Source organism: Kitasatospora sp. NPDC058162, assembly GCF_042884005.1.
In the GTDB taxonomy this organism is placed as follows: Bacteria; Actinomycetota; Actinomycetes; order Streptomycetales; family Streptomycetaceae; genus Kitasatospora.
In genome coordinates this window covers 184711-242065 of sequence record NZ_JBHVUS010000002.1, presented here as the reverse complement: position 1 = coordinate 242065, position 57355 = coordinate 184711, and the positions used below count along the sequence as shown (strand labels likewise).

General features: G+C 74.7%; 43 protein-coding genes and 1 riboswitch (2 of these 44 running past the window's edge). Of the genes, 20 read left to right on the top strand and 23 right to left on the bottom strand.

All coding sequences use genetic code 11. The features are described 5' to 3' along the window. Both ACFVXG_RS04575 and ACFVXG_RS04570 read right to left on the bottom strand, forming a co-directional pair. On the bottom strand, positions 1-156 hold the beginning of the coding sequence (locus ACFVXG_RS04575) for a DUF6461 domain-containing protein (RefSeq protein WP_387924268.1). The gene continues 522 nt to the left of window position 1, outside the view; 156 of the gene's 678 nt are visible here — the first part of the coding sequence; it begins with the start codon at positions 154-156; the stop codon falls past the left edge of the window. 110 nt (positions 157-266) lie between these two features. Continuing rightward, on the bottom strand, positions 267-1757 hold the full coding sequence (locus ACFVXG_RS04570; protein ID WP_387924266.1) for a CoA transferase: 1491 nt from the start codon (positions 1755-1757) through the stop codon (positions 267-269). A gap of 240 nt (positions 1758-1997) precedes the next feature. Between ACFVXG_RS04570 and ACFVXG_RS04565 the strand changes: the two genes are divergently transcribed. Further along, positions 1998-2693, top strand: a complete 696-nt coding sequence (locus tag ACFVXG_RS04565; protein ID WP_387924264.1) for an N-acyl homoserine lactonase family protein — start codon at positions 1998-2000, stop codon at positions 2691-2693. 68 nt (positions 2694-2761) lie between these two features. Here ACFVXG_RS04565 and ACFVXG_RS04560 read toward each other — a convergent pair whose 3' ends face one another. Next, entirely contained in the window at positions 2762-4021 is a 1260-nt protein-coding gene (locus ACFVXG_RS04560; RefSeq protein WP_387924262.1) for a cytochrome P450, read from the bottom strand. 335 nt (positions 4022-4356) lie between these two features. Here ACFVXG_RS04560 and ACFVXG_RS04555 point away from each other — a divergent pair, with 335 nt between their 5' ends. After that, the gene (locus ACFVXG_RS04555; RefSeq protein WP_387924260.1) at positions 4357-5265 is read left to right on the top strand and encodes a hypothetical protein; all 909 of its coding nucleotides are present in this window, start codon (positions 4357-4359) and stop codon (positions 5263-5265) included. A 363-nt stretch (positions 5266-5628) separates the two neighbouring features. Here the strand turns inward: ACFVXG_RS04555 and ACFVXG_RS04550 are convergent, their stop codons facing one another. Beyond that, a complete protein-coding gene (locus ACFVXG_RS04550; protein WP_387924258.1) occupies positions 5629-5895 on the bottom strand; it encodes a zf-HC2 domain-containing protein in 267 nt (88 codons plus the stop codon). A gap of 115 nt (positions 5896-6010) precedes the next feature. Here ACFVXG_RS04550 and ACFVXG_RS04545 point away from each other — a divergent pair, with 115 nt between their 5' ends. The 4 genes from ACFVXG_RS04545 (at position 6011) to ACFVXG_RS04530 (ending at position 10713) form a co-directional block, all read left to right on the top strand. Beyond that, positions 6011-6574 carry a sigma-70 family RNA polymerase sigma factor gene (locus tag ACFVXG_RS04545; RefSeq protein WP_387924256.1) on the top strand — a complete coding sequence of 188 codons (564 nt, stop codon included), beginning with the start codon at positions 6011-6013 and terminating at the stop codon, positions 6572-6574. Positions 6575-6891: 317 nt separating this feature from the next. Continuing rightward, entirely contained in the window at positions 6892-8268 is a 1377-nt protein-coding gene (locus ACFVXG_RS04540; protein WP_387924254.1) for an MFS transporter, read from the top strand. Positions 8269-8309: 41 nt separating this feature from the next. Next, positions 8310-9680 carry a cytochrome P450 gene (locus tag ACFVXG_RS04535; protein ID WP_387924252.1) on the top strand — a complete coding sequence of 457 codons (1371 nt, stop codon included), beginning with the start codon at positions 8310-8312 and terminating at the stop codon, positions 9678-9680. 73 nt (positions 9681-9753) lie between these two features. Next, positions 9754-10713, top strand: a complete 960-nt coding sequence (locus ACFVXG_RS04530) for an L-tyrosine/L-tryptophan isonitrile synthase family protein (RefSeq protein WP_387924250.1) — start codon at positions 9754-9756, stop codon at positions 10711-10713. Here the strand turns inward: ACFVXG_RS04530 and ACFVXG_RS04525 are convergent. From ACFVXG_RS04525 to ACFVXG_RS04515, 3 genes are read right to left on the bottom strand one after another with little or no spacing between them, the layout of a single operon-like run. Then, complete coding sequence (locus ACFVXG_RS04525) at positions 10710-11525, bottom strand: ABC transporter ATP-binding protein (protein WP_387924248.1); 816 nt, start codon at positions 11523-11525, stop codon at positions 10710-10712. The genes ACFVXG_RS04530 and ACFVXG_RS04525 overlap by 4 nt on opposite strands. Beyond that, positions 11522-12610, bottom strand: a complete 1089-nt coding sequence (locus ACFVXG_RS04520; RefSeq protein WP_387924867.1) for a FecCD family ABC transporter permease — start codon at positions 12608-12610, stop codon at positions 11522-11524. The genes ACFVXG_RS04525 and ACFVXG_RS04520 overlap by 4 nt, the downstream gene beginning before the upstream one ends. 39 nt (positions 12611-12649) lie before the next feature. Beyond that, entirely contained in the window at positions 12650-13741 is a 1092-nt protein-coding gene (locus ACFVXG_RS04515; RefSeq protein WP_387924246.1) for an ABC transporter substrate-binding protein, read from the bottom strand. Between the two features lie 172 nt (positions 13742-13913). Between ACFVXG_RS04515 and ACFVXG_RS04510 the strand changes: the two genes are divergently transcribed. Then, complete coding sequence (locus ACFVXG_RS04510) at positions 13914-14741, top strand: helical backbone metal receptor (RefSeq protein ID WP_387924244.1); 828 nt, start codon at positions 13914-13916, stop codon at positions 14739-14741. Positions 14742-14790: 49 nt separating this feature from the next. Next, positions 14791-15819 (top strand): transglycosylase SLT domain-containing protein, encoded by a 1029-nt coding sequence (locus ACFVXG_RS04505; RefSeq protein WP_387924242.1) that lies wholly within the window; start codon positions 14791-14793, stop codon positions 15817-15819. A gap of 84 nt (positions 15820-15903) precedes the next feature. Here ACFVXG_RS04505 and ACFVXG_RS04500 read toward each other — a convergent pair whose 3' ends face one another. The 3 genes from ACFVXG_RS04500 to ACFVXG_RS04490 form a co-directional block, all read right to left on the bottom strand. Next, positions 15904-18105, bottom strand: coding sequence for a hypothetical protein (locus ACFVXG_RS04500; RefSeq protein ID WP_387924240.1), 2202 nt, complete (start codon positions 18103-18105; stop codon positions 15904-15906). 203 nt (positions 18106-18308) lie between these two features. After that, positions 18309-19922 carry a lipase maturation factor family protein gene (locus ACFVXG_RS04495; protein WP_387924865.1) on the bottom strand — a complete coding sequence of 538 codons (1614 nt, stop codon included), beginning with the start codon at positions 19920-19922 and terminating at the stop codon, positions 18309-18311. Between the two features lie 319 nt (positions 19923-20241). Beyond that, on the bottom strand, positions 20242-21318 hold the full coding sequence (locus ACFVXG_RS04490) for a GAF domain-containing protein (protein WP_387924238.1): 1077 nt from the start codon (positions 21316-21318) through the stop codon (positions 20242-20244). Between the two features lie 425 nt (positions 21319-21743). Between ACFVXG_RS04490 and ACFVXG_RS04485 the strand changes: the two genes are divergently transcribed. From ACFVXG_RS04485 to ACFVXG_RS04465, 5 genes are all read left to right on the top strand, one after another. After that, a complete protein-coding gene (locus ACFVXG_RS04485) occupies positions 21744-23117 on the top strand; it encodes an acyl-CoA dehydrogenase family protein (protein ID WP_387924236.1) in 1374 nt (457 codons plus the stop codon). 459 nt (positions 23118-23576) lie between these two features. After that, positions 23577-25856, top strand: a complete 2280-nt coding sequence (locus ACFVXG_RS04480) for a sensor histidine kinase (RefSeq protein ID WP_387924234.1) — start codon at positions 23577-23579, stop codon at positions 25854-25856. Next, positions 25856-26287 (top strand): roadblock/LC7 domain-containing protein, encoded by a 432-nt coding sequence (locus ACFVXG_RS04475; protein WP_387924233.1) that lies wholly within the window; start codon positions 25856-25858, stop codon positions 26285-26287. Before ACFVXG_RS04480 ends, ACFVXG_RS04475 begins: the two co-directional genes overlap by 1 nt. Further along, complete coding sequence (locus ACFVXG_RS04470) at positions 26284-26667, top strand: DUF742 domain-containing protein (protein WP_350504082.1); 384 nt, start codon at positions 26284-26286, stop codon at positions 26665-26667. Before ACFVXG_RS04475 ends, ACFVXG_RS04470 begins: the two co-directional genes overlap by 4 nt. A gap of 54 nt (positions 26668-26721) precedes the next feature. Continuing rightward, the gene (locus ACFVXG_RS04465) at positions 26722-27297 is read left to right on the top strand and encodes an ATP/GTP-binding protein (protein WP_387924231.1); all 576 of its coding nucleotides are present in this window, start codon (positions 26722-26724) and stop codon (positions 27295-27297) included. A 114-nt stretch (positions 27298-27411) separates the two neighbouring features. Here the strand turns inward: ACFVXG_RS04465 and ACFVXG_RS04460 are convergent, their stop codons facing one another. The 8 genes from ACFVXG_RS04460 to ACFVXG_RS04425 form a co-directional block, all read right to left on the bottom strand. Beyond that, the gene (locus tag ACFVXG_RS04460; protein ID WP_387924229.1) at positions 27412-27864 is read right to left on the bottom strand and encodes a MarR family winged helix-turn-helix transcriptional regulator; all 453 of its coding nucleotides are present in this window, start codon (positions 27862-27864) and stop codon (positions 27412-27414) included. Between the two features lie 108 nt (positions 27865-27972). Then, positions 27973-30045 carry a hypothetical protein gene (locus ACFVXG_RS04455; protein WP_387924227.1) on the bottom strand — a complete coding sequence of 691 codons (2073 nt, stop codon included), beginning with the start codon at positions 30043-30045 and terminating at the stop codon, positions 27973-27975. Further along, positions 30042-34346, bottom strand: a complete 4305-nt coding sequence (locus tag ACFVXG_RS04450; RefSeq protein ID WP_387924225.1) for a DUF5682 family protein — start codon at positions 34344-34346, stop codon at positions 30042-30044. Before ACFVXG_RS04450 ends, ACFVXG_RS04455 begins: the two co-directional genes overlap by 4 nt. 2 nt (positions 34347-34348) lie before the next feature. Beyond that, positions 34349-35509, bottom strand: a complete 1161-nt coding sequence (locus tag ACFVXG_RS04445; protein WP_387924223.1) for an AAA family ATPase — start codon at positions 35507-35509, stop codon at positions 34349-34351. Then, complete coding sequence (locus ACFVXG_RS04440) at positions 35506-40668, bottom strand: hypothetical protein (RefSeq protein ID WP_387924221.1); 5163 nt, start codon at positions 40666-40668, stop codon at positions 35506-35508. Before ACFVXG_RS04440 ends, ACFVXG_RS04445 begins: the two co-directional genes overlap by 4 nt. After that, positions 40665-41522, bottom strand: coding sequence for a DUF4132 domain-containing protein (locus ACFVXG_RS04435; RefSeq protein ID WP_387924219.1), 858 nt, complete (start codon positions 41520-41522; stop codon positions 40665-40667). Before ACFVXG_RS04435 ends, ACFVXG_RS04440 begins: the two co-directional genes overlap by 4 nt. A 270-nt stretch (positions 41523-41792) precedes the next feature. Beyond that, complete coding sequence (locus tag ACFVXG_RS04430; RefSeq protein ID WP_387924217.1) at positions 41793-42575, bottom strand: ABC transporter ATP-binding protein; 783 nt, start codon at positions 42573-42575, stop codon at positions 41793-41795. A gap of 27 nt (positions 42576-42602) precedes the next feature. Next, entirely contained in the window at positions 42603-43631 is a 1029-nt protein-coding gene (locus ACFVXG_RS04425; RefSeq protein WP_387924863.1) for an ABC transporter substrate-binding protein, read from the bottom strand. Between the two features lie 104 nt (positions 43632-43735). Here ACFVXG_RS04425 and fhuB point away from each other — a divergent pair, with 104 nt between their 5' ends. The 5 genes from fhuB to ACFVXG_RS04400 all read left to right on the top strand — a co-directional run bounded on the left by fhuB (position 43736) and on the right by ACFVXG_RS04400 (position 49084). Then, the gene (gene fhuB, locus ACFVXG_RS04420) at positions 43736-45895 is read left to right on the top strand and encodes a Fe(3+)-hydroxamate ABC transporter permease FhuB (protein WP_387924216.1); all 2160 of its coding nucleotides are present in this window, start codon (positions 43736-43738) and stop codon (positions 45893-45895) included. A gap of 16 nt (positions 45896-45911) precedes the next feature. Beyond that, positions 45912-47066 (top strand): enterochelin esterase, encoded by a 1155-nt coding sequence (gene fes, locus ACFVXG_RS04415; protein WP_387924214.1) that lies wholly within the window; start codon positions 45912-45914, stop codon positions 47064-47066. A gap of 37 nt (positions 47067-47103) precedes the next feature. Continuing rightward, complete coding sequence (locus ACFVXG_RS04410; protein ID WP_387924212.1) at positions 47104-47919, top strand: Scr1 family TA system antitoxin-like transcriptional regulator; 816 nt, start codon at positions 47104-47106, stop codon at positions 47917-47919. Then, positions 47916-48113 (top strand): DUF397 domain-containing protein, encoded by a 198-nt coding sequence (locus ACFVXG_RS04405; RefSeq protein WP_387924210.1) that lies wholly within the window; start codon positions 47916-47918, stop codon positions 48111-48113. Before ACFVXG_RS04410 ends, ACFVXG_RS04405 begins: the two co-directional genes overlap by 4 nt. A 40-nt stretch (positions 48114-48153) precedes the next feature. Further along, a riboswitch (guanidine-III (ykkC-III) riboswitch) is annotated at positions 48154-48214 on the top strand. Between the two features lie 12 nt (positions 48215-48226). Beyond that, on the top strand, positions 48227-49084 hold the full coding sequence (locus tag ACFVXG_RS04400; RefSeq protein ID WP_387924208.1) for an MBL fold metallo-hydrolase: 858 nt from the start codon (positions 48227-48229) through the stop codon (positions 49082-49084). 28 nt (positions 49085-49112) lie between these two features. Here the strand turns inward: ACFVXG_RS04400 and ACFVXG_RS04395 are convergent, their stop codons facing one another. Together ACFVXG_RS04395 and ACFVXG_RS04390 are read right to left on the bottom strand one after the other, a co-directional pair. After that, complete coding sequence (locus ACFVXG_RS04395) at positions 49113-49664, bottom strand: YceI family protein (protein ID WP_387924206.1); 552 nt, start codon at positions 49662-49664, stop codon at positions 49113-49115. A 123-nt stretch (positions 49665-49787) separates the two neighbouring features. Beyond that, the gene (locus ACFVXG_RS04390) at positions 49788-50339 is read right to left on the bottom strand and encodes a Uma2 family endonuclease (protein WP_387924204.1); all 552 of its coding nucleotides are present in this window, start codon (positions 50337-50339) and stop codon (positions 49788-49790) included. An 89-nt stretch (positions 50340-50428) separates the two neighbouring features. Here ACFVXG_RS04390 and ACFVXG_RS04385 point away from each other — a divergent pair, with 89 nt between their 5' ends. Beyond that, positions 50429-50989, top strand: a complete 561-nt coding sequence (locus ACFVXG_RS04385; RefSeq protein WP_387924203.1) for a hypothetical protein — start codon at positions 50429-50431, stop codon at positions 50987-50989. Positions 50990-50992: 3 nt separating this feature from the next. On the opposite strand, the gene ACFVXG_RS04380 is transcribed toward ACFVXG_RS04385, so the two are convergent. After that, entirely contained in the window at positions 50993-52384 is a 1392-nt protein-coding gene (locus ACFVXG_RS04380; RefSeq protein WP_387924201.1) for a DHA2 family efflux MFS transporter permease subunit, read from the bottom strand. Between the two features lie 161 nt (positions 52385-52545). Between ACFVXG_RS04380 and ACFVXG_RS04375 the strand changes: the two genes are divergently transcribed. Next, the gene (locus ACFVXG_RS04375; RefSeq protein WP_387924199.1) at positions 52546-53838 is read left to right on the top strand and encodes an RNA-guided endonuclease InsQ/TnpB family protein; all 1293 of its coding nucleotides are present in this window, start codon (positions 52546-52548) and stop codon (positions 53836-53838) included. On the opposite strand, the gene ACFVXG_RS04370 is transcribed toward ACFVXG_RS04375, so the two are convergent. Together ACFVXG_RS04370 and ACFVXG_RS04365 are read right to left on the bottom strand one after the other, a co-directional pair. Continuing rightward, positions 53813-53998 carry an MbtH family protein gene (locus tag ACFVXG_RS04370; protein WP_387924197.1) on the bottom strand — a complete coding sequence of 62 codons (186 nt, stop codon included), beginning with the start codon at positions 53996-53998 and terminating at the stop codon, positions 53813-53815. The two genes, ACFVXG_RS04375 and ACFVXG_RS04370, sit on opposite strands and share 26 nt — an antisense overlap. Continuing rightward, positions 53995-57355, bottom strand: partial view of an amino acid adenylation domain-containing protein gene (locus ACFVXG_RS04365; protein WP_387924195.1) — the 3' portion only. Its footprint extends 4103 nt past the window's final position; only the last 3361 of its 7464 coding nucleotides appear in the window; its start codon lies beyond the right edge, outside the window; the stop codon is at positions 53995-53997. Before ACFVXG_RS04365 ends, ACFVXG_RS04370 begins: the two co-directional genes overlap by 4 nt.

The window sequence follows — 57355 nt, the reverse complement described above, 5'->3', positions numbered from 1 at the left end:
CGCCAACCCAGTCACCTCCTGACCGGTCAGGGCATCGAAGCGGCGCAGCAGTTCGTCGGCGGCGATCCCCTCGACCAGGGTGAGGCAGTAGGCCTCGTCCAGGACGGGGTAGCGCTGTTCGAACCAGGTGTAGTCGGTGGCGTGTGCGGCGGTCATGCGGTGATGCTGTCAGACCCCGCCGACACCACCCACCCCACCCCTGTCCCGTGCCCCACCCCGCACAGCCCCGCCCCGTCCGGGGATGGCACGGGACGGGGCGGCCCCGCTCAGCGCCAGACCGGTGCGTCCGTCCCCCAACGCCCGGGCGGGCCGGCCCAGTCGACGGGCGCACCGGCGTAGGCGATCGGGGGCCGGGCGTACCGCAGCCGCCCGTACGCCGAATCGGTCTCGGTGAGCCACCGCGCCGGGTCGTACGGCTCGGCGCCCGGGAGCGCCTGGTCGGCAGGGCCGGTCAGTCCGGACGGTTCGGACGGCTTGGGCGGTTCGGACGGGATGCCGTGCAGCAGCCAGGAGGCCGAACCGGCGAAGGAGAAGCGCAGGTGGCGGCCGCCGGGGCGGCGGGTGCGCTGGTCGGTGAGGGCGCGCAGGACGGCGGCGGCGAGGAGGTAGCCGGTGCCGTGGTCGAGCGCCTGGGCCGGCAGCGCGCCGGGGCGGCCGTCGGGGCCGGCCTCGTGGGCGGCGATGCCGATGCCGGCCTGGACCAGGCTGTCGAAGCCGCGGCGGCCCGCCCACGGTCCGGTCCAGCCCCAGGCGCAGATCTGGGCGAGGATCAGGTCGGGGCGGCGGGCGAACAGCGCGTCGGGGGCGAGGCCGAGGGCGTCGAGGGAGCCGGGGCGGTAGGCGTTGACGACGACGTCGGCAGTGTCGAGCAGCCCCTCGAAGATGGCGCGGTCGGCCGGGTCGGCGAGGTCGAGGCGGGTGGAGCGCTTGCCGAAACCGGTGTCGGCGTGGGCGTCCTCGGCCTCGGGCAGCCGGGGCGAGTCGATCCGCAGCACGTCGGCGCCGAGCAGGGCGAGGGTGCGGGTGGCGACCGGTCCGGAGATCACCCGACTGAGGTCGAGGACCCGGATCCCGGCGGCGGGCCGGTCCAGCGGGGCCTCGGCGAGCGGGCGGACGGGGGCGGTGCCGATCTCCCGGGTTTCCACCAGGGGGTGTACGGCCGTACTCACCGGCGCGACCGCCACGGCGAGCGCCCCAGCTGCGTACGCGCTCTCCTGCACCTGCTCCCCCGGCAGCTCGGCCAGCGCCGCGGCGAGCTGCTCGGGCCCGGCATCGGGGGCGAGGCCGAGGACGGCGAGCAGCCGGTCGCGGTGGTGCGGGTAGTTGGCATGGGTGCGGATCCAGCCGTCGGCGGTGCGCCAGAAACCGGAGAGCGGGGCGAAGCCGACCGGCTTACGGCCGTCGATCTCCAGGTGCCGCTCGCTCACGAAGGAGGTGGCGACCGCCCCCTCGTCCACCCGCACTGCCGGGACGGGCCCGCCTCCGCGGTGGGCGGCGAGTTCGGCGGCGGCCAGCGAGCAGGCGGCCACGGTGGCCCGGGCGAACCGGCGCACCGGCAGGCCCGACGGCAGACCGTCCTGCGGGCCGTGGAAGGCCACCCGGTCGAGGAGTTCGGCCGGCCCGCCGAGGGCGGCCCAGACGTCGGCGGTGGGACGGTCTACGGTCCCGGGTTCAACTACGGACCCGGTCCCGAACTCGGACTCGGACTCGGACTCAGGCTCGGGCTCGGACCCGGACAGTGTCGGACGATCGCTCATGCCGCGCATTGTGCTCCGCGTCCGGACCGTTCGCCGTGATGCACGCCACCACCCCCGTCCACCCCCGTCCGACCCCGCCCGGCCACGCCCGACCACGCCCGCCGGCCCGTGATCCCGCGGGTCCGAGCAGCCCTGACGGGGAAGCAGGCGGACCCCGGCTGGCGGCTTCCGGACGCCGGATAGGGTGCGAACAGCGGCCGCCTCGGCCGTCACACGGGGGCTGAGTGTCAAGGGGGACGCATGCACACGATCCGCCGACTGGACCTGGGCCACATCGTCCGGCCGGCCGCCGAGGTGGGCGGCCCCGAGCCGCGGGTGGAGCCGGTGCTCGCGTACCTGGTCCGCGGCCCGGAGGGGTTGCTGCTGTTCGACACCGGGATCGGCGCCGGCTCGCCGGAGACCGAGGCGCACTACCGCCCCGCCCGCCGCCCGCTGCCGGAGGCGCTCGCCGCGGCGGGCGTCGCGGTCTCGGACATCGACCTGGTGGTCAACTGCCACCTGCACTTCGACCACTGCGGCGGCAATCCGCTGTTCGCCGGGACGCCGATCCTGGTCCAGGCCGACGAGCTGGCCACCGCCCGACGCGGCGACTACACCATCGACGCGCTGGTCGACTTCCCCGGCGCCGTCCACCGCGAACTCGACGGCGAGACCGAGCTCTGGCCCGGCGTCCGGGTGCTGCCCACCCCCGGGCACACCGGCGGCCACCAGTCCCTGCTGGTCGAACGCATGGACTCCTGCAGCGTGCTGCTGGCCGGACAGGCGTACGACTTCGCCTCCGAGTACGGGCAGGCGGTGCTGGCCCGGCAGGCGGCGCGCGGCGGGGTGGCGGCGCCGCTGCCCGGCTACCGGGCCTGGCTGGACCGGGTCGCGGAGCACGGGCCGCGCCAGGTGATGTTCGCGCACGACCACGCGGTGTGGGAGCTGTCCGTCTGACCCGCCCCGGGGCGCGGTCAGCGCGGAGCAGCGCAGCGCAGGCAGGGCAGTACCGGGGCCGTACGGGCTCAGAAGGTGAAGCGCAGCGAGCGGACCCGGTGGTCGAAGCTGGACGGGACGAGCACCGGCTCGCCGACCGACCGTGCCTCGGGCAGTCGGGTGAACAGCTCGCGGAACAGCGCCGTCATCTCCTGCCGGGCCAGGTGCGCGCCCAGGCAGTAGTGCGGCCCGCCGCCGCCGTAGCCGAGGTGGGGGTTGGGGGTGCGGGTGATGTCGAAGGCCTCCGGGTCGGGGAAGACTGTCTCGTCCCGGTTCGCCGAGCCGTAGTACAGCGCGACCTTCTCCCCCGCCCGCAGCAGCGGGCCGCCGGGGCCGCCGAGCTCGTGGTCGACGGCGACGGTCCGGCGGAACTGGACGATCGGCGTGGCGTGGCGGACCATCTCGTCCACCGCCCCGTCGAGCCGGCCGTCCAGGTCCTCGAGGAGCAGCGCGCGCTGCTCGGGGTGGACGGTCAGCAGGTGCAGTCCGTGGGCGAGCGCGTTGCGGGTGGTCTCGACCCCGGCGACCAGCAGCAGGGAGAAGAAGGCGCCCAGCTCGCGGCCGGTGAGCCGACGGCCGTCCACGTCGGCGGTGACCAGCGCGGAGATCAGGTCCTCGGCGGGCCGGCGGCGGCGCTCGCGGCCGATCGCGGCCACGATGCCCTGCATCCGGGCGAGTGCCGCCAGCCCGCGCCCGGGCACCCGGAGGCGGCGGCGCAGCGGCCGGGCCACGCCGACGTTCTCGGAGTTGCGGTCGACCAGGTCGAGGATGGCGCGGCGGGGCTGCTCGGGGATGCCCATCATGGTGCAGATCACCTGGAACGGGAGCTGGGCGGCGACCGTGCCGACGAAGTCCTCGGGCCGGTCGCGTTCGACCGCGTCCACCAGGGCGGCGGAGATCCGGCGGACGTCCTCCTCGACCCGGCCGAGCAGGCGCGGGGTGAAGGCCCGGGAGACGATCCGGCGCAGCTGGGCGTGCCGGGGGTCGTCGAGGTTGACCATCGAGTCGCCGAACAGCAGCCGGACCCAGCGGGCCGGTTCGGGGGTGGTCACCCCGGGGCCGGAACGGAAGACGTCCGGGGTGCGGCTGGCCTCGACCACGTCGGCGTGCCGGACCAGGGCGTGGAAGCCCCGGCCGGTGGCGCGGTCGCCGAAGTAGACGGGGGCCGGGCGGCGGCGCAGCTCGGCGAAGGCGGCGGCACGGGCGGGCGCGGGCAGCTGCCAGAAGCGGGGATCGGTGAGGTCGGGGGTGTCTGCCGTCGGAACGGAGACCTCCGTCGGGGTGTCCATGGCCGTGCCTCCTGCTTCCGGTCGGGTTCGCGCCCGACTCGTGCCGCTTCGCTCGACGATCACTCCGGCGGACACGATCCGTACCGGAGGGTGCACATTTAGTGATCGAGAGGTGGGCGTGTCAAGCCGGATCGACGGCGGCGCGGAACGGTGCTAGGGCAGAACGGGTGCCGAGAGCGGACGATCGGTCGACCCGGCGGGCCAAGCGCGGGCTCTCGGGCCAAGCACGCGGGCCCTCCGGGCGGGCGCGGCCGCGCGGGCCGGGCATGGTCTCACGGGCTGGAACCGGCCATCACCGGAGGGTGCGGTACGGGCGGGGCGCGGCGGGTGCGACGATGAGTGCCATCGTGATGACCGACCGGATCCGCCTGCTGCGCGCCGTGGTCTTCGCCGCACTGTGCGTGGCGATGGCCGCCACGGCGCACGTCGCCATGGCCGGGGCCGGGGTCTCGCCGTCGGTGCTGCTCGGCGCGTTCGGGGCGGTCCTCGGACTGACCTGGCTGCTGGCCGGGAAGCGGCGCGGGCTCGGGGTCATCAGCGCCTGGATGGTCGCGGCGCAGACCTCGCTGCACCTGTTCTTCGAACACGCCGCGGCGCTCGGTCGCGGGGGCGGCGGCCTCGGCCGGCTCGCCACCACGGACTGGGCGGCCCTGCTGCTCTGCAACCCGGACCGGACGGCCGGCGGGCTCTCGCCCGCCGAGCTGGCCCGGATGGCGGGCATCGACCCGGACGTCCCACCGGCCTCGGGGAGCCTGCGCCCGATGGCGGGCCTGCACCACGGGGCGACGGCCGGGGCCGGGGCCGCCGACGGGGCGGCCATGGACATGGGGATGCCCGGGATGGCGGGGGTGCCCGGCCTGCCGCACAGCATGCCGACGGGTGCGGCGCACCAGATGTCGGACGGCATGTCGCAGGGCATGGCCCACGGGATGTCGCACGGCATGTCGCACGGGATGTCGCCGGGGATGGCCCTCGCCCACGTCCTGGCGGCGCTCGGCTGTGCACTGCTGCTCTGGCGCGGTGACACCGCGCTGGTCCGGGTCTTCGAACTGCTCGCCGCGCTCGGGGCGGTCGTCGCCGGGGCGCTGCTGCTCCCGCTGCTGACGCTGCTCGCGCGCCCCTTCGGGCACCGGCCGCCGGCCGTGCCCCGGCCCGCCGACCGGCCCGCCAGGCTGCCCCGGTCGGTGCTGCTCACCCATGCCGTCGTCCGGCGCGGGCCGCCGGCCTTCGCCCTCGCCTGCTGACGCGCCCGACGCGCCCCTCCCCTACCGGCCGGTGACCGGCCGCTACCGGGACCTCGGCGTCGGGCAGGTCGCCCTGCCGCTGCGCCGCGCCCCGCGCCGTCACGTCCTGTGCCGTCGCGCCCCGCGCCGTCACGTCCTGTGCCGTCGCGCTCCGGGCCGCGCGTGCCGTCGGGGCCCGGGCCCGGATCCGCGGCCGCCCCGGCACCTCCACGAGAGGTGCGGTGCGCCGTGCGGCCGACCCATGGACGCCGGTGGCGCCGCTGTGCGCGGCGCCGCTCCCAGCCTTCCCCTCGGGACCTTCCCATGCCTCACTCCGACGGCGCACCGGTGACCACCGGCGCCCCCGTCCTGCCGTTCCGCGCCCTACCGTTCCGCAGCCCGCGGCGCCTCCGGTGCCGGGCCGACCGGACCGTCCAGCCCCAGCCGGGCGGACAGCCCGGCCGCCCACTCCGGCGCCGGCCCGTCGACGGCCTCCGCCCGCACCTGGGCGCGCAGTCGTTCGGCCCGGTCCAGCCAGTCCCGGCATCCGGCGCAGCGCGCCACGTGCTTGTCCAGCCGGGTGCCGGGCAGGCCGCTCGGTTCGCCGTCGAGCCGGGCGGACAGAGCGGTACGGAACTGCGCGCATCTCATATGCCCATCGTCCCGCACAGCCGCCGAGGCGGGACCAGCCGGGGCAGGACCGGCCAGGCCGGAGCCGGTCCGGTCGGGACCGGTCGGGTCGGAGCCGGTCGAGTCGGAGGCCGCCGTGGATGACGACCAGCTCACCGCGCTCGCGCTGACCGCCCGCTCGGGCCGGGCGGCGGACGTCGAGGCCTTCGTCCGCGCGACCCAGCGGGACGTCTGGCGCTTCGTCGCCCACCTGACCGACGTGCAGTCCGCCGACGACCTCGCCCAGGAGACCTTCCTACGGGCCCTGCGCGGCCTCCCCGCCTTCGCCGGGCGGTCCTCGGCCCGCACCTGGCTGCTGTCGATCGCCCGGCGCACGGTCATCGACCGGTACCGGATGGCCGCCGCCCGGCCGCGCTGCGCGGCCCTGCCGGACTGGCAGGAGGCCGCGGAACGGCAGGGCGGCACCCCGGCGGCCGGGTTCGAGGACGGGATCGCCCTCGGGGACCTGCTCGAACGCGTGCCCGCGCAGCGACGGGAGGCCTTCGTGCTCACCCAGGTGGTCGGCCTGAGCTACGCCGAGGCGGCCGAGGTCGCCGGGTGCCCCATCGGCACCGTCCGCTCCCGGGTCGCCCGGGCGCGGGAGGAGTTGATAGCGCGCCTGCGGGCGGCCGAGGCCGGGGAGCTCGCGGCGGCCTGCTGAGCGGCGGGCGGACGGCCGGCGGATGACAGCGAACGGATGACAGATTTCAGATAACAGATAACAGCTTTCGAAATCTGTTATCTGAAACCTGTTCGCTGTCATCTGTCATCCGTCATCTGTTCGCCGGGGCCTCTCGCCGCCCCGCTCGCCCATCCGGTCGTCCACCCGTCCATCCGCTCGTCCACCCGTCCGTCAGTCCGCCCGTCCGAAAAATTCCCCCAAGTGTTCGGAACTGGAGCCCCCGCGCCTCCGACTGCTGTACCGGACGCCGCCGCCGAGGCGGTGCCCGGTACAGCAACGGGGGACGGAGGACCTTCATGCGAGCGCAACACCCCTCGGCCACAGCTGATCTGACAGACCGTCAGATCGAGCCGGTGGACCGGTGGAGCCTGGTCGTGGCCGCCGGGCTGCTCTCGTTCGTCGCGATGCTCGACATGAACGTGGTCAACCTGGCGCTCACCGACATAGCCTCCGGCCTGCACGTCACCGCCGGGGTCGCGCAGTGGGCCGCCCTCGGCTACCAACTCCCCCTCGTGGCACTGCTGTTGCCCGCAGGGCGATGGCTGGAGCAGGTCGGCACCCGCTCGGCGCTGCTGCTCGCGGTCAGCTGCTTCGCGACCTGCAGCGTGCTGGCCGCCGTGGCCCCGTGGGCGAGTTGGCTGATCGCCGCACGCCTGCTCCAAGGCACCTTCGGGGCCGTGCTGTTCGTCCTGATGCCGGTCCTGGCGGCGACCTCCGTCCGGCCCGAGCTGCGCGGGCGGGCGATGAGCGTGCCCGCGACGCTGGGACCGCTCGGCGCCGTCACCGGTCCGGTGGTCGGCGGCCTGCTGCTGGACCACCTCGGCTGGCGGGCGGTCTTCCTGGTGAAGCTGCCGGTCTGCCTGGCCGCCGTCCTGATCGTGCGCCGGTACGCCCCGCGGCGCGGTGGCCTGAGGCTGCCCGACCGGGGCTCGCTCGGCGACGCCGCGCTGATCGGCGCGGCGGTGGCCGCCGTCCTGCTCGGGCTCACCCTGGCGCCGACGGCACCGCAGTGGCTGCTGCTCACCCTGCCCGCCGTGCCGCTGGTGCTGCTGTGGCTGCGCCGCCCGGGCGGCCGTCCGGTCGCCGAGGTGCTGCGGGCCGCCGGAACGACCGGGGTGAACGCCTCGGTGCTCGCCCTCGCGGCCGGCTTCGCGGCCTGCCAGTACCTGCTCGTCCAGCACCTGCGCGGCCCGCAGGGCGAGAGCGCCACCGCGACCGCGCTGACCATGCTGGCCTTCCCGCTCGGCATGGTGCTGGCCGGACGGGTCGGCGGGCGGCTGGCCGACCGCTGGGGCGCCGGGCCGACGGCACTCACCGGCGCCGTCATCACCACCTGCGGCCTGGCGGCGCTCATCCCGGTGGGCGCCGACTGGTCCGCGCTCGACATCGCCGCCCGGCTGGCCGTGGCCGGCGCCGGGATGGGCCTCAACGGCGGCCCGACCCAGGCCCTGGTGATGACCGCCTCCCCGCCCGGGAAGCTCGCCACCACCGGCTCCGCCGTCCAACTCTCCCGCAGCCTGGGCTTCGCCCTCGGCCCGGCCCTGGCCACCGCCGCCGCCCTGGCGGGCGACCGCGCCACCACCGGCACCCACGCGGGCATCGCCCTGGCCGCCGCGGTGGCGGCCACCGCCGTGCTGCTGCTCGCCCTGCACGGCCGCCGCCCGCGGGCGTAGGGCCCACCGGACACATCCACCCCATCGGAGGAAGCACATCCATGACCGACACCACCCCCATGCCCACCGCGGCCGACACCGAGGCCCAGAGCCACGACCAGGAGCAGGCCCAGGCCGACTCCCCGCGCTGCCCGTACGGCCACGACCGCCTCCCCAGCCCCGTCCCGCTGTACGGCGAGGCCTACAAGACCGACCCGTACCCGCTCTACCGCCGGATGCGCGAGGCCGGCCCGGTGCACCGGGTGGAGTTCCCGAGCGGTATCCACGCCTGGCTGGTCACCGGCCACCAGGCCGCCCACGCGACCCTCAACGACCCCCGGCTCGGCAAGAACCACAGCCTGGGCAACGAGAACTGGCGGCGCCTGGCGTCGATCATGCCGGAGCCGCAGCACTCCCAGCTCCAGGTCCACCTGCTGCACCAGGACCCGCCCAAGCACACCGTGATGCGCCGTCTGGTGCTGGACGCGTTCGCCCCGCGCCGGGTGGAGGCGCTGCGCCCGCGGCTGCGGGAGCTGGCCGATGCCCTGGTGGACGGACTGCCCGAGACCGGCGGCGCCGACCTGGTGGCGGGCTTCGCGGCCCACTACCCCTTCCGGGTGCTGGCCGAAGTCATCGGGCTGCCCGCCGAGTTGGCCGAGCGCTTCGACCGCGACTGGGGCAAGGTGGTCCAGCCGGTGGGCCCGCAGGACCCTGGCCGACCGGCGTACGAGGCGCGGCTGCGCGGGCTGCAGACGTACATCGCCGAGGTGGTCGCCCGCAAGCGCGCCGACTGCCGGGCGCCCGGCTGGACCGAGGGCGAGGACCTGCTCGGCCGGCTCGTCGCCGCCCACGACGCGGGCGAGTTGAGCCGCGAGGAGCTCGACTCGATCGTGTTCCAGCTGCTGGTGGCCGGCCAGGAGCCGGTCACCAACCAGATCACCACCATGCTGATCACCCTGCTGCGCCACCCCGAGCAGCTCGCCGCGCTGCGCGCGGGCCTCGACGAGCCCGGCCGGCTGGCCCGGGCGATCGAGGAACTGCTGCGCCACGACGCCGCGTTCGAGCTCACCACCTGGCGCTTCTTCGCCGAGGACAGCGACCTGTTCGGCACCACCGTCCCGGCCGGCGACTCGGTGATCGTCTCGCTGTGCGCCGCCAACCGCGACGACGCGCAGTTCCCGGAGCCCGACCGGCTCGACCTCGACCGCACGCCGAACGCCCATCTCGCCTTCGGCCACGGCATCCACTACTGCCCGGGCGCCGCCCTGGCCCGGGCCGAACTCCAGGTCGCCGTCGAGGCCCTGCTCACCCGGCTGGACGGGCTGCGCCCGGCGGGTACGCCTGGGGACGGCCTGGACGAACTCGCCTGGATCCCCGCCGTCCTGGCCCGCGGCGTGAACCGGCTGCCGGTCGCCTACGACCTGCGCCGCTGAGCGCTGCTGAGCACCGCCGAGCACCCTCGCCCACCCCGCCACCCACCACCCACCACCCAGGAGGAGACCCATCATGCCGCCCGTCGGCACCGCCCCCTTCGTCACCAGTGCCCCCGGGCAGCCGTCGACGGCGCAGCTCGCCGCCCGCGTCCTCGGGCTGCTGCTCCCGCACCGCCGCGCCTCCGACCCGGAGTTCGACGCCCGGCCCGAGCACTTCCCCTTCCAACTGGCACAGTTGGCGGAGTTCATCGCGGCCGGTGAGCCGATCGTGTTCACCCTGCCGGGCTTCCCGTGCAAGTCGCCGAACCCGGCCAAGGTGCTCGGCCACCTGCCCGACGAGGGCGAACGGCTGTCCCTGACCTTCCTGGACGAGCTCTGCGAGCGGATAGGCCGGATCCACCCGCCCGGCGCCCGGATCCTGATCTGCTCGGACGGGCACATCTTCGGCGACCTGATCGGCGTCCCCGACGAGCACATCGACGAGTACTCGGACGAGTTGACCGCGGTGATCGGGCGCGAGGGCCTGCGCCACCTGGACACCTTCGACCTGCGGGCGGTGCTCGGGGACCTGCCGTACGACGAGAAGCGCGCCCGGGTGCACCAGCGGTACGCGCCGGGCCTCGAGGAGTTGCGCGAGCAGGTGCTGACCGAGCAGGAGACCCTGCGGCTCTACCGCGGCATCACCCGCTTCCTCACCGAGGACGCCGTGGACTTCCCCGGCACGAAGTCGGCCCTGCAGCGGGAGTGCCGCCGCCGCGCCTACGGGGTGATCCAACGCAGCCGCGCCTGGGGCGAGTTGATCGCAGAACAGCATCCGCGGGCGGTGCGGCTGTCGATCCACCCGCAGCCGTCCGGTGCGCCGAAGTTCGGCATCCGACTGCTGGCGGCGTCCGACGCCTGGATGACGCCCTGGCACTCCGCGGTGCTCCACCGGCCGGACGGCGGATGGGAGTTGCGGCGCAACGAGGAGGCCGCGCGGCTCGGCCGGCCGGTGCTGCGCGACGGCCGGCCGAGCCACTACGAGGGCTACTAAGGCGTGCCCTGAGCCCCGTACCGCTGCGGGACGGCGGTGCCGGCCGGGGAGCGGTGGTCGAAGGCGATCAACGGGTCGCCGGTGAGGGGGTGTTCGACCACCGCGGCGCGGACGCCGAAGACCTCGGCCAGCAGGTCCGCGGTCAGCACCTCGCGCGGGGCCCCGGAGGCCACCAGGGCGCCGCGGTGCAGCACGTGCAGCCGGTCGCAGACCGAGGCGGCGGCGTTGAGGTCGTGCAGCGCGACCAGGGTGGTGCGGCGCTGTTCCCGCAGCAGGGCGAGGAGTTCGACCTGGCGCCGGACGTCCAGGTGGTTGGTCGGCTCGTCCAGCACCAGGACGTCCGGCTGCTGGGCGAGCGCGCGGGCGAGCAGCACCCGCTGCCGTTCGCCGCCGGACAGTTGGGCGAAGCGGCGGTCGGCGGCCTGCGCCATGCCGACCCGGCGGAGGGCCTCGGCGGTGATCCGGTGGTCCTCGGGGTCGTCGGCCGCGAAGGCCCGCTTGTACGGGGTGCGGCCCATCGCCACCACCTCCCGCACGCTCAACTCGAAGTCCCCGCCGCGCTCCTGGGGCAGCGCCCCGATGTGCCGGGCGGACTGGGCGGGCCGCAGCTCCGCCAGGTCCCGCCCGGCCAGCAGCACCCGCCCGGCGCTGGGCCGCAGGTGCCGGTAGACGGTGCGCAGCAGGCTGGACTTGCCGCTGCCGTTGGGCCCGACCAGTCCGGCGATCTCCCCCTCCTCGGCGACCAGGTGGACCCCGGCCACCACGGTGCGCCCGGCCAGGGCGACGCTCAGGTCCTCGACGGCGATCCTCAACTGCGCTCCAGTCGTCGGTCCAGCAGGTAGAGCAGGGTGGGGGCGCCGAGCACGGCGGTGACCACGCCGATCGGCAGTTCCTGGCCGTCCAGGGCGGTGCGGGCGACGGTGTCGACGACGGCCAGGAGTACCGCCCCGGTGAGGGCGGACAGCGGCAGCAGGCGCCGGTGGTCGCCGCCGACGAGCAGCCGGCAGACGTGCGGCACCATCAGTCCGACGAAGCCGATCGCCCCCGAGACGGCGACCAGCACCCCGGTGAGCACGCTGGTGACGACGAAGACCTCGCGGCGCAGCCGGGTGACGTCCACGCCGAGCCCGGCGGCCGTCTCGTCGCCCATCAGCATCGCGTTGAGCCCCCGGGCCCGGGCCTGGAGCAGGGCCAGGCCGAGCGCCACGGCGATTACGGGGATGGCGAGTTGGGCCCAGACGGCGCCGCCGAGGCTGCCCATCAGCCAGAACAGCACGCCCCGGGTCTGCTGTTCGTCGCTGGTCTGCAGGACGAGGTAGCTGGTGATGCCGCCGAGGAACTGGGCGATGCCGATGCCGGCCAGTACCAGGCGCAGCGGGGAGAAGCCGCCGCCGCGCCGGGCCATCAGCCAGACCAGCGAGAACGCGGCGAGCGCGCCGGCGAAGGCCGCCAGGGAGACGGTGAGGCCGAGCGCGCTGCCGAGGGAGAGTTCGACGCCGAAGGCGGTGCCGAGGACGAGGGTGGCGACGGCCCCGAGGGAGGCGCCGGAGGAGATGCCGAGCAGGTAGGGGTCGGCGAGCGGGTTGCGGACCAGGGCCTGGACGGCGGTGCCGACCAGGCCGAGTCCGGCGCCCACCACGGCCGCCAACAGGGCGCGCGGGACGCGCAGTTGCCAGACGATGAGGTCGCGGGTGCCGGGCTCGGGAGCCCGGCCGGTGAGGTGGTGGACGACCACTGACCAGACCTCGCCGGGCGGGATGTCCACCGAGCCGAACGAGACGGCGGCGGTCAGCGCGAGCACCAGGGCGGCGGCGAGCGCGGCGGCCAGCGGCCCGGCCCGCAGGGTGCGGGCCGGGCGCCGGGCGTCCGCGATATCGGCAACCTCGGCGACGCCGATGACATCGGCGGCTTCGGCGGCTTCGGCCGAAGTCACGGTCTACTGACCGTTCTTGACGAGGTCGGGGTGGACGGTGGCGGCGATCTGCCGGACGGCGTCGGCGTTGCGCACCCCCGCGATGGTGGTCACCTCGGAGCCGAGCCGCACGAAGTGCCCCTCCTGGACGGCCTTCAGGCCCTGGGTCGCCGGGAAGCTCCGCAGGAACGCCTCGGCGTCGTCGAAGGCCTTGCGGGTGGCCTCCTCGCTGCCCCGGTTGCGCACGGCCAGCTGGATCCAGTCCGGGTTCTTGGCCACGACGTCCTCCCAGGAGCCGGGCTTGAAGTCGGCGTCGCAGTCGGCGAACACGTTGCGGGCGCCGGCCTGGGTGATGACGGCGTTGGCCACCTGCCGGCCGCAGACGGCCGTCGGCTGCTTGGTCCCGGCGTCGAAGTCGAGGACGAAGTAGCTCGGCCGCTTGTCCTCCGGGACGCCGGCGAGCGCGGTGCGGACCTCGCCGATCTGCTTCTCCATCCCGGTGACGAGTTCCTCGGCGCGGGCGCCGGTGCCGGTGACGGCGCCGAGGCGGCGGATGTCGTCCTCGATCCCGGCAAGGTCGGTGCGCGGCGCCTTGGCGGCCTTCGGGGTGCCCGCGCAGGCGGTGGAGAGCAGGTAGACGTGCTGGATGCCGGCCGCCGCGTACTCCGCCTCGCTCGGACCGGTGGCGCCGCCGCCCATCATCGGCATCGCGCCGAAGGTGTCGACGTAGAGGTCAGCGCCGGAGCCGAGCAGCTTCTCCTTGGGGATGGTCTTGTCGCCGAGCACCGGCACCTTGGCGCCCTGCTCGGCCAGCGCCGCCGGCAGGGTGCCCTTGCCGGGCGGGAAGCCGGTGCCGATCACCCGGTCGCCCGCGCCGAGTCGGAGCAGCAGTTCCAGGCTCGCCGCGTTGGAGGTGACGATCTTCGTCGGGGCCTTGGCTATGGTCGTCTCCTTGCCCGCGCAGTCGGCGACCGTGACGGGGTAGGCGGCCCCGGCGGTGGCGGGAACGGTGACGGCGGCACTGCTTCCGCCGCCGTTCCCGCCACCGCCGCTTCCGCAGGCCGTGGCGAACAGGGCGACGGCGGCCGCGATACCGCAGACGACGCGAGGGCGCATGAGGACTCTCCTGGTCGGTGATCGTGCTGGGGGCCCGCGCTGCGGACCCGGACCAGGTAGTCGGGCCGGGTCCGCGCCGGGTTCCCGGGACTTCCGGCGCTTCCGGGACGTCCGGGGCTTCCTGGGCTTCCGTCCAGCCCCGGGCACGGCCCCGCGCGCGTAGGGTGGCCGGATGGCCGACCCCACCGACCCGCGCGACGACCTCGGCCTGCCCGTACCGCTCGGGCCGCTGCCGCCGCGCCGGGTGGTCTCCCTGGTGCCCTCGCTGACCGAGGCCGTCGCCACCACCGCCCCCGGTCTGCTGGTCGGCGCGACCGACTGGTGCAGCCACCCCGCCGACCTGGCCGTGGCCCGGATCGGCGGCACCAAGAACCCGGACCTTCCTGGCGTGCTCGCGCTCCGCCCGGACCTCGTGATCGCCAACGACGAGGAGAACCGCCGCCCCGACCTGGACGCGCTGCGGGCGGCGGGGGTGCCGGTGTGGGTCACCGACATCCGCACCCTGGACGGCGCCCTGCGCTCGCTGGACCGGCTGCTCACCGTCGCCTGCCGACTGCCGCGCCCGGCCTGGCTGGACGAGGCGGAGGAGGCCTGGCGCGGGGTGCGGCCGGTGGCGGACGACCTGCGGCCGGCGACGGACGGCCCGCGGGCGATCGTGCCGATCTGGCGCCGCCCGTGGATGGTGCTCGGCCGCGACACCTTCGCCGGGGACCTGCTGCACCGCCTCGGCCTGCACCTGGTCCACGCCGAGCACCCCGAGCGTTACCCGGCCGTACCGCTGCCCGAACTGCGCGCCGAGCGGCCGGAATTGGTGGTGCTGCCGGACGAGCCGTACCGCTTCACCGCCGAGGACGGCCCGGAGGCGTTCCCCGGCGTCCCGGTCGCGCTGGTCAGCGGCCGCCACCTGACCTGGTACGGGCCCTCGCTCGCGGCCGCCCCGGCCGTCCTCCGGCAGGCGATCGACCACCCGTTCGTACAGGGGGAATCGGCCACATCGTAGGATGACCGCCACTCGCCGGGACCACCGGCGACAAGTGGGGGGACCACAGATGAAGTTGAGCACCACCCGGCGGGCCACCGTCCTGGTGTCCGCCGTCGCCGTGTCGACCGCCGTCCTGGTCGGCTGCGGCACCGAGAGCGGCGACAAGCACCCCGGCGCCGGAGCCGGCACCACCCTCACCGCGGCCACCGCCACGCCGACCGACACCTCCAGCGCGAGCCCGTCCGCGAGCACCACCCCGACGCCGAGCGCCTCGGCCTCCGCGAGCCCCGACGCCTCGCACAGCCCGAGCACCGGCGCGGGCAAGTCCGCGAAGCCCGCGCCAGGCGCCCAGACCGGCAACGCCAAGGCCGCCGGCGGCACCGCGGCCGGCGCGCCCGCCACCCAGCCGCCGGTCGAGAAGCCCGCCATCCCGGCGCCCGTCCCGACCGCCAAGCCCGGCGCCGTCGCCCTCCCGGCACCGCCCGCCCCGCCCGCCGGCCACGTGCCCCCGGCGCAGAGCGGCTGCCAGCCCAGCAAGCCCCAGCCGGACGAGCCCAAGGCGACGGTCGGCGCGGCGCTCACGGCGGCGGCCGGCCAGTCCCGGGTGCTCAACCTCAGCTCGGGCGGCACCGACAAGCTCCCGGCGCTGCCGGTCAACCTGGTCAAGGCGATCGCCTGGCAGGAGAGCGGCTGGCAGTCCGGCATCCTCGCCTGCGACGGCGGGATCGGCACCATGCAGGTCATGCCCAACACCGTCGCCTGGATGAACGGCAAGTACGGCACCAGCTCCGACCCCAAGACGCTCGCCGGGAACGTCCAGCTCGGCACCCAGCTGATCGACTGGCTGGTCGCCTACTACGGCGACTCCTCCTTCGGCGGCAAGTACGACCTCTCCGCCGACCCGGCCACCGGCAAGACGCCGCTGCTCGACCTGGTCATCTCGGCGTACAACGCGGGCGCCGGCAACGTGCACTACACCACCGTCACGGACCCGACCTCGGGGGAGATCGTCGGCAGCCTCGACATCCCGAACCCGAAGTACGTCGCCAACGTGAAGGCGCTGATGGCGAGCCAGCCCTGGAACAAGGCGGGCTGACGGACTCCCCCGCCGCCGTACGGCGCAGGGCCCGGGACGCGCGTGCGTCCCGGGCCCTGCGTGTCCGGCTGTGTCGCCCGGACGTCAGCCGCGCGCGGCGGTGACGGCGGCGCCCAGCGCCTCCTTGATCCGGGGACCGAGACGGGCGAAGCCCAGCTCCTTCATGGCCGCACGGAGCAGTTCCTCGTCGCTCCGGCCGGTGCCGTCACCGTCGATCCAGCGGACGACGGCGAGCAGTTCGTCCGCCGAGTAGGCGGTCACCGGGCGGCCGGGGGTGAAGTCCGGCTTCGCCGGGCGGCCGGGGGCCTCCTCGGCGACGGGCTCGGGGGTCGGCTCGGGCTCGACGGCGGGCTCGGCGGTGACGGCCTCGGGCTCGGGCTCGGAGTCGACGGCAGGCTCTTCGGCTGCGACAACGGCTTCGGCCTCAGCCTCGGCCTCGACCTCGGGCTCAACGACGACGGCCTCGGGCTCGACCTCGGCGGCAGGCTCCTCGACGGCGGGCTCCTCGGCCACCACGGTCGTGGGCTCCTCGACGACCTCGACCTCGGCCTCAACCTCGACCACCGGCTCGATGACCTCGGTGCTGGGGGCCTCCACCACGGCCTCGGGCTCGGCGGCGGGCTCCTCGTCGATGACCTCGGGCTCAACGACGACAGCCTCGGGCTCGACCTCGACCTCGACGGCGGGCACCTCGGCGACAGCCTCGGGCTCCTCGACCACCACGGCCGGAGCCTCCTCGACGACCTCGACCGAGGCCTCGGCCTCGACCTCGACCTCGACCTGCGGCTCCTCGACCGCGATGGTCTCCGGCTCGGCCTCGACCGCAACCTCGACCTCGGCGACGGGCTCCTCGGCCTCGACCGGCTCGGTCTCCGCCACCTCGTCCGCGACTGCGGCTTCGGCCAGCGCGGCGGTGGCGGCGGCCACCAGGTCGTCAGCAGCCGGGGAGGGCGCCGGGAGGGACACCACGGCGACCGGGGCTTCCTCCTTCTCCTCCTCCACCACAACCGACTCGGTCTCGGACGTGACCTCAGCCTCAGCCTCGGCCTCAGCAGAGTCCACGTCCGAGTCGGAGACGGTCCCGACGACCTCGGGCTCGACGTCCGACAGCTCGACGTCCGACTCCTCCACCCCGGTCTCCTCGACGACCGGCTCAACGACCGGCTCAGCGACCGCCGACTCGGCCAGCCCGTCCCGCTGCCCGGCGGCCAGCGCCTGACGCGCGGCGGCCTCGGCCTCGGCGCCGGACTCCGCCGTATCGACCTCGACTTCGGTCTCCGCCTCGGCCTCGGCCTCGACGTCCACCGAAGCCTCGGCCTCCACGGCCACCGACGACGCCAGCCCGTCCCGCTGCCCGCCCGCGAGCGCCTGCCGCGCCGCGTACGCGGCCTCGGCGGCGCGGCGGTCGGCCTTGGCGGCGGTGAGTTCGGCGAGCAGGTCGGCGAGGCCGGCCTCCTCCAGGGTGGCGCGCAGGCCGCGGATGGTGGGCAGCCGGTAGAGGGTGCCCTCGTCGGCGGCGAGGCGCTCGACCAGGTCGGCCAGTTCGGTGAAGGCGAGCCCGTCGAGGTCGTGGTCGGGCAGCAGTCGGGCGAGGCCGCGCAGGCCGGTGTTGATCGGCTCGAAGGCCTGGGCGGTGCGCTCGACCAGGCCGCCGTCGGCGGGCACCCGCGGGAGGGTGCCGGCGGGGGCGACGGCAGCCCACGCGCGGCGCTCGATCTCGGCGGAGGTGAGCGCCTCGTGCAGGTCCTCGCGGCGGACCTTGCGGTCGTGGGCGAGGGTGGCGGCCTGCTTGCGCAGCGAGCGGCCGCGCAGCCAGGACAGCTTGACGCCGTTCTCGCGGCGCCAGGTGCTGTCGGCGGTGGCGGCGGCGAGGGCGGCGAGGTCGGCGTCGTACGCGGCGCTGGTGAGGGTGGCCGAGGTGCGGCGGACCCGCTGGAGCATCTCGACCAGCAGCGCGGTCTTGGCCACGGTGTCGGGCTCGTCCAGCTTGACCTCGGTGGCCATCGCGGTGACGGCCTCCCAGGTCTGCTGGAGGTCGCTGCCGCGCAGTTCGGCGAGCGCGGTGGAGGCGGCGCGGGCGTCCTCCGGGGTGGCGACGGTGTCGACGGCCGCGTACCAGGCGTGGGTGTCGGCGCTGAGGGTGAAGGCCCCGAGTTCGGCGTAGCGGCCGAGGTCCTCGCGGAGGTCGGGCTCCGCAGCGGCGTCCTGGGGGTCCTTGACGTCTGCGGCGTCGGCGACGTCCGCCGGGTCGGCTGCGTCGGCGTTGCGCGAGTGAAGCACTGTCATGTGAGGTCCGGTTCTGGGCGACGACGGCGGGGCTGGCGGCGAGGGGGCGGCGGGCCGGGTGCACGGGGCCCCTGGGGCGGGGCCGGGGGGCGCGCGGTCGGGCCGCCGGTTGTGGAGGCCCAGAATACGGGTGCCCGTTCGAGCCTTGCACGCACCCACCGCCCGACGGGCCGGTGTCGCCTGCCATACCGCCCGCCTGGCCGCTACTCGGGAGGGCCGCCCGGGTGGCCCGGTGCTGGTCCGGACGGGTGGCCGGGGTGCTCCGTCCGGGGTGGGCGTGCCCGGCGCAGCCGGTCGAGCGGGACGGTGCGCACGCGCCGGGGACCGCTCGTGGAACGGCCGGGCGGCGGCGGGCCGGTGGACGGCCGCCCGGGCGGCGGGTAGTGGCCGGCCCGGCCGAGGGTGGGCAGGTCGACCGGCGCGAGGTAGGCGTGGAGCGCGGTGCGGTGCCACCAGGCGCCGGTTTCCCGCAGTTCGCGCCATCCGGTGAACCGGTAGAGGTAGAGGGTCGCCCGGACGTGGGTCGGCGGGGCGTCGGGAAAGGGGTTGTGGCGCAGCAGCCGCAGCGTCGCCCGGTCGCCGGCCAGCAGGCGGGCGACGAAGGGGAGGAACCAGGGGCGGGCGTAGGAGGGCGAGATGCCGGCGAACCACATCAGCCAGTCCAGGCGCAGGTGGTAGGGGGCGTACTGGCGCGGGAGGCGGCGCACGTCGCCGGGTTTGCCCTTGAAGCCGTACTCGCGCCAGACGGTGTGCGGGGTGAGGACGGCCTCGTCGGTGCCCTCGACCACGACCTCCTGGCGCAGCCGGTTGACGCTGCCGAAGGCGCCGTAGGTGTTGACGAGGTGCAGCCGGTTGAAGGAGCGGTTCATCACCTGGCCCCGGGAGAGCAGGTTGCGCACCGGCCAGTAGCTGAGCACCAGGACGGCGGCGGTGACCGTCATGACCACGACCTGGTACCAGACGGGGGCGCCCGGGCGGTGGTGGACGGGCACGGACAGGCCGAGGCGGGCCGGTTCGACGGCGGCGAGGGTGAGGACGACGGTCAGCCAGTTGAGCCAGGCGAAGTTGCCGGAGGCGATCAGCCACAGCTGGGTGGCGATCACGGCGCAGGCCGCGTAGCTGGCGACGGGCTGCGGGAGCAGCAGGCCGATCGGGACGAGGAGTTGGACGACGTGGTTGGCCGCCGCCTCGACCCGGTGCAGCGGGTCGGGCAGGTGGTGGAAGAACCAGCTGAGCGGTCCGGGCATGGGCTGGGTCTCGTGGTGGTAGCGCAGGCAGGTCAGGTCGCGCCAGCAGCTGTCGCCGCGCAGTTTGATCAGTCCGGCGCCGAACTCGACCCGGAAGACCAGCCAGCGCATCAGCCAGAGCACGGGGGTGGGCGGGGCGGTGTCGGCGTTGCCGAGGAAGGCGGCGAGCGAGCCGGCTTCGAGCAGCAGCGACTCCCAGCCGAAGGAGTACCAGGTCTGCCCGACGTTGACGATGGAGAGGTAGAGGGCCCACAGCACCGCCCACACCGGGATCGAGGCCCAGAGCGGGAGGACGTCGGCGAGGCCGGCCGCCACCGCGGCGGCCAGCGCGGCGCCGCTCCAGGTGACGGCGGCGAAGAAGCGGTCGCTGTAGTGGAGGTGGAAGAGGCCGGGCGAGCGGCGGAACGGGACGCGGGCGGTGAAGCGGGGCACCGGCAGCATGCCGTCGGTGCCGATGAGGGCGCGGAACTGGGCGGCGGCGGCCAGGAATCCGATCAGGTAGAGGCCGGCGAGCAGGCGTTGGACGAGCAGTCGGCTCAGCCAGTAGTCGGGGGCGGCGAACCAGTCGATCCAGTCCATGCGGCCCATGCCTACCACCGGCGGGCCGTCCTCGGGCCGTCGCCGGGCCCGGCCGGGGGTGCGGGCGGTGGACGGTTCACCCGCTCGGCCCGGAGCGCCTGTTCGGCCCGGCGCCCGTTCGGCCCGGGACGGCGGCTCGCATGCCGTGCCCGTCCCGGAACGGCACTGTGGCGGGGAGCCTCTCCTCGGGGGTGAGAGGCGCCCCGCCACGGCGGTGGGCGGTACGGGTGGTGCGGTGGGCGGTACGGGTGGTGCGCTGGGCGGGTGCGCCCGCGGGCCGTGCTGCCGCGCACGAGCGACGGTCGGCCGCTCAGCTCGGCAGGACGAGTCCGGTGCCGCCGGCGATGCCCGGTCGGCCGGTCGGGGTGGCGGCGCCGTTCTGCTGGAGCCGGTCGACCAGCAGTGCGGCGAGGGTGCCGAGTTCCTCCTCGGTGCGGGACTGGGCGGTGACGTCCATGCCGACGGTGAGGACGCCGTTGACCTGGCCGGTGCGCGCGACCCGCAGCGGGGTGCAGGTGAAGCTGAAGATCTGCTGGATGCGCTGTGCCTCGGGACGGCCTGACTGGATCCGGACGTCGTTGAGGACGGTGGCCCGTCCGGTGTGGTAGGCCTCCGCGACGGCCTGCTGGAGGCCGGCCGCGCCGAGCTGGGGGTAGGCGGTGCCGATCGAGCCGTACGCCACCGGCGCGCCGAAGGTGTCGGCGTGCTGGGCGTTGGCGTAGCGGATCTCCTGGCCGGGGCCGTCGGTCAGCATGATGGGGAACGGGGAGCCGTCGAAGGCCGCGAACATCTCCTGCTGCTGGGCGAGCAGGTTGTCGCGCAGCCGGATCTCGGAGAGCAGCGCCTCGGCGAGGTGCTGGATGTCGCGCAGCCGCTCGCGTCCCCACTGCCGGGGTTCCCGGTCGAGGACGCAGACGGTGCCGATGACGGTGTTGGTGTCGTCGACGAGCGGGGCGCCGAGGTAGGCCCGGACGCCGAGTTCGTCCACGACCGGGTTACCGGCGAACCGGGGGTAGGCGAGGATGTCGTCGAGTGCGAGGGGTGAACGCTGGGCGACCACGTGCGGGCAGAAGCCGTGACTCATCGGCATCTGACGGGTGGGAAGGTCGAAGGCGATGCCCCGATCCGCCCAGGAGGCGCCTTCTTCGACCGCGACGTCGGAAGAATTTGGCGGAATGTAGAGCCCCCGGAACATCTGGCGCTCGTCGTTGATGAAGTTGACCATCGCGATGGGAGCGCGGGTGATGCTGGCTGCCAGGTGGGCGAAGCGGTCGAAGGCCTCGTCCGCGGAGGGTTCGTTGAGACCCAGGCTGCGCAGCCTGCGGGTGCGTTCGGACTCCCCGGCGGCACCCGGGAACTGGCCTTGAGTGCTCATCACATCAGTCATGGCGCACATGTAATCAGACATCCGGGCAGTGCGGTGCTACCGGGACCGATCACCGGCCTTGCTGATGAACAGTCAAAGCAGCATGTGAGCGACTGCGCGGCGCCGCGCGCGAGCGGGGAAGGTCAATCCCCTACCGGCACAGTGGCAAAACCCGCCACCCTCGAGACGGGCCGAATCCCGCCATTCCAAGATCGACTCTGTATGGACCCCATGTGCCCATATGACAATGAGCCCTGCCGAAGACACGGACGGTAGTTCCCCGGGAGCCACGGGAACCCCGGCCCGGATCCGCATGCACCGATGGCTTGGAAGCGATCGGCACCGCCACACCTCCACACCCCCACCCGATCTCCCTGGGGGAGCGGCCGGAGCGGCATCTACGGCACGAACGGAGGCACGACACCACCGGAACGAGAGGACCAAGCATGGCGATGGACTACTTCACCGACGAACGACACGAGAGCCTCCGGGCGGAGGTCCGTGAGTTCGCGGAGAAGGAGGTGCGTCCTCAGGTGGCCAGAATGGAAGCCGACCGGGAGATCGAGTTCGAGCTCTCGCGGGAGATCGCCCGTCGCGGCTGGATCGGCGTCACGATCCCGCGCGAGTTCGGCGGCCTGGGCCTGGGACACCTCGCCAAGACCGTCATCGTCGAGGAACTGGCGCGGGTCAGCGGCGCGATGGGTGCGATGGCGCAGGCCTCACAGCTCGGCGTCGCCAAGGTCATCCACTTCGGCTCGGACGCCCAACGGCGGGAGTGGCTGCCGAAGTTCGCGTCCGGCGAGTGCCTGCCGACGATCGCGGTCACCGAGCCGGAGTCCGGCGGCCACGTGCTCGGCATGGCGGGCACCGCCCGCCGCGAGGGCGACGAGTACGTGCTCAACGGCCGCAAGGTGTTCGTCGGCAACTCGCACATCGGCGACGTCCACGGGGTGGTCTTCCGTACCGACCGGGGCAGCAAGGGGCTGTCCGCCTTCCTGGTCGAGAGCGACCGGCCCGGCTTCCGCGCCGGCACCGTCGGCACCCAGGGCGGGCTGCACGGGTTCAGCTTCGGCGAGCTCGTGTTCGAGGACTGCCGCATCCCGGTCGGCAACCGGCTCGCCGAGGAGGGGCAGGGCCTCGACGTCGCCTACTCCTCCTCCACCCTGTACGGCCGGCTGAACCTGGGCGCCGTCGCGCTCGGCATCCACGTCGCCGTGGTGGAGGACACCGTGCGCTACGCCGAGGAGCGGGTGCTCTACGGCAAGCCCGTCAACCAGCTGAACAGCATCGCGCTGAAGCTCGGCGAGATGCAGTCCCGGCTGATGACGGCCAAGTTGGCCGCGTACCACGCCTCGCACCTGCTCGACAACGGCAAGGCCTGCGACGCCGAGCTGATGAACGCCAAGCTCATCAACACCGAGTACGCGATGGACTCGGCGCGCCAGGCGATGGAGATCTTCGCCGCGCGCGGCACCCAGGAGGAGCACAACATCATCCGCTACCTGCGGGACGCCACCCACATCTACGCCCCGGCCGGCACCTCGGACGTGCAGAAGCTGCGGCTCGGACAGGTGGCGACGGGCACGTACGGCAAGCAGTGGTCGGCCGAGCTGGCCGACCTGGCGAGCTGGGCGTGGACCGAGCTCAACCAGCTGGAGTCGGGGCCGTCCGCGGTGTCCTCGGTGTCCGGGGCGTCTGCCGTGTCCGGGGCCTCCGCGGCGTCCGGGGCGTCCCCGGCGGAGGAGCTGTACGGGTACGGGGTGCGCGGTGTCCGGGGCGTCCGGGCCAGTCGGGTGGTGCCGCTCTCCGCGGCGGGCTGAAAGTGGCCAGTTGAACCGGCGGGCTGAAAGTGGACGGTTGAAACCCTTACCGACGCCCGGACGGTGGCGAACTTTCAGCATAACGACGGTTTGACCTGTTCCTGACGGCTCCCCGAGAGGCCCCGACCGGCCTCCCGGGGAGCCGTTCCTGCTCCACCGCGACCGCGCTGAGCAGCGGCGTTCCGTCGGCGAACGCTCTGACCGGGAGTGGCCGTTCCTGCCATCACCCGTTCACATATCGTCAGTTGATGTTGCGATGAGGGCACCTGGGACTGATAGGTTTCCTGCCGTCGGCGGCCGCGCTGAACCCCGCACGGACGGTGACACCGCGTCACCCCGTCCGGCGACCCCGGGCCTCGGCGCCCTGACGCCCGGTCCGGGACGCTCGGGTCGCTCGGGCCGACCCGCCGTCCGGCCCCGAGACCCGGCCCGCAACCCGGCCCTGCAACAAGGAATCAGATGCCAGGCATATCGGCCCCCCGCTCGGGCCACCGCGCCGGCCGGTCCGGCTCCCTCCGCAGCTCGCTCCTCGCCCTCGTGCTGGTCCCCAGCCTGGGCCTCGCCGCCGCCTGGGGCTACGCCGCCTACCTGCTGCGCGACGCCGGAAACCGCACCGCGCTGCTGGCCGGAACCGCCGTCGTCGCCCTGGTGCTGCTGGTCAGCCTGGTCCGCGGCATACGCGCCGCCCGGTCGCTGTCCGCCCGGCTCGCCGGACTGCGCGGCGACACCTTCGCCCTCGCCCAGCAGGAGATCCCCGAGGTCGTCGGGCGGCTGCGCGCCGGGGAGCCGGTGCCCACCCCGCCCACCTGGGCGCCGTCCCGGCGGGCCGGCGACGAGGTCCAGCAGACCACCGACGGCCTGGCCGCCGTCCGGCAGGCCGCCGTCGCCGCCATCGTCCACCAGGCCCAGGGCCGCGAGGGGACGAAGAAGGTCTTCCTCAACATCGCCCGCCGCACCCAGATCCTGATCCACCGCCAGATCAGCATGCTCGACGCGCTGGAGCGCGAGCACGAGGAACCCGAGCTGCTGCGCGAACTGTTCGCCGTCGACCACCTCGCCACCCGGATGCGGCGCAACGCCGAGAACCTGGTCATCCTCGGCGGCGCGCTGCCCGCCCGGCGCTGGCGCAACGCCGTGCCCATGGTCAACGTGCTGCGCAGCGCCGTCTCCGAGACCGAGAACTACGCCCGGGTCGTCGTCCAGGGCGTGCCGCGCGCCTCGCTCAGCGGCCAGGCCGTCGCCGACGTGATCCACCTGATCGCCGAGCTGATCGAGAACGGCACCACCTTCTCCCCGCCGTACACCCAGGTGCAGGTCTCCGCGCAGGAGGTCCCCAAGGGCCTGGCGGTCGAGGTCGAGGACCGCGGCCTCGGCATGACCGAGGAGGAGTACGAGCGGCTCAACGAGTACCTGGCCAACCCGCCCGAGCTGGACGTCTCCGCGCTCGGCGACGACCTGCGGCTCGGCCTGTTCGTCGTCGCCCGGCTCGCCGCCCGGCACGACATCCAGGTCACCCTGCGGCCTTCGCCGTACGGCGGGACCCGGGCCGTGGTGCTGGTGCCCGCGGTGCTGCTGGAGCAGGCCGAACAGCCCGCCGCCGTGCCCGGACTGCCGTCCGGCGCGCGGGTCACCCGGACCCCGGTGCCCGAACCGCGGCCGTCCGAGGGCGACTTCGGCGTCGTCGACGAGGAGCTGTCCGGTGCGCTGGCGGGAGTGCTCAGCGGGCTGACGGGCGACGCGCCGGGCGGGGTCGGCGGGACCGGCGCCGCGACGGATCCGGCGGGCGGTGCCGGCGGTCCTGTGGCCGGTGGCGGCGGTGCTGTCGCCGGTGGCGGAGACGCTGTCGTCGGCGCCCCCTCGATGCCCCAGGCCGCCGCGCCCGGTGCGGCCGGTGCGGCCGTCGCGCCCGGTGCGGCCGGTGCGGCCGTCGCGCCCGGTGCGGCCGGTGTGGCCGGTGTGGCCGGCGGCGAGGTGATCGTCGGTGAGCTGCTCGCGCGGCAGGACGGTGCGGGCGGCGGGCCCGTCCTCGACAACGCCGGACTGCCGGTCGGCGCCGAGATCCCCGGGCTGCCCGGGGCCGTGGTGGTGCCCCGGCCCGTACTGCCCCGCCCGTACGACCTGCCCACCGGTCCGTCGGCGGAGCTCGCCGCGCAGCTCGACCCGGGGGCCGGTTCGGCGCCCGGCCACGTGGACGGGCCCTTCGTGGACGGGCCGCCGGTGGAACCGACAGTCGTGAACCCGGCCGTCGTGAACCCGGCCGTCGTGAACCCGGCCGTGGTGGACTCCGCGGTCGGCTTCGACGGGGTCCCCGCCGACCGGTCGACGCCCACCCACGAACGCCCGCAGGAGGACAGCGTGCAGCACGGCCCGGACGGCGAACTGCGCACCCCGCGCGTCCTGCCGCAGCGGGTCCGCAACGCCAGCCTCGCCGAGCAGCTCCGCGAGGCCCACGCGCCCGGCACCATGATGCCGCCCGCCTCGCCGTCCGCCCCGCTCCCCGCGGCCGCACCGTACGGGGCCCACGCCGCTCCGGCCGGTCCCCGGTTCGGCGAGGCCGACGACCCCTCGCCGTCGCGGTCCCGCGCCACCATGGCCGCCATCCAGCGCGGCACGCGGAGCGCCCGCGCGGCCGGTACCGCACCGGACGCACCCGCCATCGCCCCCAACCCGGCCGCACCTTCCGCCCCCGAGGGAGCCGCGGAGGCCGCCGCCGTTCAGGAAGTCAAGGAACAGCAGTGATGACGCAGCACACCGAGACCCAGCGCGACCTCAACTGGCTGCTGGACCAGCTGGTGGCGCGGGTCCCCGAGACCCGGCACGCCATCGTCCTCTCCGAGGACGGCCTGCTGGTCGGCACGTCCAAGGACCTCGACCGGGCCGACGCCGAGCACCTCTCCGCCGTCGCCTCCGGCCTGCAGAGCCTGGCCCGCGGCGCCGGACGCCGCTTCAACGGCGGACGGGTCCGGCAGACCGTGGTCGAGATGGACCAGCTGTTCCTGTTCGTCACCACCGCCGGACAGGGCGCCCGACTCGCCGTCCTCACCAGCGAGCAGGTGGACGCCGGGCTGATGGCCTACGAGATCAACATGCTGGTCAAGCAGGTCGGCCAGTACCTCACCGCGGCGCCGCGCAGCGACGCGGGCCAGGTCGGCGCGGGTGGCGGTGCGTGAGCACCGCCGACGCCGACGAGGGCTGGTTCTACGACAAGGACGCCGGCCACCTGGTCCGCCCCTACGCGATCACCAACGGGCGCACCGGCCCGGTCCGTGACGGCTTCGCGCTGATCACCCTGGTGGTCACCGCCGACCCGCGCACCGACACCAGCCGGTTAACCCCCGAACCGGCCGCGATCCTCGACCTGTGCCGCGAACGCCCGCTGGCCGTGGCCGAGATCGCGGCCACCATGGACCTGCCGGTGAGCGTGGTCAAGGTGCTGCTGGACGACCTGGCGGAAGCCCGGCTGATCCTCACCCGGGCCCCCGTCCAGCTCGCCGAGGCACCGGACATCTCCCTGATCCAGGCCGTGATCGAGGGCGTCCGCAGACTCTGAGGCTGCGGACCCCGAACGGCCACGACCCCCCAGTTCCCTTCCAGGAGACCCGAATTGACGACCCAGAGCCTGGTGCCGGGCGCGGTCAAGATCCTCGTCGCCGGCGGCTTCGGCGTCGGGAAGACCACCATGGTCGGCTCGGTCAGCGAGATCGAACCGCTGCAGACCGAGGAGCGGATGACCCGCGCCAGCATCGGGGTCGACAGCCTCGAAGGCATCCAGGGCAAGTCCACCACCACGGTGGCGATGGACTTCGGACGGATCACCGTCCGCGAGGACCTGGTGCTCTACCTCTTCGGCACGCCCGGGCAGTTCAGGTTCTGGTTCATGTGGGACGACCTCGCGCTCGGCGCCCTCGGCGCGATCATCCTCGCCGACACCCGGCGGCTCGAATCCAGCTTCGCCGCCGTGGACTTCTTCGAACAGCGCGGCATCCCCTTCGCCATAGGGGTCAACTGCTTCCACGGCCGCCGCGACGCCACCCCGGAGGACGTCCGCCGCGCGCTCGACCTCGGGCCGGAGGTACCGGTGGTGCTGTGCGACGTCCGGGAGCGGGCGTCCAGCAAGGAGCTGCTGCTCGCCCTGCTCGACCGGGTGCACCGGGACGCGCTGGCCGCCGGGCGGCGGTGAGGCGCGGTCCCGGTGACTGCCCCCGGCGTTGTCACGCCTTCGCCGGGTTACGCCTTGGCCAGGTTACATCTTCACCGGGGTCAGGCCTTCGCCGGGGTGAGGTGTCCGCCGGGGTCAGGCCTTCGCCGGGCTGAGTTCGGCGAGCGCGCCGACCAGCGGGGCCAGTTCGGGCAGCTCGGCGGCCTGGGCCAGCGTCGCCTCGAGGGTGGCGTCGTGCACTGGGCGGGCGGCCTCCAGCAGGGCGCGGCCCTCCGGCGTCAGCTCGGTGTAGATGCCGCGACGGTCGTCCGCGCAGAGGTAGCGGCTGAGCAGGCCCCGGTCCTCCAGGCGGCTCACCAGCCGGGTGGTCGCGCTGCTGCTCAGCGCCGCCGCACGGGCCAGCTGCTGCATCCGCATGTGCCAGCCGTCCTGCCGGGAGAGCGCGTCCAGCACCGTGTACTCGACCACCGAGAGCTTGTGCTCCGCCTGGAGCGCCTTCTCCAGCGCGGCGTCGATCAGCCCGTGCAGTGCGGCAAGCGTCCGCCAGCCACCGGCCCGGACCTCGGCCGCGTCATCGCGGATGGACATGGCTCGCCTTCCCTTCGCATTCGTCTGTGCGCGCGTGCGTACTGAGATGTCTCCTCTCTCACAAGTATGCCAGTTGGCGCGGATAATCGGTCTCTGCAAATACTTTGCTCATACCTCCGCCTGCGCCTCCCTCCGGGGAACCTCACCACCGTCCCCGTCCTCCGGGCCGCCCCAGGCGGCGGAGCAGAGCGCCGTCGCCAGCGCCTCGGTGTAATCGGCGGCCGCCAGCCAGGCGGTGGCGAAGGCCTCGTGGTCGTCCGTGACGATCCGGCCGAACACATCGCGCGGCTGGTCCGCCGCAGCCGCCCGCAGGCCGTCCAGCAGCTCGGCGGCGGTCACCAGCCCGGCCGCACGCAGCAGGCCCCGGTCGGCCGCCGCCGCGGCCGCGCTCGGCGCGAGGGCGGACCGGCCGGTGGTGACGGCCTGCTCGACCCGGCGGCCGAGCACGTGCACCGGCGGGCCGACCGGCGGCGCGGTGGGGAGCTCCGCCGACGGGCCTGCCGAGGGCTCCTTCGGTCGCCCGGTGGACGGGTCGGCTGGCGGGTCGGCTGGCAGGTCGGCGGGCAGGTCAGCGGTCTGCAGGCGTTCCAGGCCGAGGTTGACCCGGTCCGCCCGGTCGGCGGGGAGGGCGAGGCCACCGGTGGTGTCCCCGTCGGGGGTGTCCCGGTCGGGGGCACCCGGGGGCGTACCGACGGCCAGCACCCGCAGCTCCGGGCGGTCGGCACGCTCCAGCCGGCCGATCAGCCGCAGCCGCAGGCCGGGGACCGTGGCGAGCAGGGCCAGGTTGGCCCGGAAGGCCAGGTCCGGGTGCTCGTGCCCCGGGCACAGCGCGATCACCGACCCGCTGCTCCCCGCCGTACGGGCGAGCAACTGGAGCGCCCCGCCGGGACCGGTCGGGGCCGTACCCAGCAGGACGACGTCCAGGAACAGCAGGTCGCTCCCCGCCGGGCGGCTCTCGTACGGCAGCTCCTGCGCCGCCAGCGCCCGCGCCACCTGGGCGGCGGGCGACTCGGCCCAGAGCCGGGCCACCGGCTCCGCCGTCCAGGCCGCACCCGTCGCGCGGACCGCCCGGACCGAGGCCCCGGCGCCCAGCCGCCCGCCCGTGGACCTGGTCGCGCCCTGGACCGCCAGTCCGGCCCGGCTGAACTCGCGGTGGGTCAGCGCGGCATCGCCCAGCCGCACCGTCCGGTTGCCCGCCCCGACCGCCAGCGGGGCGGCGGTCGCGGCGTCGCCGTGCGGGGTCACCTCGGCGACTGTGCTGAGCCGGCCGCCCGCGTCCACCGCCCAACTGACCACGCCCGCATGGGTCGAGGTCAGCACCGGTTCGGCGAACAGTCCGTACAGTCGCAGGCCGCCCTCCTCGGCGTAGGCCTGGCGGGCGGTGCCGCGCAGCGCGGCGAGCGGGGTGGGGGTGCCGGCGGGGGCGCCAGCGGGGGCGCTGGTGAGGACGGTGGTGAGGCCGAGCAGCTCGCGCAGGCCCGCCACCAGGTCCGCCAGCCGGTGGTCGGGCGCGCCGGAACGCGCCGCCCGGATCCTGGTCACCACGGCGACCGCCGCCGCAGCCGGGCGGTACAGCCCCGCCACCCGCGCCCCGTGGCCGGACCGCAGCAGCTCCGCCTGGGCGACCGCACCCGCTCCGCTCACCCCGGCGGCCAGCAGCGCACACGCGGCCCGGTGGAGCTGACGGGCGGCGGCGCGTTCGGCCGGGGTGAGGGTGGCGGGTGCCGGTTCGGGCGCGGGCTTGGTCGTCGCTGTGGCCGTGGCTGGTGCCTCGGGGGTCGCCGTGGCCGGAATTCCGACGGCCACCGGATCGTCGGCCTCCGGATCGCCGGCCTCCGCCAGCGGGCAGAGGGTGACGGCGGCGGCCCGGTGGACACAGGCCGGGGCGAGCAGGCAGCCACACCGGACGTTGGCCGGTCCGGTGACCACCCCGCCCGGCGCGTGCAGGACGAGCACGGCCTCCTCGTCCACCTGCACCCGCCACTCGTCGCCGTCCCGGCTGAGCGGCCGATCGGCGAGCTTCGCCGCCGCGCCGTCCAGCCGCTTCTGGAGGCGGGCGCTCAGCGCCGACACCACCTCGGCGACCACCTCGGGCCGGACGCCCGGCCAGCCGTCCCCCAGCCGATCCTGCACCGTCTGCACCGCCTGCGTCGTCTGCGTCGTCTGCGTCGTGGCGTTCATCGCACCTTCTCCCCCACCCAGCGGGCCAGTTCCAGCGGGCTCAGCGCCGCCACGGGCATCCCGGCCGCGACCAGCTGGCCCGCGACCGCCTTCGAATAGCGGGCCTTCCCGGAGTCGTCCAGCGCCGCACAGCCCAGCAGGTGCACGCCGGAGTCCACCAGGGCCCTGGTCTGGGCGATCAGCCCGTTGACCGGGCCGCCCTCCTCGAAGTCGCTCACCACCGCGATCAGCGTCCGCGACGGCACCGTCACCAGTTCCCGCGCGTAGCGCAGGCCCGTCGCGATGCTGGTGCCGCCGCCGACGCTCACCTCCAGCAGCAGGCTCAGCGGATCCGCCACCTGCTCCGTCAGGTCGAGGACCTCGGTCGAGAAGGCCACGAAGTGGGTGCTCAGCGAGGGCACCCCCGCCAGGATCGAGGCGGTGAGCGCCGCCCAGACCGTGGACGCCTCCATCGACCCCGACACGTCCACCACCAGGATCAGCCGCCAGTCGTTGGCCTGCCGCGCCCTGGTCCGGAACACCGGGCGCTCGGGCACGATCACGGGGCCCGAGCCGTCCGGCGCCGGACGGGCCGTGGCGAGGTTCGCCCGGATCGTCCGGTGCAGGTCCAGCCCGCCACCCGGGCGCCGCGACGGGCGCGGCACGCTGATCCCGGTCAGCGCCGGGCGCAGCCTCGTCGCCAGCTCACGGCTCAACTCGTCCACCATCCGCCGCACCAGCGGGCGCAGCCGCGCCACCCGGGCCTCGGGCAGGCCGCCCGCGTGGTCCAGCACCGCGCGCAGCAGGTCCACCGACGGGCGGACGGCCGACGGGTCGATCGCCTCCAGCACGTCCGTACGGCCGTGGGCGACGGCGGCCGCCAGCACCTCCTCCCGCACGCCCGGGCCGAACAGCGCCTCCAACTCCTCCGCCCACTCGCGCACCCCGGGGAAGGACGCCTCGCGGCCGCCCCTCCCACTCCCCCGGTCGTCCAGGCCCGGGCCGGAACCCTCGCCGTGGCCGCTGCCGTACAACTCGTCCAGCGCGGTGGCGAGTCGGGCGCCACGACCGGACAGGCCGCCCGCGCCGGGGCGGCCCAGCAGCAGGCGCCAGCGCTCGGCGGGGGTGAGCACGTGGCCCGGGTGCGGCAGTGGTCCGGCGGGTGCCGGGGCCGGGGCCTTCACTTGCTCTTGCCCCTGCCCCGCATCAGCGGACGGCAGCAGTCCCCTACCGGCCAGCACCCGGCGGGCGGCCAGGTCCGCGCGGACCCAACGGGCCACCAGGGCCGGGTCGGTCTGCTCCGGCAGAGCAGCCAGCCGGGTGCCCAGACGCTCCTCCACCAGGGACAGCAGCCGGTCGCGGGCGGCCGGGCTGAGCGTCTCGAAGCCGCCGCGCAGCGCGGGCAGTCGGTCCAGGAACGCGGCGTCCGAGAGCGAACCGACCCGCTCCAGCACCGGATCGAGCGCCTCGGGCGCACTGTCGAACAGCCCCTCGGCGGCGGTCAACACCCCCACCAGCGCCCGCCCCAGCACCTGCCGCGCCCGCACGTCCGTAGCCCCGTCCACCCAGGACGCGGCCCGCACGCCGAACACCTCCGCCGGCTCCTGCCCGAGCAACACCCGCACCGCCCCGGCCGCACCCCGCACCAACGGGCTCCCCCGCTCAGCGAGTTCGCCCAGCACGTACCCCAACCGCACCCCACCCAGCCGATCCGCCCGCCGCGCCAACTCCACCAGCGCCCGCGCATCCGCCGGATCATCCGACCCGCCCAACCCCTCCACCTGCCGCACCGCCACAGCGGTCAACAACTCCACCGCCACACCGAGCGGTGCCCCAGGGCGGGGCGGCCCGGCAGCCGGTCGACCATCAACAAGGCCGGAAATGCACTCGGCGGGGCCCTGCGCGGTGGGGCCGGCGGTCTGGTCGGCGGGGCCCTGCGGAGCGAGGTCGCATGTCTGGTCGGCGAAGGTGGGCTCAGCCTGGCCCGGGCTGCCCGGCGAGGCCTCATCGGCTGGCAGGGCTGCCACAGCAGGCCCCGCGAGGGCCGGGGCCACCGACACCGCCGCTACGGCGACAGTGACAGCGACGGGCTCATGCACGGCACCCCGCGAGCCCAAGACCGTACGGTCGGGGGCCTGATCGTCGGGGGCCTGATCGTCGCGGGTTTGCGCGGTGGGACCGGCGGTCTGGTCGGCGGGGCCCTGCGGAGCGAGGTCGCAAGTCTGTTCGGCGGAGGTGGGCGCAGCCCGGCCCGGGCTGCCCGGCGAGGCCTCATCGGCTGGCAGGGCTGCCACAGCAGGCCCCGCGAGGGCCGGGGCCACCGACACCGCCCCTACGGCGACGGCGACGGCGACGGCGGCGGGCTCATGCACGGCACCCCGCGAGCCCAAGACCGTACGGTCGGGGGCCTGATCGTCGCGGGTTTGCGCGGTGGGGGCGGCGGTCTGGTCGGCGGGGGTGGACTCGACCTCGTCCCTGCCGCCCGGCGAGGCCTCATTGGCTGGCAGGGCGGGGGCTGGGGTGGGGAGGCCGGGGAAGTGGCCGGCGGTGAGGCGGTCGAGGAGGGTGAGGGCGGCGAGGAGGTCGGGGAGGGTGGCGGTGGTGGGGAGGGTGGTGGTGAGTTGGGTGAGGCGGGTGGTGGTGAGGGCGGGGAGGGCGCAGGAGGCGGCGGCGGTGAGGCCGTCGAGGATCTCGCGGGGGGTGGGGTCGTCGGTGAGGCGGGTGCGGAGGGTGCCCTCGGCGGCTTGGGCGGGGGTGACGCCGCGGGTGCCGGCGACGGTGAGGAGGGCGGTGACGGTGGGGGTCCAGTGCAGGCGCCAGCGGGTGCCGAGGGTTTCGGTGCCGCCGGGGCCGGTGGTGGGGACGGGGTCGGCGTAGGGGACGCCGCAGGCGGTGAGGCGGTGGAGGAGGATCTCGCGGCGCCGGTCGAGGGGGCTGCGCAGCGGGTCGAGGCGCACTTCGCGCGGGCCCGGGTCGGTGGGGCCGGGGAGGCCGAGTTCGGCGAGGAGGGTCTCGACGGCGGGGCCGAGTCCGCTGCGCGGGGCGGCCGGGGTGGGCCGCCCGGTGCGGGTGCCGATCAGGACCTGTTCGAGGGCGCGGGCGACGGCCCGGCCGCGGCCGAGGGGTTCGCCCTGGGCGAGCACGGACTGGACGGCTTCGACGAGTTCGCCGCGCCCGGGGGCGGCGTGGCCGCGCAGCCGGGCGAGGTCGCCGGCGAGGCGGACGATCTCGCGGGCGTCGGCGGGGCCGGAGGGGTGGTCCTGGGTGCGCAGGGCGGCGCAGATCCGGACGGCGGTGGCGGTGAGCGCCTCGGTGAGGCGTTCGGGGTCGCCCCCGGCGTCGAGGACGGTGTGCTGCCACTCGGGGTCGCGGATGCCGGCCGGGTAGCCGGAGCGGGCGTCGAGCAGCGGGTAGGTGTACGGGATGAGGGAGAGCACGTGCCCGGGCTCGTCCGGGTGGGGCGGCTCCTCGGGGGCGGTCGGTCCGTCGAGCAGGGCGGGGGCGTGGAAGGAGCCGACCACCACGGCGGTCCGGCGTCCGTCGGCGGAGGCGGCCCGGATGCGGGCGCGCATCCAGGCTTCGCGGCGCAGGTCGTACGGGTCGACGCCGGGGCCGGTCTCGGCGTCGTGGCGCAGCGCCCAGCCGACCAGGAGGGCGGCGCGCCGGACGGCCTCCGGTGTGGAGCCGGGGGCGGCGGTCTCGACGAGGCGGTCCCAGAGGTCGTCGTCGTCGGCGCGGCCGGTGAGGCGGTGGCGCAGCGCGTCGGCGACGCCGGGGCCCGACGGGGTTGCGGCCGGGTGCCGGCCTCGGGCGCCCGCGCTGCCGGTGCGGTGGGCGAGCGGGAGGTCGCAGGCGATGGCTTCGACGCCGTTGCGCCGGGCCCAGCGCAGGGCGACGAGTTCCGGGGAGAAGTCGGCGAAGGGGTAGAAGGCGAGCCCGCCGGAGGGCCCGTCCGCGTCGTCCGGGCCGGCCGGGGCGGCGGCCAGGGCGACGGGGGCCTCGGTGGCCTCGTCGGCGAGCCGGTCGAGCCAGGGCTGGAACTCGGCGGGCAGTTCGACCAGGACGGCCTCGGGCCGGGCGGCGTCGAGCAGCGCGGGGAGGACCGCACTGAGGGAGGGCGCGTGGTGGCGCACGCCGATCAGGTAGGGCCCGGGACGGTCGGTGCCGGAGCCGGCCAGCCGGTCCGTCTCGGCGCGGACGGCTCCGGCACCGAGGTCGGCGTCGAAGTCGGTATCGAGAACGGCACCGAAGTCGGCGCCGAGCTCGGCGCCCGCCGTGGCGGGGCCGTCCGGGGTGGTGGTCTTCACCGCGCTGCTCGTCATCGTCAGACCTCCAGCGCCGAGCGGAGGTCCCACAGGGTGCGCCAGGTGGCGGCGCCCTGTTCGGCCCGGCGGCGGACCGGGCCGTCCCAGTAGCCGAGCAGCCGGGCCGCGTCCGCCGGGTCGTCCTTGCGGACGACGCCGAGGAGTTGGCCGGGGAGGCGGCCGAGGAGGTCGCCGCCGTCGGGCAGGTAGGCGGCGGTGACGCCGAGGGCGGTGGCGACGGAGACGGCTTCGGCGGTGCTCATCACCGTGGAGGGGCGTTCGACCTCCCAGCCCTCGGTGGAGCGGCCGGTGCGCAGGTCGCGGAAGGCGGTGACCAGTGCCTCCAGCACGGCGTCGTCGACGGCGTAGCCGGCGCCGGCCCGGGCGACGGCGCCGGTGGACTGGCGGCGGACCAGCTCGACCTCGGCGGCGAGGCTGCCGATCGGGCCGACCGTCTCGAAGTTGAACCGCCGCTTGAGGGCGGCGGACATCTCGCTGACGCCCTTGTCCCGCAGGTTGGCGGTGGCGATCAGGGTGAAGCCGGCGGCGGCGTGCAGCTGCCCGTCCGGGGTGCCGGCCAACTCGGGGACGGCGATGCGGCGTTCGGAGAGCAGGGAGACCAGGGCGTCCTGCACCTCGGGCAGGCAGCGGGTGACCTCCTCGACCCGGGCGACGGCCCCGGTGGTCATCGCGGTGAGCACCGGGGAGGGGACGAGGGCTTCGCGGCTGGGGCCCTTGGCGAGCAGCAGGGCGTAGTTCCAGCCGTACTTGAGCTGGTCCTCGGTGGTGCCGGCGGTGCCCTGGACGGTGAGCGCGCTGGTGCCGCAGACGGCGGCGGCGAGCAGTTCGGAGAGCATCGACTTGGCGGTGCCGGGTTCGCCGACGAGCAGCAGGCCGCGCTCCCCGGCGAGGGTGACGACGCAGCGTTCGACCAGGGCGCGCTCGCCGACGAACTTGGGCTCGACGGCCAGGCTGCGGCGCCCGGCCTTGAGCTTCTCGCCGCCGCTGCCCATGACGAAGGTGACCACGGCGCGCGGGGTGAGGCGCCAGCCGGGCGGGCGCGGGCCGCTGTCGTGGGCGGCGAGGAACTCCAGTTCGGCGGCGTGCTTCTCCTCGGGCGGGACGATCTGCCGGGTCGCGGTGGTGGTGGTCTCGGTGGTGGTGCTCTCGGTGCCGGTCATCGGCGGGCCTTCCTGCGCTTGCTGGTCTGGAGCTCTTCGTAGCCGGGGGCGTCGCCGTCGAGGGTGCGCTGCCAGGCGCGGGCGAACAGTTCGGGGACGGGCAGCTGCGGCAGCGCCGGCCGGTGGGTGGGCAGCGGGTACAGGGCGGCCTTCCAGGTCTCCGCCGGAAGGGCGGGGGACTTGGCCTCCTGCCAGCCGCCGGGCAGGAAGAGGCTGCGGCCGGCCCGGGCCCGCTTGGCCTCCAGCACCAGTGCGCCGGCGGCGAGTTCGGCGCGGGCGCGCTTGAGGCGGGCGGGCTTCCAGCCCGTCCAGCGGGCGGTGTTGCGGTCCGTCGGGTCGGGCAGGGCGAGCAGTTGGAGGTAGAGCGCGGCCGCGTCCTCGCCCAGGCCGTGGGTGCGGGCCGCCTCGGCGACCAGCTCGGGCGCGCTGAACTGCGGGTTCTGCAGCCAGGCCGGGCCCTCGGCGGTGGTCGGCACGGCCGTGGCGGTGGCGGCGAGGCGTTCCGGTTCGCCACCCAGGACGGACCGGACGGCGGCCAGGTCGGCGCCGAACCAGTAGCCGTCGGCCAGCCCGAGGAGCAGGTCGATCAGCGGGTCGTCGGCGCCGGTGAGGCCGGCGGGGCGCAGCCAGATCTGCTCGTACTCGGTGCGGTAGGGGCTGAGGACGAGCGCCGGACCGCAGCGGACCAGGCCGTCCGGGTCGGCTCCGCCCTCGGCGGGCAGGCCGAAGTGTTCGCGCAGGACGGTCGACAGCGAGGCGCCCTTGGTGGTGGTGACCAGGCCGAACCCGAGCAGCAGCTCCGGGTCGGCCAGGCGGGTGCGCAGCGCGGTGGCGGCCGCGGGCAGCAGCGGGCGCAGCGGGCTGTCGGCGGGCAGGTGGTAGCCGAGCCAGCGCAGCGCGTCGATCGTGCCCGGCAGGATGCCGGCGCCGGGGACGGCGGTCGCGTCCTCGGCCTCCAGTTGGAGTGCGGCGCGGCTGCCGTCGGTCAGCCGGTAGCCGGTGGTGCGGGTGAGCCACGGCGTCCGGCCGGGGTTGAGCACCTCCTCGATCCGGTCGATGTGCACGCCCTGGACGCCGGGAAGGACGTCCTCGGGGAGGGTGACCAGTTGCCCGAAGTGCCGGGTCCAGGCGGCGGCCCCGGCGGCGAGGTCGGGGCCCTCCGTCCACAGCCGCTTCGGGTCGTCGAGGGGCAGCAGGGCGCCCCAGACGTCGGCGACGGCGTTCTGGTCGAGCCCGCGCAGCCAGGCGCGGGCGGCCTTGATCTCGGCGGCCTTGAGGCCGTGTTCGGCGGGCACGTCGATGTCGCCCCACTGCAGCAGCCCGGGGGGCGGGCAGAGCAGCAGGGTGGCGCGGGCGGTGCCGATGCCGGTGAGTTCGGTGAAGGCCGCGGCGCGCTCGGGCTGCCAGGGGACGGTGCCGCGCAGGGCGGCGACCCGCCAGAACTTCTCCGTCCAGGCGAAGCCGACCCGCTCCTCGGTGCGGCGCTCCCAGACGGTGGTGAAGTGGGCGACGGGGCCGAACTCGCCGCTCGGGTCGTGGTCGACGGCGTGCCAGTGGGCCGTGCCGTCCGGGTCCTGGTGGCGGTAGTCGAGGATCACCACCGTGCGGTGGCCGTGCCGCAGCACCTCGCCCCGGCGGTAGGCCGCCGGCCGGTGGCCCTTGGCGCGTTCGTCCGTCTCGGCGAGGACGACCTCGCGCAGGGTGGCGCCGCGGTCGGCGAGCGGGCCCCTGGTGAGCTCGCCGAGCAGCAGGACCAGCGTGGAGCGGTGCGCCGCCGGGGTGAGCGGGTTGGCGATGGCGTGGGCGATGACGTCCACCCGGCCGAGCAGGTGCCGCCAGCCGTGGTGGGCGTCGCCGCCGTGCAGGGTGACGGTGGCCTCGGTCGTCCAGCCCTCGCCCGGCACGGCGGTCGGGGCGGCCGGGACGGTCGGTACCGCGAGCACGGCGGTGACGGCGCGCAGGTTGTTGAGTACCTGGTGGCCCCCGTCGTTGCCCCAGGTGCGGCCCAGGCCGGACGTGCCGGGCAGGACGGCGTTGACGGCGTCGCGCAGCTCGTCGTCCCGGCCGTGCTGGGGCCGCCACTCGGCGGCCTCGGCCTTGGTGGGGCGTTCGGCGTCCGGCTGCGGGAGGAACCGGGCGATCCGGTCGAGCAGGTCGGCGGCGGTGCGGGCGAACCCGGCGACGCCGGCCAGCAGCAGCGGGTGGGTGATCCCGGGCAGGGCGGCGCCGACCGCCTCGACGGGCAGGCTGTCGCGGGCCTCGCCGCGCTGGGCGAGCGGGCGCCTCACGCCCTGGACGGTGAGCCAGCGCTGCTCGTCCGCCGGGACGGGCTCGGTGTCGACGGGCCAGGCGAGGTCGATAAGTCGGGCGGCCTGGTCGGCCGTCAGGGCGCGCAGCACCTGGGAGCCCGCCTCGTCGCGGGGCCGCAGGGCGTGCCAGTGGTCGAAGGGCGGGATCAGCGCGGTGCCGGCGGCGGGGAGCCCGCCCGAGCGGCAGGAGCGCAGGTCGGCGGTGCGGTCGGAGCGCTCGGCGAGGTCGGGCAGGCCGAGGTCGAGGAACTCGCCGGTGCGGCTGACCACCGGGCCCTGGGCGCCGGGCAGGGCGAGCCGGCCGACCGGGAGGATGTGGGTGTCGTCGCGGCCGTTCAGCGGCAGGACGATGCGCTGTCCGTCGGCGGTGAAGGTGGTGACGGCGCGTCCGGGGTCACGGCGGATCCAGCTGCCGAGCACGGTGCCGTCGGTGCCGAGCGGGCTGTGCTCCAGGCCGGGCTGCAGCGGCAGCAGGCGGGCGCTGCCCACGACGAGCGGGCCGGCCGCGGCGGTGGCGGCGATCACGGGCGGTTCGGCGGCCCGGCCCAACTCACCGGTGGCCGGGTCGAGTTCGCGCAGCACGGGGCTGCCGTCCGGAGCGTGGCGCAGCGTCCAGTGGCCGGTGCCGTCGCCGAGGACGGGGTGCTCCTCGGGCAGCCGGGTGTCGCCGGGGTGCAGCGGGCGGGCGCCGGTGGTGCGGCCGCCGCCGGGCAGCGGGAGGGAGGTGTCGTCCGGGTGGCGGTCGCCGTAGTAGTAGTAGCCGGCGATGGTGCGGCCGGTCAGTTCGAAGGTCTGGTCCGGTCGGCCGGACCAGTAGGCCTTCTGCTCGCCGGCCTCGTGCCAGACGACGAGGAGTTCGCCGTCGACCAGGCGCAGTCGGGGCCGGTTGCGCACGCCCGTCAGCGGGGGCACCCGCAGGGTGTGCTCCAGCAGGATGCCGTCCGGGCCGACCACGAGGGCCCGGTCGTGGCGGGCGAGGATGAGGTACGGCCAGGCCTCCTCGACGATCAGGTCGTTGAGGGCACGGGGGCGGTGGCCGGGGGCGTTGTCCGGGAGGGCGTCGGGGGCGGGCGGGTCGGCGAGCCGGGCGAGCGCGTCCTCCAGCGCGGGCCAGCCGAGTTCGTCCAGGATGCCGGCGCCGAGGGCGCGGGTGAGCAGCCCGGTGACGTCGAGCGCGGCGATCTTCTCGGCGGCGGCCGGGGCGACCGTGCGGATGGCGGTGCGGTACGTGCTCAGCGAGCGGGCCAGGTCGGCGGCGCCGGCCAGGCCGCGGATGGCGGTGAGCTCCTCGGCGCGTTCCTCGGCCCACTCCCTGAACAGCTCGCTCAGCAGCGGCAGGACGGCGGCCCGGTGCTGGACGGCCTGCTCCCAGGCGGGCGGGGCGGCGCGGCGCAGCAGCGGCCGGAACCGTCCGTCGGCGGCGACGGCGGCGAGTGAGGCGGCGACCGGGCCGGTGGCGCCGGTGGCACTGGTGGCACCGGCCGCACCGCTCTGAGAGACCCACTCGCGCAGGTCGAAGCCCACCAGGTCGGCCGGCGGGTCGGCCACCGGGACTCCCGCGGCGAGCAGGAGCTCCAGCAGGTCGAGCCGGGTGAGGCTGACCCGGATGCCGGTGAAGAGGTCGACCGGGACGGCGTCGGCGCGCAGCCGCTCGACCATCCGGCCGGCCAGGGCGAGGGTGGCCGGGCAGCCGGGCCGGTTGCGCCAGCCGCGGCCGAGGTGGTGGCACCAGCGCTGGAGCCAGGCCGCGGCGGGCTCGGCGCCCTCGGGGCGCGGGCCGGTGAGCAGTTCCTCGGCGCCGGTGGCGGCGAGGACCTCCAGCCAGGCGGCGTCCTGGGCGGAGGCGTCCGCGCCGCCGGCGGCGGCCGGGTCGGGCAGCAGTTCCAGCAGGCGGGTGCGGACCCCGGCATCGTCGCGGCCGAGCTCGACCAGTGCGCCGTGCCAGGACTTCCAGAACGCGGCGGGCGCCCGGTTGACCGCCGGGGAGTCCAACAGCTCTGCGAGCAGGGACCGTTCGTGCTCGGCGCGGTCCAGCCCGGCGGCCCGGATCAGCGCGCGGGCGTCCTCGGCGACGCCGGCGTACGGGGCCATGCCGGCCGCGGAGCGCTCGGTGCACAGCTGGCGGAAGCGCTGCCAGGCGGTCAGCGGGTCGAGCCGCCGGGCGAGCTCCTTGACGTACTGGCGCAGGGACTTGACGGTGAGCGCGCCGGCCAGCGCGAACTCCAGGAAGACGGCGCGCAGCCGCTCCTCGTCGACCGCCAGGTTGTGGGTGCGCTCGGCCTCGCGGGCCTTGCCGAACCAGGCCGCGGCGTAGGTCTGGTTGCCGTGGGTGAGGAAGATCCGGCCGACCTCCTCGCAGAAGGTGGGCAGGAAGTGCGGGACGGCGCGGCCGAGCCGGGTGGCCAGCTCGTCGAAGCCGTCCTTGGCGGCGCCGGGCTTGGACTTGGCCTGACGGGCCAGCCGCTCCAACTCCTTGACCAGGGCAAGCGCGTGGTGCCCGTTGGCGGGGTCGTTCACCAGCGCCCAGGCCGGGAAGCCGAGCGCCTCCTGGCGGACCTGGCCGACCTCGGCGGGTTCGCCCTCGGGGGCGAGGCCGAGGAACTCCAGCGCGAGGTCCTCGGCGGGGCCGAGCGCGCCGGGGACGAGCCGGACGATCCGGCGGCCGTCGAGGGCGGGGTGGGCGTAGCCGCGGGCGGTCAGCACGTCGGCGGCGCTGCCGGGGCGGCCGGCGTCGGGCAGGGTGCCGGGCGGCAGGACGGCTCCGGCGTCGAGCAGCGCTTCGGGCGTCGCGGCGCCCTGGTGCGGGACGCCCTGGTGCGGGACGGTGGTGGTCATCGGGCTGGTGGTCATGCGGCGTCCTCCCCTTCGATCGTGCGGCCCGCGTACAGGGCGGCGGCCATCCTCATGCCCTCGGACCAGGCGACCGGTCCGACCTCGGCGAGCGGCAGGGACCGGCCGTCGGGGCCGGCCCAGCTGAGCGCGCCCGTCTCGCAGGCGTCGTACTCGTAGTAGTCGCCGACCCACACCCGGGCCTCGACGGTGCGGCCGCCCTCGGTGATCGGCTGGACGGCGGAGCCGCCGCGGACCCGGCAGCCGAGCCGGGCGCAGCGCCCGACCAGCTCGCGCAGCTCGCGGTAGCGGCCGCCGGCGTAGGTGCCGACCTCGGTGCCGGCCGGGGGCTCGGCGGGCCGGTGCCAGACCTCGCGGTAAAGCTGCTGGACGCGCTGGGAGACGCCGAGTTCGACGGCGAACTCGCGCAGGTCGTCGAGGTCCGGGAGGAGCACCGGGTGGGGTATCAGGACCTCGCCGTCGGTGAGGCGCACGGTGTCGCCGTCCAGGTCGACCAGGCCGAGGCCGCGCTCGGCGTCGGCGTCGCGCAGGAAGCCGGCCACGGCGCCGTCCGCGCCGGTGACCACGACGTCCCGCAGGACGGCCTGCCAGGCCTCGTCCGGCCAGACGGCGGCGAGCACGGCGGCGGGCACCGGCAGCGAGCGCACCATCCACCGCTCGACGTCCTCCTGGCAGCGCCGCTCGTGCGCGGCGAGCCATTCGGAGAGCTGCTTGAGCTGGGCGACCACGGGGTCGTCAGCGAGCTTCGACGGGACGGACTTGAGGTCGCGGCCCGCCGCGTTGCGGCACACCACCCTGCCCTCTCCGTCGAGCGCGACGCGGTACCCTCCCGCGCCCGTTTCCACCCATGCCATAGCCGTACTCCTCCCACCGGGGAACGTCGTTCGATCGCCCCGCTGACCAGCGATGCGAGGAACGTAGCGAGGGTCACTGACAACGCGACGGGCGGGGGGAGGCCGAGGGGAGGCGGGCGAGTTGAAACCACTCGAACGGGTGGTCGATCGGGTACGCAGGGGGTGCCCCGGAAGCGGCCGGACAGCGCCGGTCCCCGACACGCGAAAAGGCGGCGCCACCCGGTACGGGGTGACGCCGCCTTCGCGGACGGACGGACGGCCGCCGGGTGCTCAGCCGAGCGGCGCCCGGGGGACGATGACCGGCGCCCCGTCGTCCGGGGCCGCCAGGACGTGGCTGTCGATGTCGTACAGCGCCCGCACCAGCGGCGCGTCCACCACCTCCCGGGGCGGCCCGCAGGCCACCACCGCGCCGTCCCGCAGGGCGACCAGCAGGTCGGCGTAGCGGGCGGCCGCCGCGAGGTCGTGCAGGACCATCACCACCGTGCGCCCGCCGGCCGCGACCGCCCGGACCAGCTCCAGCACCTCCACCGCGTGGCCGAGGTCGAGCGCGCTGGTCGGCTCGTCCAGCAGCACCACGGGGGCGTCCTGGGCGAGCACCATGGCGAGCCAGCAGCGCTGCCGCTGGCCGCCGGAGAGCTGGTCGAGGCGGCGGTCGGCGAGCGCGTCGACGCCGGTGGCGCGCAGAGCCCCGGCGGTGAGCCGCTCGTCCTCGCCCGACCACTGGCGGAACAGCCCCTGGTGCGGGTGGCGCCCGTAGCGGACCAGGCCGGCCACGGTGACCGCCTCCGGGGCCTGTGGGCTCTGCGGGAGCAGCGCGACCAGGTGGGCGGCCCGGCGCGGGCGCAGCCGCCAGATGTCCTCGCCGCCGACCAGGATCCGTCCGCCGTCGGGCCGGTGCAGCCGGGCCACCGCCCGCAGCAGGGTGGACTTGCCGCAGCCGTTCGGGCCGACCACGGCCACCACCTGCCCGGCGGGCACGGTGAGGTCGATGCCGCCGAGCACCGGGCGGCCGGGCCGGTACCCGGCGGTGACGCCCTGGATCGTCAACTCCATCGCACAGCCCCCCGGTTCCGGCCGCGCTCAGGATCCGGCCAGGGCCTTGCCGAGGTCGCCGATGACGGCGTCGGCCGCCAGCGGACCGCCCCGGGTGGACCAGACCGAGCCGTCCACGGTGACGGCGTGGTCGTTCTTCACCGCGTTCAGCTGCTGGTAGGCGGGCTTGGACTGGACGTCCTTGAGCGCGCTCCTGCCGTCGTCGGTGAGGGTGGACAGGAACAGCCAGTCGCCGTCGATCTCGGAGAGCTTCTCCAGGCTGAGCGCCGGGCTGTGGGCGTTGCCGTCCTTGTCCTGGGCGGCCGGGCGGGTGAGGCCCATGTCGAGGGCGACGCCGCTGGCGAACTGCTTCTTCTCCATCCAGCTCGGGCCGGTGGGGTTCCAGCGGACGATGGAGACGGCCGCGCCCTTGTTCTTGCCGAGGTCGGCACCGGCCTTGGCGGCCTTGGCCTGGTAGTCGTCGATCACCTTGCCGGCCTGGTCGAGCTTGTTGACGGCGTTGCCGATGCCCCGGAGGGCGAGCTTCCAGTCGTCGGTGGGCGCCATGGTGACGAGGGTGGCGGGGGTGATCTCGCGCAGCTGCTTGAGCACCTGTTCGTCCTGCATGTCCCCGGCCAGGATGAGGTCGGGCTTGGCGGCGATCACCTTGTCCATCACCGGCTGGAGCAGGTTGCCGACCACCGGCACGCCCTGGACCTTGTCCTTGAGGTACGCGGGCGGCTCGTTGAGCCCCTGGCCGTTGGTGATGCCGACCGGCTTGACGCCGAGGGCGAGCACCGCGTCGAGGTCCTCCTGGGTGAGGGTGACGATCCGCTTGGGCTCGGCGGGGACCTCGACGGCCTTGCCGGTGGCGTCCTTGACGGTGCGCTTGCCGCCGTTGGCCGCGTCCGCCGCGCTGCCCGGGGCGGCGGACGCGGAGTTGGAGGGGCCCCCGGAGGTGCCCGAGGAGCCGGAGGAGCCGCAGCCGGTGAGCAGGAGGGCGGCCGCCCCGGTGACGGCCAGCACCCGGGCCGCGCGGCGGCGGACAGGGCGGAGCGGGCTCTGGGCGTACGGCATGGGTGCCTCCGGGGCGGGGTGGTACGGGAGTTGGGCGGCGTCCGGGCAGCCCGGCACGACGCGGTGCCGAGGGGACGCCCCGCTCATTAGGTTAGCCTTACCTTATGACATCGTCGCAAGTGGGCGTCCACGAACCGCCCGCCGCCACCGCGCCCGACGCCCCTCCCCCACCGGCCCGGGCCCGCCGCGGCAGCACCTGGGCGGTCGCCGTCGGAGCGGTCGCGGTACTGCTCGCGCTCACCGCGCTCTCGCTCTCGGTCGGCGCCGGCGAGGTCGGACCCGGAAAGGTCCTGGACTACCTGATCGACCGCGACGGCGCCCGCGCCGACGGCCGACTCGCCCTGGTCGTCGGCGAGTTGCGACTGCCCCGCACCCTCACCGCCCTGCTGGTCGGCGCCGCCCTCGGCGTCGCCGGCGCCCAACTCCAGTCCGTCACCCGCAACCCACTGGCCGAGACCGGCCTGCTCGGCGTCAACGCGGGCGCCTCGCTCGGCGTCGTGCTCGGCATCGCCGTGCTCGGCGTGCAGACCTCCTACGGGTACCTCGCCTTCGCCTTCGGCGGCGCCGTCCTCGCCAGCACCCTGGTGCTGCTGCTCGCCGGCAGCCGGGGCGGCGGCTCCCCCATGCGCCTGGTGCTCGGCGGCTCCGCCGTCGGCGCGACCTTCGGCGGCATCACCGGCGTCCTCATCGTCAACTCCCCCGAGGCGTACGACCGTTACCGGGTGTGGGTACTCGGCTCACTGGCCGGGGTGGAAGGCTGGACGACGCTGCGCCAACTCGCCCCCGTACTCGGCGTCGGCTTCCTGCTCGCCCTGCTCACCACCCGCCCGCTCACCGCCCTCGCCCTCGGCGACGACCTCGCCCGCGGCCTCGGCCACCGCCCCGGCGCCACCCGCGCCGCCGTCGCCGCCGCCGTCACCCTGCTCACCGCCTCGGCCGTCGCCCTGGCCGGGCCGATCTCCTTCCTCGGCCTGCTCGCCGGCTTCCTGGCCCGCGCCCTCGCCGGGCCCCGGATCGGCCGACTCACCCTGCTCGCCGGGCTGTTCGGCGCCGCCGTGCTCACCGGCGCGGACGTGCTCGCCCGGGTGGTGGCCCGGCCCTTCGAGGCGCCGGTCTCGGTGATCGTCGCCCTGGTCGGCGCCCCGGCGCTGATCGCCATCGTCCGCTCCCGCCGCTCCGCCGCCCTCGCGCTCACCGACCCCGCCTCCGAAGCCCCACCCGTCCAGCGGTCCGAACCACGCCCGGTGCGGCCGGATCCGGCGCTCCGCTACGGCACCTGGTCCCTGCTGGTCCCGCGCCGGCCCCTGCTCGCCGGACTCGGGCTGGCCGCCGCGCTGCTCACCGCCGTGGTCGTCTCCGCGCACGCCGGGCAGAGCGAACTCGGCCTCGGCCGGACCTTCCAGGCCGTGTTCGGCTACGGCGACCGGCTGGACGTCCTGCTGGTGCAGAAGTTCCGCCTCGGCCGGATCGTCGCCGGACTCGCCGCCGGAGCCGCCCTCGGACTCGCCGGCTGCCTGACCCAGACCCTCGCCCGCAACCGGCTCGCCACCCCCGAACTCCTCGGCGTCAACGACGGCGCCACCGCCGCCGTGCTGATCTCCGCCACCGCCTCCGGCACCTTCGGCGCCTGGTGGGCCGGACCGCTCGGCGCGCTGGCCGCCGTGCTGGTCGTCACCCTCGTCTCCGGCGGGCTCGGCGCCCGCGGCTACCGGGTACTGGTCGTCGGACTCGCCATGTCGGCGCTCGCCTCGGCGGTCATCCAGGTCGCCCTGGCCCGTCGCTCGCTCAACTCCGCCGGCTCGCTGTACGTCTGGACCTCCGGCAGCCTCAACGGGCGGGACTACGCCATCGCCACGCCCACACTGATCGGGCTCGCCGTGCTGGTGCCGACCGCCCTGGTGGTCGCCCGACGGCTGGCGGTGCTGCGCTTCGACGACAGCGTGGCCGCCTCGCTGGGCGTCGACCCCGGGCGGGTCCGGCTCGCCTGCCTGCTGCTCGCCGTGGCCCTCGCCGGGCTCGCCGTCGGAGTGTGCGGGCCGGTCGGCTTCGTGGCCCTCGCCGCGCCGGTACTGGCCGCACGACTGGCCGGACCGACCCGGGTGCCGGTGCTCGGCTCCGCGCTCACCGGCGCGCTGCTCGTCGTGCTCGCCGACACCCTCGGCCGGGTGCTGATCGGCGGGGTGGAGATCCCCGTCGGCATCGTCACCACCGTGCTCGGCGGCCCCTTCCTGCTCTGGGTGCTGCTCGGGCGCCGCTCAACCTGACTGAGGAGTACGGACCTTGAACAACTCTCCCCTCATCGCCACCGACCCGGACGACCCCGCGTACCGGCTGGTCACCCTCGTCTCCACCGCGCAGGACTGCGACGGCGTGCTCGCCCTGGTCCACACCGTCACCGACAAGGACCGGCACGCCGGGGACCTGACACCACACTTGATGATCTGTCAGAACGACCGATGGGAACTCACCCACCGGCTGCGCGCCGACCACCGCGCCTCCTACCAGTTCCACCCGTTCCAGGGCGACACCCCCGGCACCACCCGGGCCGACTGGCTGCACGTCCTCGACCACGCCCGCCCCGACCCGCACGACACCGAACCCCGCCTCCCCGCCCGCGACGGACGCCACCCCTCCTCGGTGCTCAGCCTGCCGGAGGCCCCCGCTCAGCCATACGTCCGGCGGCGCGAGGGCGTGCCGCGCGGGCGGACGCTCCCCCGTACAGTGGCCGGCCGGCGGGTGGACGTCCACCTCCCGGCCGGACACGACCCCCGCCTCGGCCCGTACCCAGTGGCGGTGTTGCTCGACGGCGAGATGTGGGGCGAGACGCTGTCCGTCGGCGACACCCTCGACAACCTGACCGCCGACGGCGCGATCCCGCCCACCGTCGCCCTGCTGGTGCACACCATGGGGCCGGGACGCCCCGAGGACCTGAGCTGCAACCCGGCCTTCGTCGACCTGCTCGCCGACCGCCTCCTCCCCTGGGCCACAAGGGAGTTCGGCACCACCGACGATCCGCGCCGGACCGTCATCGCCGGCCAGAGCGCGGGCGGCCTGACCGCCGCCTTCGCCGCCTTCCGACGCCCCGAGCACTTCGGCAACGCACTCTCCCAGTCCGGCTCCTTCTGGTGGCCGGACGGCACCGAGTTCGACGCCGGCAGCGAATGGCTCACCCGGCAGTACGCCGCCGAACCGCGGCGCGCGGCCCGCCTCTACCTCGAAGTCGGCCTCCAGGAGTGGATGCTGCTCACCCAGAACCGCCACCTGCGGGACGTACTGACGGCCCGCGGCTACGAGGTCGAGTACCGCGAGTTCAACGGCGGCCACGACTACGCCTGCTGGCGCGGCGGCCTGGCCGACGGCCTCGCGCATCTGCTGGGGTCACCCGTAGGGATGGTTTCGACCAATTCGCACACCTCCGAGCCGCCCGGCACCTAACGTCGGAGCCCACACCGGATGACCTCGGAGGTCAGCGATGAACGCGTCCTCGTCCGCCACGCCTCCGCCGATGGCGTGGCAGTACTGCGGCGACCAGATCAAGCTCTGGCGCGCTCGCGCCGGAGTCACGCGCGAGCAGCTGGCCACCGAGGCCGGCTACAGCTACGAGAGCCTGCGATCCATGGAGGCCGGGCGGCGGAAGCCATCGCTGCATCTCTTGCAGGTGGCCGACGAACTGTGCGAAGCGAAGGGGATTCTGGTAGCAGGAGCGCAGTTCCTGAAGCCGGAGAAGTATCCCCATTTCGCCGAAGACTACATGCGGTACGAGGCCGAGGCCGTCGTCATCCACTGGTTCGAGACGCTACTCATCCCGGGACTTCTCCAGACCGAGGAGACCGCAAGGGCGCTTCTCAGCGCGAACTGGCCGCCACTCGATGACGAGACCATCGAGGAGCGCGTCGCAGCCCGCCTCGCGCGTCAGACAGTGTTGAAGACGCAGACCAAGTCGTTCAACTTCCTGATCGGTGAAGCTGCGGTGCGGAACCCACTACGCACGAGTGAAGCTCACAAGTGCCAGCTCCTTCACCTGCTGGCCGTTGATGAAGCACGCCACATCGTCATCCAGGTCGTGCCCAGTGCCGGCGCACACGCGGGATTGAACGGCCCCTTCATTCTGCTCGACAGCGCCGAACATCAGCGCCTCGCATACGAGGAGGGGCAAGCAATGGGCCTGCTCCACTCCGCCCCGGAGAAGGTCGCCCTCCTGAGCCAGCGGCATGCGATGATCCTCCAGCGGGCCCTCAGCCCTGAGGCCTCCGCTGAATTCATCGCCAAACTGGCGGAGGAACTATGAGCACCGAACTGGCCTGGTTCAAGTCCAGCCACAGCGGCACCGAAGGCGGCGCCTGCGTGGAGATCGCCATCACTCCCGCTGACGTCCACGTCCGCGACTCCAAGGACAAGGCCGGCCCCCAACTCGCCTTCGCTCCCGAGGCCTGGGCCGACTTCCTCCTGTTCGCCCGAAGCGCTTCTCCCGACGCGGGCTGAGGCCACCGGGTAGGCCTCGTGCTAGCGTCACCGACGGCAGCGCGACGGCGCCGGCCCCGGACGAGATGTGCGCCGTACCCGGCCCGTCAAGACGACGCACCCAGGGAGTCGTCATGACCGCCGCCGGTGCACCGATCGCCCGTCCGCTGGACGTACCGTGGATCCACGGCTCGCCGTCCGCGAAGCACAACGTGGACCCGGAGATCCAGGTCCACGCGTACGACGAGCACACCGTCATCCTGCGGCAGAACAAGGCGGTCCACTACGAGGCGCCGTTCCTGTTCCTGCTCTTCGGGGCGGAGCGGGCCGTGCTGATCGACACCGGGGCCACGTCCCAGCCCGAGTACTTCCCGTTGCGGGAGACCGTCGACGATCTCATCGCGAAGTGGCTCGCCCGCAACCCCCGGGACGACTACCGGCTGCTGGTGCTCCACACCCACCCGCACGGCGACCACATCGCGGGCGACGGACAGTTCGCCGACCGGCCCGCCACCACCCTGATCGGCTCCGATCTCCCCACCGCCTGGGCGTACTTCGGCTTCGACCGGGACCCCGAGGCCACCGCTCGCATCGACCTCGGCGGCGGACGGGTGCTGGAATGCCTGGCCACCCCCGGACACCACGAGGCCGCCGTCACCTACTACGACCCGTGGACGGGCTTCCTGCTCACCGGCGACACCGTCTACCCCGGCCGGCTCTACATCGACGACTGGCCCGCCTTCGGCCGCACCGTCGAGCGCCTGATCGCGTTCACCGGCGAGCGCCCCGTCACGTACGTCCTCGGCTGCCACATCGAGATGACCCGCGAACCGGGCGTCGACTACCCGATCCGCACCACCTACCAGCCCGACGAGCCCCCGCTCCAGCTCACCGTCGACCACCTGCACCGCATCCGCGCCGCCCTCACCGAACTGGGCGACCGGCCGCGCCGGCACGCGCTGGACGACCTGATCCTCTGGCCGAACGGCTGACGGCAGCCGTTCGGCCCTGCCGGCGTCGCTAGCTCTGCTTGATGGCGGAGATGTCGAACTCCAGCACCACCTTGTCGCCGACCAGCACGCCGCCGCCCTCCAGCGCCGCGTTCCAGGTCACCCCGAACTCCTTGCGGCTGATCGTCACCGAGCCCTCCAGACCCACCCGCAGGTTGCCGTACGGGTCCACGGCGTTGCCGGTGTACTCGAAGTCGATGGTGACCGGGCGGGTGGTGTCCTTGATGGTGAGGTCACCGGTCACCCGGTACTCGGAGTCGGAGCCCACCTCGACGGAGGTGGAACGGAAGGTGATGTCGGGGAAGTTGGGGGCGTCCAGGAAGTCGTTGGTCCGCAGGTGCTGGTCGCGCTGCTCGACCCCGGAGTCGATGCTCTCCGCCTTGATCACCACCTGGCCGGTCGACCGCGCCGGGTCCGCTCCGTCCAGGTGGGCGCTGCCCTCGAACTGCCCGAACGAGCCCCGCACCTTCGTCACCATGGCGTGCCGCGCGACGAAGCCGATCCGGGAGTGCGCGGGGTCGAGGACGTAGTCCCCGGTGAGCTCGGGAAGCGAAACGGTCATGAGGTACCTCCAAGAGTGGCCTGGATCCGGGCGTCAGCCTGCAAGGTGTCAGCCCAATGCAGTACCACCCCGCCCGCCGCGCGGCGCCGCCCCACCAAGTTCCCGCCAACGGGTGAAGGGGTATCAGTCCCGGTACGGGACCAGCCTCGCCAGGTCCAGGTCGAAACCGAACGGCTCAGGGATGCGAATCGACTCGCCGAACTCCCGCTCGGTGCGGGTGCGGTAGCGGTCGCGGTTCGGGTCCGAGAACAGGGTCACGGTCTTCTGGCCCGGGTCGATGATCAGATAGAGCGGGAAGCCCATGCGCGGGTAGTCGCGCGCCTTTCCCGTCCAGTCGTTGTCGGGGTTGGACGGCGAGACGACCTCGACCGCGATCAGGGCGAGGTCTGCGGGAATGTCGTGCCCCGGCAGGTTGATCACGTCCTCGGGCAGGTAGGTCAGGTCGGGATTGCGAACCGCACCGACCTCGGGCGACGAAAGGTCGCTGTTGCCGGTCGGGAAGTAGCCGGAAGGGCAGTGTGTCTCGAACTGGCGCTGCACCACCGCGAGGTTCAGCTGATGAATCGATGAGGGCGGCGCCTGCGCCACGATGAGATCGCCGGACAGCTCGACCTTGTAGCCGTCCGGGAGGCTGCGTCGGGCCTCTTGGAGGAGGCGGTAGTGCTCGGGATTCATGCGATCTCCTCCGGTGCTCCAGCCCCCGTACGAGAGTAAGGGCAGGTCAAGGAGGGCCTCCCGCCCGACCGAATGTACGTTCGACTGGGATGCTGTCCGGCATGACCAGAGATCAGGTGGGGCGGCTTATCGGGGCCGGGTTCGGGCTCGTGTTCATCGAGGCGAATGCGGGGGCGTTGCCGTCGGGGGTGGGGGTTGCGCTGCGGGTGATCGGATTGGCCGCGTTCCTCGGGCTGGTCTTCTTCGGCCGTCGGCGCGGCGCGCAGGCGGCCGAGACCGGTGGCGAGCCCACGGGCACGAGTTTCGGGGGGCGGTACTGGCTGATCGTGGTGGCCGAGGTGGTGGCGGTCGCTACCGGGCTGGCGGTGATCAACCGGGTGCTGCACACGCCGCAGGCGACGGTGGGGTGGCTCGCCCTCGTGGTCGGCGTGCACTTCTACGGTCTCGCGGTGGCCTGGCACCGGCCTTCGCTGCACACACTCGCCACGGGGATGGCGGTCTGCGGCGCACTCGGGCTGGTGCTGGCCTTCGGCGGGGCCCCGGCGGCCGTGGTCGCGCTGGTGGCGGGGATCGCGCCCGGGCTGTTCCTGCTCGGGTCGGTGTGGTGGTCCGGCCGGGCGGCGGTGGCCGCGCCCGGCCGGACGGCCTGAGCCTCAGGGTGTGACGGGTCGGGCGGGTCGGGCGGGCAGGCGCAGGGCGAGCAGGGCGCCGACGGCGACGAGGGTGGCGGTGAGGGCCAACGCGGCCCGGTAGGGGGTGGGGTCGGCGCCGTCGGTGAGGGCGCCGATCAGGGCGGCCGTGGCGGCGATGCCGACGGCCCCGCCGAGGGTCCGCAGGATGGTGAACAGGGCCATCGCCCGGCCCATCGCGGGCGGTGGGACCTCGGCGAAGCCGGCGATCTGGACGGTCAGCACGGCGGTGCCCAGCACCAGTCCGACCGCGAACATCAACGCCCGGACAGCCCAGGGGTTCTCGGCGAAGCCCAGCGCGGCGAGGATCGCCGCGGCCAGTAGCAGGGTGGGCAGGGCGAGGCGGCGCGGGCCGAGCCTGGGGAGCAGCCGGTCGACCACCTGGGAGGCGGCCATCAGGCCGATCGCCTCCGGGAAGACGCTCAGCCCGGCGTCCAGGGCCGTGGCGCCGCGGGCGGCCTGGTAGAGCAGGGGCAGGACGAAGAGGGCGCCCATCAGTCCGGCCGAGGTGAGCAGGGCCAGCCAGCTCGCCGCGCCGTAGGACCGGTCGGCGAGCAGCCGCAGGTCCACCAGCGGTTCGGGCGCGCGGAGTTGGTTCCGTACGGCGAGCCCCAGCAGGACTGTTCCGGCGAGTCCGCCGATCCAGACGGACGGGGCGGCCCAGCCGTGGGCCGGGCCGAAGCCGAGGGCGTAGGTGAGCAGGCCGAGGCCCGGGGTGGCGAGCAGGAAGCCCCGGGTGTCGAAGCGGCCGGCCGGGGGTTCCGGTGCGGTCCGCAGGGCGGCCAGGCCGATCGCCACGGCGGCGATGCCGACCGGCAGGTTGACCAGGAACAGCCAGTGCCAGGAGAGGTGTTCGGTGAGGAAGCCGCCGAGCGGCGGTCCGAGGGCGGGCATCAGGGCGGTCGGCACGATCAGGATCCGGCCGAGCCGCGGGCGTTCCTGCGGTTCGAAGGCGCGGAACAGCAGGGTCATGCCGACCGGGGTGAGCAGTCCGCCGGCCACGCCCTGGACGGCGCGGGCGGCGGCCAGGGCGCCGAGGCCGGGGGCGGCGGCGCACAGGGCGGAGGCGAGGGTGAAGACGGCGAGCGCGCCGAGGAAGACCCGCTTCACGCCGTACCGGTCGCCCAGCCAGCCGGCCACCGGCAGGCCGAGGGCGAGGCCGACCAGGAAGGCGGTCTCGACGGAGTTGGCCGCCGAGACGGGCCGGCCGAAGTCCTCGGCGATGCGGTAGAGGGCGGGGTTGACGATGGTCGAGTCGAGGCCGTTCATGCACATCGCGGCGGTGTACACGACGACCACCGCGGCGCGCCCCGCGAGCAGGGGGCGCGCCGGGGACGCGACGGCGGGACGGGTCACCTTCGATCTCCCCGGGTGCTCTCGCCCTCGAGCCGGGAACATGGGGGGACCCCTGCTCGGAGAGCGGGGGATGGTCCTCGGTTCGGAGTCGCGAAGCTGCGGAAAGGTCTCCGGAAGTTCTGACACGAGCCGTTGTCAGTGCCTGTCGCTAGGTTGATCTCGTGCACCTTCGGTATTCCTATCGCGTCTATCCGACGACGGGTCAGCGTGCTTTGCTGGCAAGAACTTTCGGATGTGCTCGGGTGGTGTACAACGACGCTCTCGCCGCGCGGAAGGAGGCCCGGAGGGCTGGGCGGCCCTACCCCGGGAGCACAGACCTTCAGAAGCTGGTCATCACGGCGGCGAAGAAGACCGCCGAGCGGGCGTGGCTCGCCTCGGTCGGCGTGGACCCGCTGATCCAGTCCCTGCGGGATCTGGACACCGCGTACCGGAACTTCTTCGACTCGGTGTCCGGCAAACGCGCAGGGCGTCCGGTCGGCCTGCCACGGTACAAGTCGAAGCGCGATGCCAGGCAGACACTGCGCTTCACTCGCAACGGGTTCCGCATCCGAGGGAACGGGAAGCTGAACCTGGCGAAAATCGGCGACGTGCGGGTGAAGTGGTCGCGGGCGCTGCCCGCTGACCCGTCGTCCGTGACGATCGTGCTGGATGCGGCCGGGCGATACCACGCGAGTTTCGTCGTGGACGTCGAACCGTGCCCCCTGCCCGAGGTTGGTGCCGAGATCGGCATCGACCTCGGGCTGACCACCTACGCCGTCCTCTCCGACGGCAACGTGATCGACAACCCCCGCTTCCTCCGCAAGGCCGAGAAGCGACTCAAGGCCGCACAGCGGGAACTGTCCCGCAAGGCCAAGGGATCGAAGAACCGGGAGAAGGCCCGCATCAAGGTCGCCAGGGCGCACGCCAAGGTGGCCGACACCCGTATGGACTGGCTGCACAAACAGACCACCAGGATCATCCGCGAAACCCAAGCGGTGTACCTGGAAGACCTGAACGTGCGCGGCCTCGCTCGAGGCCGACTCGCCACATCCGTCCACGACGCCGGATGGTCCACCTTTCGGCGACTCCTCGAAGAGAAGGCAGCCCGGTACGGACGCACCATCGGCATCGTGCACCGGGCGTTCCCGTCCTCCCAGCTCTGCTCGGGCTGCCGACACCGCGACGGCCCCAAACCCCTGCGGGTGAGGGAGTGGACCTGCGGCGTGTGCGGCGTACTGCATGATCGTGACCTCAATGCTGCTCGCAACATCCTGGCCGCCGGGCAGGCGGACAGGCTAAACGCCCCTGGAGGGCCGGCAAGTCCCGGCGTGGCGATCCCACGCCAGGCACGGCCCGTCGAACGGGGAACCCACCTCGGCGATCTGCCGCGCACGGATGTCCGTGCCGCAGACGCGGGAGGAATCCCCGTCCGTCAGGGCGGGGAGGATGTCAAAGGTCGGTCCAGTGTGCGGTGATCCAGGCCAGGGCGTCGGGGCGGGTGCAGGGGCCGTGGGCGACGGTCCAGCCGGCCGGGACGGCGGCGAAGGCGGGCCACAGGGAGTGCTGGCCCTGGCCGTTGACGAGGGCCAGGAACTCGCCGTCGGCGTCGAAGGGGTTGGCGGGGGCGTCACTCATCGGTGGTCTTCTCCAGCGTCGGTGGGGTGCGGGCGGTAGGTCGGGTGAAGGTGGTCGCTCGGGCGCAGGTGGTCGCTCGGGTGCAGGTGGTCGCTCGGGTGCAGGCAGTCGGCGATCACGCCCGCGATGTGGGCGATCGGGGCGGGCAGGGTCATGTCCTTGTGCGAGCAGGCGACGTCGGTGTTGTCGATCCGGCCGGTCACGTAGGGGGCCCAGAGTTCGGGCACCAGGGTCTCGTCGATGGTGTCGACGGTGGCCCGGAAGAACCGCACGTCGCCGTGGAAGGGACGGTGGTCGTAGCCGCGCACCAGGTGGTTGGTGTTGAGGTAGATCTCGTTGAGCGCCGTCACGGTGGCCCGGTCCAGCCCGGCCAGCGGGCTGCCCTCGCGCCCCAACAGGTCGATGACGGCGTCGAGTTCGAGCGGCTGCCCGGCGAGGTCGTCGGGCCCGAAGCCGCCCATGGTCAGCAGCGCCTCCAGGGCTTCGGCCTGGTCGGGGACGGGCAGGTCGCGGAAGCCCTCGGCCGGGTAGGCGTCCAGGATGGCGAGCAACTCGACCCGTTGGCCCAGCTCCTGGAGCCGGACGGCCACGGCGTGGGCGATGATCCCGCCGGTGGACCAGCCGAGCAGCCGGTACGGGCCTTCGGGCTGGACCTCGCGCAGCCGGTCGGCGTAGTGCGCGGCCAGCTCCTCCATCGTGGCGGGCAGGGGCTCGCCGACGGTGGCGGCGCCGACGCCCTGGGCCTGGAGGCCGTAGAGGGGAACGTCGGTCGGGAGGTGGCGGATCAGGCCGGTGTAGCACCAACTGAGGCCGCCGGCCGGGTGGATGGCGAACAGCGGGGCGCGACGGCCGGGGGCGGTGGGCCGCAGCGGGAGCAGGACGTCCAGGGCGTCGACGCCCGGGGCACCGTCGGACAGCGCGGCCTCGAGCGCGGCCACGCTGGGGGCTTGGAACAGCGTGCCGATGCCGACCTCCAGGCCGAGCACCTCGCGGATCCGGCCGGCCAGCCGGACCACCAGCAGGGAGTGGCCGCCGAGCGCGAAGAAGTCGTCCTCGACTCCGACCGTCTCCAATCCCAGGACCTCGGCGAAGAGTTGGCAGAGCTGCTGCTCGCGCGGGCTGCGCGGCGGGCGGCCGGCTCCGGCGGCGGGGGCCTCGGGGGCGGGGAGGGCGCGGCGGTCGAGCTTGCCGTTGGCGGTCAGCGGCAGCCGGTCGAGCAGGACCACGGCGGAGGGCACCATGTGGACGGGCAGTTCGGCGGCTGCGTGCGCGCGCAGGGCCTCGGGCGAGGCGTCGGACGCGATGCCGGGCGCGCTGCCGGCGGCGACCGCGTAGCCGACCAGGCGCCGGTCGCCGGGGGTGTCCTCGCGGACCACCACGGCGGCGTCGGCGACACCCGGGTGGGCGGCCAACACGGCTTCGATCTCGCCGAGTTCGATCCGGAAGCCGCGCAGCTTGACCTGCTGGTCGGCGCGGCCGAAGTACTCCAGCACGCCGTCCGCGCGGCGCCGGGCGAGGTCGCCGGAGCGGTACATCCGGGCGCCCTGCTCGCCGAACAGCCCGGCGTACGGGTCGGCGACGAAGCGGGTGGCGGTGAGGTCGGGGCGGCCGAGGTAGCCGCGGGCCAGGCCGGCCCCGGCGACGTACATCTCGCCGGTGACGCCGGGCGGGACGGGCTGGAGGTGCTGGTCGAGGACGTAGACCCGCAGGTCGGGGATGTTGACGCCGATGGTGCTGCTGCTGGTGGCGGCGGCGCTCGCCCGGTCGAGGGCGATGTACGAGACGTGCACGGTGGTCTCGGTGATGCCGTACATGTTGACCAGGGTGGGCGCGTCCTGCGGGTGGCGGGCGTACCAGTCGTCGAGGCGGCCGAGTTCGAGCGCCTCGCCGCCGAACACCACGTAGCGCAGGGCGAGTTCGCTGCCGGGCCGGTCCCGGTCGGCGGCGCTGAGCTGGTAGAAGGCGGACGGGGTCTGGTTGAGCACGGTGACGCGCTCGCGGGCGAGCAGGTCGAGGAAGGCGGCCGGGTCGCGGCTGACCAGGTGCGGGACGACGACCAGCCGGCCGCCGTACAGCAGGGCGCCCCACAGCTCCCAGACCGAGAAGTCGAAGGCGTAGGAGTGGAAGAGGGTCCAGACGTCCTGGGCGCCGAAGCCGAACCAGTGGTCGGTGGAGCTGAACAGCCGGGCGACGTTGCGGTGGGTGACGGGCACGCCCTTGGGCCGGCCGGTGGAGCCGGAGGTGTAGATGACGTACGCGGTGTCCTCGGCGCGCAGCGGGCGGGTGCGTTCGTGCTGGCCGAGCGGCGTGGCCGGGTACTTCGCCGACTCCGGCCCGTCGACGAGGAGTCGGGGTACGGAGTGCCCGGGCAGCCGGGGGGCGGTGGCGCGATCGGTGAGCAGGGCGGCGGGGGCGGCGTCGGCCAGCATGTAGGCGAGGCGGTCGGCCGGGTAGTCGGGGTCGAGCGGGAGGTAGGCGGCGCCGGACTTGGCCACCGCGAGCAGGGCGACGACCAGGTCGACCGAGCGGGGCAGGGCCAGCGCGACGATGGTGCCGGGGCCGATGCCGTGGGCGGCCAGCAGGCGGGCCAGGCGGTCGGCGCGGGCGGCGAGTCGGGTGTAGTCGAGTCGGTCCTCGCCGCAACTGACCGCTACGGCCTCCGGGTTGGCGGCGGCCGCGGCCTCGAAGAGCTCGGGCAGCGTGGCGGCCGGGTCGGCAGTGGACTGAGGGGTGGCGGGCTCGGAAGTGCCGTTCCACCCGACCAGGGCGCGCCGGCGCTCCGCCGCGCTGATCAGCGGCAGTCGGCCGATCGGGGTGTCCGGGTCGGTGGCGGCGGCGGTGAGCAGACGGGTGAGGCGGTCGGCGAGGGCGGTCGCCGTGGCGGGGTCGAAGAGGTCGGTGCGGTACTCCAGGAAGCCGCCGATGCCGCCGTCGGGCCGCTCCCCCGCGTTGAGGGTGAGGTCGAACTTGGCCGTGCCGCTGGGGATCGCGGCGATCTCCGCGGTCAGGCCGCCGCCGAGCGCGACGGGTTCGTCGGCGCGGCTCTGCCAGGCGAGCATCACCTGGAACAGCGGGTGGCGGGCGAGCGAGCGGGCCGGGTTGAGCTCCTCGACCAGGCGGTCGAAGGGCAGGTCGGCGTGCTCGTGCGCGGCCAGTACGGTGCCGCGCACGCGCTGGAGCAGCTCCCGGAAGGACGGGTCGCCGGACGTGTCGGTGCGCAGCACCACGGAGTTGACGAAGTAGCCCACCAGGGCGGCGGTCTGCTCGTCCTCGCGCCCGGCGAGCGGGGTGCCGACGGGGATGTCGGTGCCGCAGCCGTGCCGGGTGAGCAGGGCGGCGAGGCCGGCCTGGACGGCC

Coding starts and splice junctions, on each gene's coding strand:
- ACFVXG_RS04570 (WP_387924266.1), bottom strand. CDS start 1,757: ATGAGCGATCGTCCGACACTGTCCGGGTCCGAGCCCGAGCCTGAGTCC.
- ACFVXG_RS04565 (WP_387924264.1), top strand. CDS start 1,998: ATGCACACGATCCGCCGACTGGACCTGGGCCACATCGTCCGGCCGGCC.
- ACFVXG_RS04560 (WP_387924262.1), bottom strand. CDS start 4,021: ATGGACACCCCGACGGAGGTCTCCGTTCCGACGGCAGACACCCCCGAC.
- ACFVXG_RS04555 (WP_387924260.1), top strand. CDS start 4,357: ATGAGTGCCATCGTGATGACCGACCGGATCCGCCTGCTGCGCGCCGTG.
- ACFVXG_RS04550 (WP_387924258.1), bottom strand. CDS start 5,895: ATGAGATGCGCGCAGTTCCGTACCGCTCTGTCCGCCCGGCTCGACGGC.
- ACFVXG_RS04540 (WP_387924254.1), top strand. CDS start 6,892: ATGCGAGCGCAACACCCCTCGGCCACAGCTGATCTGACAGACCGTCAG.
- ACFVXG_RS04535 (WP_387924252.1), top strand. CDS start 8,310: ATGACCGACACCACCCCCATGCCCACCGCGGCCGACACCGAGGCCCAG.
- ACFVXG_RS04530 (WP_387924250.1), top strand. CDS start 9,754: ATGCCGCCCGTCGGCACCGCCCCCTTCGTCACCAGTGCCCCCGGGCAG.
- ACFVXG_RS04515 (WP_387924246.1), bottom strand. CDS start 13,741: ATGCGCCCTCGCGTCGTCTGCGGTATCGCGGCCGCCGTCGCCCTGTTC.
- ACFVXG_RS04510 (WP_387924244.1), top strand. CDS start 13,914: ATGGCCGACCCCACCGACCCGCGCGACGACCTCGGCCTGCCCGTACCG.
- ACFVXG_RS04505 (WP_387924242.1), top strand. CDS start 14,791: ATGAAGTTGAGCACCACCCGGCGGGCCACCGTCCTGGTGTCCGCCGTC.
- ACFVXG_RS04500 (WP_387924240.1), bottom strand. CDS start 18,105: ATGACAGTGCTTCACTCGCGCAACGCCGACGCAGCCGACCCGGCGGAC.
- ACFVXG_RS04490 (WP_387924238.1), bottom strand. CDS start 21,318: ATGACTGATGTGATGAGCACTCAAGGCCAGTTCCCGGGTGCCGCCGGG.
- ACFVXG_RS04485 (WP_387924236.1), top strand. CDS start 21,744: ATGGCGATGGACTACTTCACCGACGAACGACACGAGAGCCTCCGGGCG.
- ACFVXG_RS04480 (WP_387924234.1), top strand. CDS start 23,577: ATGCCAGGCATATCGGCCCCCCGCTCGGGCCACCGCGCCGGCCGGTCC.
- ACFVXG_RS04475 (WP_387924233.1), top strand. CDS start 25,856: ATGACGCAGCACACCGAGACCCAGCGCGACCTCAACTGGCTGCTGGAC.
- ACFVXG_RS04460 (WP_387924229.1), bottom strand. CDS start 27,864: ATGTCCATCCGCGATGACGCGGCCGAGGTCCGGGCCGGTGGCTGGCGG.
- ACFVXG_RS04455 (WP_387924227.1), bottom strand. CDS start 30,045: ATGAACGCCACGACGCAGACGACGCAGACGACGCAGGCGGTGCAGACG.
- ACFVXG_RS04450 (WP_387924225.1), bottom strand. CDS start 34,346: ATGACGAGCAGCGCGGTGAAGACCACCACCCCGGACGGCCCCGCCACG.
- ACFVXG_RS04445 (WP_387924223.1), bottom strand. CDS start 35,509: ATGACCGGCACCGAGAGCACCACCACCGAGACCACCACCACCGCGACC.
- ACFVXG_RS04440 (WP_387924221.1), bottom strand. CDS start 40,668: ATGACCACCAGCCCGATGACCACCACCGTCCCGCACCAGGGCGTCCCG.
- ACFVXG_RS04435 (WP_387924219.1), bottom strand. CDS start 41,522: ATGGCATGGGTGGAAACGGGCGCGGGAGGGTACCGCGTCGCGCTCGAC.
- ACFVXG_RS04430 (WP_387924217.1), bottom strand. CDS start 42,575: ATGGAGTTGACGATCCAGGGCGTCACCGCCGGGTACCGGCCCGGCCGC.
- ACFVXG_RS04425 (WP_387924863.1), bottom strand. CDS start 43,631: ATGCCGTACGCCCAGAGCCCGCTCCGCCCTGTCCGCCGCCGCGCGGCC.
- fhuB (WP_387924216.1), top strand. CDS start 43,736: ATGACATCGTCGCAAGTGGGCGTCCACGAACCGCCCGCCGCCACCGCG.
- ACFVXG_RS04410 (WP_387924212.1), top strand. CDS start 47,104: ATGAACGCGTCCTCGTCCGCCACGCCTCCGCCGATGGCGTGGCAGTAC.
- ACFVXG_RS04405 (WP_387924210.1), top strand. CDS start 47,916: ATGAGCACCGAACTGGCCTGGTTCAAGTCCAGCCACAGCGGCACCGAA.
- ACFVXG_RS04400 (WP_387924208.1), top strand. CDS start 48,227: ATGACCGCCGCCGGTGCACCGATCGCCCGTCCGCTGGACGTACCGTGG.
- ACFVXG_RS04395 (WP_387924206.1), bottom strand. CDS start 49,664: ATGACCGTTTCGCTTCCCGAGCTCACCGGGGACTACGTCCTCGACCCC.
- ACFVXG_RS04390 (WP_387924204.1), bottom strand. CDS start 50,339: ATGAATCCCGAGCACTACCGCCTCCTCCAAGAGGCCCGACGCAGCCTC.
- ACFVXG_RS04385 (WP_387924203.1), top strand. CDS start 50,429: ATGCTGTCCGGCATGACCAGAGATCAGGTGGGGCGGCTTATCGGGGCC.
- ACFVXG_RS04370 (WP_387924197.1), bottom strand. CDS start 53,998: ATGAGTGACGCCCCCGCCAACCCCTTCGACGCCGACGGCGAGTTCCTG.